Below are 44,167 nucleotides of genomic sequence, written 5' to 3' on the forward strand. Positions count from 1 at the left end.
TACTCATCGGAAATCAACATTTAGGGGCGATAAAAAAATAAGTGTTTCATTTTGCCAAAGGATTAGATGAGTAAACGGTTCATTTCGAGTTTTTTATCTAATCCTTTGGCTACAAGAAAATGAAACACTTATTTTTGCCCCACTTCATAAAAGCGGTTTTGGCTGCAAAAAACACCCTCCTAATATGAAAATCAAAACACTCTGCACCGTTTTTTTCCTGGCCCAAATGCTGTTCAGCCTGGCTGCCCAAAACAATTCCAAGCCCCTTCGGGTGGGTGTGGTTGGGCTTACGCATGCCCATGTACACGGGATTCTGAATCGCCCCAAAGGCAATGATATCGAAATTGTTGGCATCGCCGAACCCAACCGCGATCTGGCTGCACGGTATGCCAAACAGTACAAGTTTGACCTGAGTATGGTATACAACACGATCGAAGAGATGGTGGAAAAAACCAAACCTGAAGCGGTAACCGATTTTAGTTCCATTTTCAATCACCTCAACACCGTGGAATATTGTGCGCCACGTGGCATTCACGTGATGGTGGAAAAACCCTTGGCAGCCAATTGGAAACACGCTCAAAAGATGGTCGCCCTGGCCAAAAAGCACCAGATTCATCTGCTGACCAACTACGAAACCACCTGGTATGGCAGCAATGTCAAAGCCTATGACCTCATTCATACCCAAAATAAAATCGGACAAATCCGCAAAATGGTCTTCCATCACGGGCATCCCGGGCCGATTGAAATTGGCTGCAATCCAGAATTTTTGGCTTTCCTGACCGATCCGGTGCTGGACGGCGGAGGCGCTTTGACCGATTTTGGTTGTTATGGTGCGAACCTGTCCACCTGGTTTTTGAAAGGTGAAACACCTAAAACGGTCTTTTGCAGTGTGCGGCACATCAAACCCAAACTGTACCCCAAAGTAGAGGATGAAGCCACCATTGTGCTGGATTATGCCAATACCCAGGTCATCATTCAAGCTTCCTGGAACTGGCCTTACAGCCGCAAAGACATGGAAGTATATGGCCAAAGTGGGGTATTGGAATGTTTGAATGGAAAAGACATGTTGCTGGGCGCAAAATTGGAAGACAGAGGTACTCCACTGGTAGCCGAAGCACTTCCAGCAGGCAAGAACGACCCTTTTGCCTATTTCGAAGGCGTAGTGCGTGGACGGATTGCTTTACAGCCCTTTGAATTGTCGGCCTTGGACAATAACCGAATCGTGGTACAAATCTTAGAAGCTGCCAAGCATTCGGCGGCAACCGGAACGGTGGTCAATTGGAAGAAATTTTTCAAGGAATAGGACGGGGTTCTATTGCCCTTTCATCAGCAGCACAATCTGCCCGAGGTGGTACACATCGTGGTGGATGATGCCGTGGAGCAACACGTAGAAACTGTAATTGCGGCCTTCTACGGTTTGTTCCAGTAGCGAATCATTGGTTTGCTCCAACTGCTCCAGCAGCATGGTCTGGCTGTCTTCGAATTGCTGCAGCGTAATTGTCCAGCTTTCCTCATTGGGTTCTACCCTGGGATAATTGGCTGCATCATTGACATCATAGGTGGTATTGCCCCGGAGTTTTTCGATGGTAAAACGCCGCCAGGCGGTCATGTGTTCTACGATTTCAATCAGGGAGTGGCTATTGCCGATGCGCTGCCCGAGTTGATCGGAAGACACTTTGCGCAATGTCTCCATGACCGCCGGGCCATGCCAGGCAGCGCCATCAAAGGTACGGCGCAACAATTCAATGATTCCTTGACGATACATAGAGCAGAGATGAATTGAGTTAAAGATACAAAAAGCAATTGGAGAACATGTTCAATTATTAGATATAAATGGTATTTTTATAAAAAAATGAAACGGTTTAATATTTTAACCAGATAGAATATGTAGCTTTGGTTTCCCATCCTTCCGGGAATCTTCAGCCCGTATTTGGTATCATTCGAAACATTAGAACAATTGGCCGCTCAATCAGCTTTGGCGCAAGCCGCAATGGAAATCGTACATTCTGCGGCGGATGCCCTCGAAAATTCAGCTTCTGCCATGGAGCAATACGCCCTCGGATTGGGCTATACTTACAGCGATCCTGCTGGAGCCTGGACTTGGTTTCAACGGGAATTGTCCCGACAAACCCCCCAGGGAAATCTCTCCAATGTTCAAAATCCACTGGCCAACACCCCTCCGTTTCACGCTATTCTGGCCTGGTATTGGTGGAAAAAAGATCCAGAAACGGCACCAATCAATGCCTGTTTTGATGGTTTGGTCAACTTGCATCGGTATTGGTATGAGCAACGCGATCTGGCAGAACTTGGGCTGCCGGCTATTCATTTTGCCGAAGAAAGCCTGATCCCTGAGTTTCTGAAAAATGTATACCATTCGACGACATTTAAGGTGCAAGACCCTGCTTTTTTGGGCTTGTTGTGTCGCGCCAACGAGTGCCTGATCGAATTAGGTGAAGCGCTCGGCAAAGATTTGACGGAGCTGCTCCAATGGCAAGAACTCACCATTTTTGGATTGAATGAAGACCTTTGGGATGCTCAATTGGGTGTTTACCGCATGATGGATCTGGATTCGGGCAAACCCTTGCGTGCGCAATGGCTGTCCAATTACATTCCCCTTTGGGCGGGCGTACCCGATCAGGAGCAGGCAGAGAAAATGTGTCGCAGCCTGGTAAAAGGGTTTTTTAGAGAAAATTACTGGGTCTTGCCCACCCAAATTCCCACCGAAAGTACAAGCGAAACCGAAGCCAACGAAGTGGTTTCTCCGCTACTCAATCGCTTGATTTATGCGGGATTGCTGCGGTACGGTTTCAATGAAAATGCCAATTACCTCAACAAAAAGGCGCTCCAAATGGTAGGCAGTTATGGCTTTTACCCCAATTACAAAGCTTTGATGCATCCGTATGACAACATCGGAATTGGCAAAGGCAATGCAGCCGATACCGCTGCCATTGTACTGGATATGGCCAATGGGGTATTGGAAAAAAAGAGCTTTGAACAAATTTGGTAGACCTACAAATACTGCTGAATGAATGCCGCATACTCCGCAGCGTCGATGAACTTCCATCTTGCAGCCTCGAAAGCATCAAGTTCTGTCTGAACCGGAAAACTGAAGTACGCAGATTCTGCTTCGTTCTGTGCTAAAGTTTCTGGTTTTTCGCCTTTCAAGATGCCCTCTACCACGGCAGCAACCCAGGGCGCACTGGCTGGGTACAAGCTCAGGATGTGCCACAAAAGAGATTTTTGAGGATCAACAGGCAGATTGGAGAATCCAATGATCCCACCAGTATCGATGGTCTTGTCATCGATGTAATGCAATGTTCCATTGATGGTTTGGTCGCCCTCCATCAAAGCCCGGAATACGGCCAATACCCCCCGGTAGTTGGGTAGACGGCCAGAATGAAAATTGACCACCCCCAATCGTGGAATCTGCACAAATTCATTGCCGAAGATCCGGCCATACCGAATCGAAAGCACCAAATCTGGTTGTAAATCCCGAATCTGCTGCAGACTTGCCGCAGACTTGACATCGTTCAGGGGCGTGATGGGAATGCCGTATTTTTGGGACAAACCTTCAAAGGTCAATAGTTGCGCAGTACCGGTTTGTCCTTGGCCATCCAATTGTGGAAACAAAAACTCGTTGGGCAGGATTTGCTCAAAAAACTTGAGGTCTTGCAAGGCCTGTGGCGCATCGGGATTGGCCTTGCCTACTTTTTCAGAAATAAAAATGTGCTGAATGTAGGGCTGTAAAAGTGGCAGCAAATGATTCAACATCAGGTTGCTGGCCAAATCGCGGTTGGTAAAATAGAGTAGGCACATAGGTTGATTTGGATCCAAAGTTAATTTAGAAATCCTAATATGAAACCTTTCATTTAATTCTTATAAAACGGAATCTAGACTTTGCTGCTTACCTTCTATTTATTCAGAACATAAGAATAAGATTGGACTTTCTCTCCTGGTTTAATCGGTTTGGCGTTGAAAAAGCCTTCAATCTTGTTGTTCTCTTTTTGCAAAAAAGTGACCAGGGTGAGTGCGGCCACTTTTTCGCCTTTGAGGTACATGTCGCCTTGTGCAAAGATGACGTTGTCCTGGATGCTTCCAGTAACTTTGGCATATCCGGTAAATCCGCCTACCCATTGTATCTCGAGCGTTGCTGCTCCGTTCTTGGCATCAATTTCGCTAAGGGACACGCTGGTTTCGGCTTGTTTGTTCAAGGTGATGTTTTTGGTAATTCCCTGATAAACGCCTTCGTATGGGCGGTAATTCTTGATCGGGAAATGGGGCATGCTGGCTATTTTAGCCTGGATGTCGATGGGTTTGCTCTGGGCGGTATCTTTTACGCTGGCAATTTTGTCTTCCTTGTTGACCACAGAAGGCGCAGGAAGAATATCACTCAGCACATTTTCCTGGTATTTGAATCCTTTTCTGCGCAGAAGGCCTCTTTCAAAATTGTACAGGTATTGGCCTAGTCCCTTGCCGGGTTTTTCGTTGAGGAGTTTTCCCTCATCGTTGAAGAATTTTTGCGATCCATACCAGTCTTCACCGTTGAAAACGCCTATTTGAGACATCTTTCCATTTTTATTAAACCAGCGGCATTCTCCTTTGAGGTGAACCTTTAGGGCATAAAGATTGACCCCTCTTTCTTCATGCATGCGTGCAATCATCATGTGGCCCTGGAATTCCAGCTCTCCAGTGAGGTAGTGGTCTTCGAAATAATAATAATTGATTTTTTCAACGATCTTATCGAGGGCTACAGTTTGGTTGTTTGAGCCCAATGCATTGGAAGGATTGACCTCTTCGACGCCTACCGAACGATAAATTCTATAAATATTGGCGCCAATCTGGTTCTTGAGGTTCTGGCCACTGATGTCGAAAAAGATTGGCCCTTCAAAGCCATCTGGAACCTTGATTATTTGAGCAAAGGCAGCAGCGCTAATCAGGAATTGGGTGCAAAAGAGCAGTAGGAATTGCTTGAACATTGAGCTTTTTGTTTAGTTGAATTCAATGTAAAAAGATGTCGTTGAACTTTGGCCGGCTGTGCATTGATTTTACCTATATTTAATATTGCATTGACATTGATTAGCAGACTAATGGGCAAATCCCTGCTTATTCTTTGCCCAATTTAAATGAGCAGGACTGTACTTTTTCATTCTGATCAAGCAATTTGATGTTGAAAAAACCTTCCAGTTTGCCCTCTTCTTTTTGCAGAAAAGTGGCCAGGGTAATGGTACCAACTCTTTCTCCGTTGACTTCCCAATCGCCGCGGGCAAAAATGACATTGTCATGGATACTGCCAGTCAGTTTCGTGTGGGCTTCAAAACCTCCAAACCAATACACCTCAAGCACGACCTCTTCTTCTTTTTCAATGAATTCGATGATTTCCAAACTGGTATTGGCGGTTTTTTGAATACTTGCATTGATCGTTTTGCCCTGATACAGCCCTAAATAAGGCCGATAAGTACGAATGGGAAACCGCGGCATGCTCATCAATTTTGCCGCCAAATCGGTTGGTTTGGTATCGATAACTTCCTTGCTTTTGGCTTGGTTGCTTTGCGGGGTCGGGAGAATTTCACTCTTTGCGTTTTCACCATAACTAAAATTTTTGCGTTCCAAAACCGAGTGTTCCAAAACGTAATCGTATTGGATCAGGGGGAGTCCCGGAGTCGATTTGATCAATTTGCCTTCATTGTCGAATTGCTTTTGGTCGCCATAAATACTTTCTCCATCGTATACCCCAACCTGGGACAATTGGCCATTGCGGTGGTACCAACGGCATTCTCCTTTCAAATGCACTTTTAATGAATTATTGAGTCCCAAGCCTTGATCCTGGTGCAATTTGGAGACCCTCAAGTTGCCTTGAAACTGGATTTCCCCTGTGATGAAATAGTCTTCAAAATAGAAATACAGGTTTTCAGTACTGTTTTTAAAAGTCAGTACGCCATTGATGCCAAGGTGCTGTTTGCCCAGCTTTTCATTGGGGTTTGAGGGGCGGTAAATGCGGTATAAATTGGCATCCGTCGGGTTGGTGAGGAGTTGGCCTTTTTTGTCAAAATAGATTGGCCCTAGGAAATTGGGGGGCGTGGAGATGGACTGAGCGTAGAACCAATTGCTGCCAAAAACACTTAAAATTAGGAGGGTAATAATTTTAACATTCATGTCAGAATTGTATTTGTAGTTGAAGCGATCAGAAGGCTAAAAAAATCTATTTGTAAATTTAAAGATTAAAATGGACAGTTGGCTTGGGTAATTATAGCAAATGGTCTCTACACCTCAATCATCGCTTTCACCACCAACTCCTCCTGCTTCAACCAACCTGGGAATTGTTCTGCCGCTTCGGCAAATCCCACCCGATGGGTGATGAATTGCAAGGGGTGAATTTGTTTCGAGCGCATGGCATGCAGCACATTTTCAAAATCTTCCTTGGTAGCATTTCGACTGCTCATCAGGGTACCTTCCCGTTTGTGAAATTCTGGATGCGAAAAGCTGATGTCCCCTTTTTGCAAACCCACCAGAATGTAGCGTGCACCATGCGCCATATAAGCAAAAGCGCCTTGAATGGCAGGTAGACTTCCCGTGGCGTCAAAAACCACCGTTGGCATGTCTCCCTGGGTGAAATCGCGAATTTTTTCCATTAATTCCGGGTCACGCGCATTGAGTACCAGCGCAGCCTGGGTATGTTGACCACAAAAATCCAGGCGGGCAGGGTTGACGTCTAACGCAATCACTTTTGCTCCTGCCAAGTGGGCAAACTCGATGATGCCCAGGCCGATGGGCCCAGCTCCGATCACTAGTGCATATTCGCCTGCTTGTATTTGCGCTCGTCTCACTGCGTGTGCACCAATCGCGAGGGGTTCGACCAGAGCTAGTTCTTCAAAACTTAGTCCATCTCCAGCAATCAAAGACCAGGAAGGTACTGCGATCTGCTCCCGCATACCCCCGTCAATGTGTACCCCAAATACCTGAAGTTGTGCGCAGCAATTGGTGCGGCCACTGCGACAGGCAATGCATTGCCCGCAATGAAAATAAGGGATAAAAGTGACTGCCTGGCCAAGGTTAAAACCAGTTGGAATATCTCCACCAATTAACTCTCCAGCTAGCTCATGCCCCAATATGCGCGGGTATTGGAAGTAAGGTTGGGTGCCTTCGAAGGCATGAAGATCAGTGCCGCAAACCCCAATGCGGCGAATGCGCAGCAAGGATTGCCCAACTGCAACTTGAATGGCTGCGTCTTCGGAGTATTGAAAGTGTCCGGGCTCGGTGCAGGTGAGGGTGTGGTTCATTTTGTTTGTTTATCTTGTCAAATCAAGCGAAATTAGTGTTTTGCAGGAAAAATTCAACCGCAATCCAAAAATTGCTACATTTGATTGCGAACTACTGAATCTGTTCCTAAGCAACACCACCATGCAAAAATTCCTTTTTCTCGCCATTCTGATCTATTCTTTACAATCTTGTCAAGCCCCTTCGACCTCGAAAGAGTCAACCGCGAAAGAAGACACCTTCGCTTACGATTACAACCAACTCAAAGCCCATGTTCCGGTCATTCTGCTCCAGGATGGTGACCGAAAAATCCTCATCGTTGAAGCTTTTCAAGGCCGTGTAATGACCAGTACCGCTACAGGTATGGATGGCAATAGTTATGGTTGGATCAACCACGAATTGATCCAAAAAGGCGAATACCAACCCCACATCAATGCTTATGGTGGGGAAGAACGCTTTTGGCTAGGCCCCGAAGGAGGACAGTATGGGCTGTATTTCAAAAAAGGTGACCCTTTTGATCTTGCGCACTGGCAAACACCTGGCGCGATTGATACCCTGAAGTACCCCATGGTGGGAAAAGGGAACAACTGGGTGCGTTTTGTCAACAGTTTCAGTCTGGAAAATTATTCAGGCACCCGTTTTGACCTGAAAATTGACCGCAGCATTCGTTTGCTGGAAGAAAAAGAAGCGGCACATATGCTCCACGTCTCGCTGGAAAAAGTCAAATGGGTGGCTTACGAAAGCGACAATCAACTCAGTAATGAAGGCAATCGGGATTGGGACAAAAGTACAGGAGCAGTGTCCATCTGGCTGCTGGGTATGCTAAAAGCGACGCCCTCTCAAGTGGTGATTTTACCTTTCAAGAATGGGGGAGGAGACCTGGTCAACGACGCCTATTTTGGTAAAATTGGAGAGGATCGTTTGGTCAAAAAAGACCAGGTCCTTTTTTTTAAAGGCGATTCTAAATCACGCGGCAAACTGGGCATTCCACCCAGCATCGTCAAACCCGTGGCGGGTAGCTACGATGCAGCCAAAGGTACGCTGACCATTTTGCGTTTCAACTACCAGGGAGACACCGCCTATGTCAACTCTATGTGGGAAAACCAACGCTTCCCCTACCGTGGCGATGTTGTCAATGCCTACAACGATGGCCCCAATGATACTGGCGGGCAATTGGGTGCATTTTACGAATTGGAGACGTCTTCTCCAGCGCTGATACTCCCCAAAAGAGCTGCTTATCGACATGTACAGCAAACCTTTCATTTTGAGGGAACTGCGGAGGAGTTGAATGCGATTTGTAAGAAGGTGCTGGGGGTTGAGTTGAATCAGGTGCCGAAACTTTAAAGATGTTGTGGGATTAAACAAAAATCGATAACTTTAGATCAGAATTTCTCAAATGGCGCGTGACATTTTTCATTCAAATGTAAAGGATGCCCTCATTAAAGATGGTTGGCTAATTACTCATGATCCTTATGAATTGGAAATGGGTAGTCCTGATTACGAAATTGACTTGGGTGCTGAAAAAGTTATTGCCGCACAAAAAGGAATAGAACTAATCGCTGTTGAGGTTAAAAGTTTCGTAGGAAAATCAGCTGGCTATGAATTCCACCAAGCAGTTGGTCAATATCGTAATTACAAAAGCGCACTTGATGATATTGAACCTGGAAGGGTTATCTTTTTGGCGATTTCGGAAGATATTTACGAATCCTTCTTCAAACTTCCCTTCCCTCAAAAACGTTTGAATGAGGACAAGATTAACCTTTTGGTATTTTCAATAACAGATAAAATCATTGTGTAATGGATAAGGCAGTATTGAATCGACAAATTCTTCTAGAGGTCCTGCACGAATATCTTGAGCGTCGCAAAAAGAACCCTGATGACGGTGTTCGAATTGTACCTGTTTTTGATGAAGAGCACGATAACTACGAGATTAAGAAAATAGGATGGCGCAACAAACGTCGAATTAGCTTTACTGTTTTTTTCTTTTCTATCGCTGATGATGGAAAAATCTGGGTTCAGGTAAATGCCTCGGACTACGATATTGTTGGTGACTTAGAGGAGAAAGGTGTTACTAAATCAGACATTGTTTTGGCTTTTCATGCCCCACATTTAAGACCTTACACAGGTTATGCTGTGGCCTGATAGCTATTTATACCCTAACTTGTACATCTAAAACCATCGATAAATTGAAAAGCACGCTTGCCTTTTGGAGTTGTATTTTTATATTTTCACAACTCTTGGCTCAAGGAAACGTAAGCATCCAAAACGCCTGGCGCCAAACTTACCTCAATGTAAGTTCTGGGAAGCCCAATCTTGGCGAACAAGGCAGCAAATCCACCTGGATCATCGAAAAAATTGCCAATAGTGCAGAAGTAAGAATAAAGAGCGCAGCTACTGGAGCCTACCTTAACGCTGAGGCCAGTGCCCAATTTCCTGAAATCGGAAAAATAGAACCCGGCTGGTTTAGCGCGATGTGGATCATGGAACCCATCGCTGGTTCAACTGAAGTACGCATCAAAAACAAATGGCGAGAGACCTACCTGCACACTGAAAATGGCGGCGTTGAACTGGGTGAGATCCAACCTGGTTGGGTAAGTGCCCGCTGGAAAATCAAACCGACCACAGGCAACGCCAAACCGTCTACCACTACTTCCAGCAAACAACCTTTCAACACCATTCCCTTGGGCGGCAATACATTCTTCAATAATTTTGGTAGCAGCGGGATCAGCCTTTCAATCCAAGGTATCCAAAACTGGACCGATGCCACGGTAATCCCTACTGTTTACTTTCGTTTATTGGAAAGTGGAACCTACTCGATCAACCTCGTTGCCAAAGCCGCCCAGAAAAGTACGCTCAACGTCGGCATTGGCCGTAGCAATGTGAAAGTAGAAGTAAATGGCACCGAGTGGAAAAAATACCCCCTGGGTTCTTTTAGCCTCGCCGCCGATTACCTGCCCATTGTGCTGAAAGGCATCCTCAAAACCGGAACCAAATTTGCCGACATCCAGGCAATAGAAATCCAGTGTGACCCCGCAAATCTCAAATTTGTAGACGCCAGCTTGACCGTGAAAGCCGACGATAGTTACTATTTTGGTCGTCGCGGTCCTTCGGTACACCTCACTTACACCTTGCCAGCGGGCAAAGACATCGAATGGTTTTACAATGAAGTAACGGTACCTAATAGCAACGATGTCATTGGCTCGTACTTTATGGTCAATGGTTTTGCCGAAGGGTATTGTGGCATCCAGGTGAATAGCCCTAACGAGCGCCGCGTGTTGTTCTCGGTCTGGAGTCCTTTCAGCACCGACGATCCCTCCTCCATCCCTGATGACCAACGAGTGAGATTGTTGGCAAAAGGACCGGGCGTGAATGCCCAGGATTTTGGAGGCGAAGGCTCCGGTGGCCAAAGTTACCTGGTGTACAATTGGAAAGCGGGGCAAACCTATAAATTCCTGACTCGCATTCGCCCCAATGGCGACAATACAACAACCTATACCTCCTACTTTTTTGACCCCAACACCCAGGACTGGCGGCTTATTGCTTCATTCAAGCGGCCAAAAATCTCAACCTGGTACAAATCGCCGCATTCTTTTCTGGAAAATTTTGAACCCGAGCGGGGCGCGATAACCCGCCAAGTGCTTTACAACAACCAGTGGGTTTGTGATGCCCAGGGCAACTGGACAGAAATGACCACGGCCAGGTTTACCAATGACAATACCGGGCGGAAGAAACTTCGTATGGATTTTCAGGGCGGGGTTCTGAATAACCAATTCTTCCTCCGCAATTGTGGTTTTTTCAAGGATTGGGTCGATCCAGATACTCGGTTTAGCAGAAGCCCGGGTGGTAAACAGCCGGTTGTTGACTTTAATCGCTTGCCTAAGTAACTTGAAAAACTGACCTGTAAGTCGTATTTTTGTAAAAACCAACAACCATGACCGCCATTACCAGTCAGTTTGAGGGAATCCTGGCGCTCGCTTTTCCAGATAAAGGGATGAGCGATGAGCAGTTCTTTGCATTTTGCCAACTGAATCGGGATGTCAAAATAGAGCGCAACACACAAGGAGAAATCGTCATCATGTCACCAACCGGATCAGAAACAGGCAATTGGAATTCTTCATTTAATGGAGTATTGTTTGTCTGGAACAACCAAACCAAACTAGGAAAAACCTTCGATTCTTCGGCGGGTTTCAAACTCCCAAACGGCGCTACCTACGGGCCAGATGCCGCCTGGATGCCCTTGGAAAAATGGAACAGCATCAGCGCTGCGGAAAAAAGAAAATTTGCTCCACTGGTTCCAGATTTCATCATGGAATTGCGCTCGCCTAGCGATCGTTTGGAACCTATTCAGGATAAAATTGCCGAATTTATGGAATGCGGTTGTCGACTGGCCTGGTTGATCGACCCTGAGGCACAGCAAACCACCGTATACCGCGCAGATGGCAGCGAAACCAAGGTGGCTTTTGACGAAATGTTGAGCGGCGAGGATGTGCTGCCCGGTTTCAGTGTAAATTTGGCTAACTTGTTTGAGTAGAAAAGTTTGATTGCCTGGTAGCCCAGCACATACTCCTTAAGGAACGGGTACTAAACGGCACACTTTCCAATTTTTTTTCAAAAAACACTTACCTTTAAGTTGATCAATACAATATAAGCTTGAGTTCGATGCGCATTACCGAGTGGCTGACACCTGCAAACCCTTGTCGACAATTTGAAAACAATGAGCAATTGTTTCAAGCCCTGAAAAGTTTGAACAACTCGGCAATACGTTGTGTGCAAAACAAGGCGATGCCATCGGCGAAGAAATTGGTTGAGCAATACAAACTGGCGCCAGAAAGCGTCGATGAATTGCTCAACCAAAGTTCGCTCATTTTTTTGCGAAAAATAGAGGATGGCTCCTACCAGTTTCAAGGTCATGCCCCCTCTAGTTACCTCGTGGAAATCATGAAGCGGGTGGCGCTATCGATGACCAGAAAGCGCCAAACAACTTATGAATCGATCGAAGACCACCACGATCTGCACGATCCCGATATTGAGGCCAGCAACCGGCAACGCGAATCCGCCGAACTGGTGCGGCAATTTTTGGGACAAATGGGCGAACCTTGTGAGTCCGTCATCCGACTGCACCACATCGAGGGTTACCCCGACGACGAAGTGGTGCGACAAGGTTGGACCCGCTACACCACTACCGATTCGCTGAAGATAAAACGCAGCGATTGTATGAAAAAATTGATCCAAATAGCGCGACAATGGAGAAATACGAACAATATCTGAGTGACAACGCTGACGACGACGAACGCCGCGCCGCCGCACAAGTCCTAGAGGGCTTGGCGGGCATAAGGCTGGAAGCGAAGCTGCGCGAAGTAGCGGCAGAACAGGCTGCCCAGCACCGACGAACGCTTTGGAGAAGACTACTTTTCACCTTGGCTGCGCTGGCTTTTTTGGCCGCCGTGGCCTATTGGTTTTTTAACAAAAACGTGAGCACGCCAAGTGTGCCACCAATAGAAAAACAAGCCCCCAGCTCACCGTCGCCGACCAAAAAACAAACACCTGAACAGTATAAATTAGAAAAGCCTCGGGAAAAGCCCCCCATTGCCCAAATCAAACCGCAGGAAGAAGTTCCGGTGCCACCTGATCCTATTCTCCCCACCTTTGCACTACAAGACGAAGTCATTCCTGTGCCACTTCATGCTGCTCCTGACTTGGTTGCTGCACGTGGCCAGGGCGAAGCAAATGCGGCCCTTAAAGCTCTGCTCGATCAGTTGTGGTATGTGGATTATCCGCCATTCGGGTTGAAAATTGACGCCACTTATGACAGTGCCGACAAATTGCTAAAAAAGCGCGATTTTAGTGCGGCCTACCTGGCCTTGGAGCAAATTGAACAGATACAAGCTGACTCATTAAGCCGTAAAATAGCACGCGAGAATCAAAAGCAGCTGGAAAAAGACCCTACCGCAAGCCCGGTGGCAGCTTCGCCCATGGCGAACGACACTCTTTTGTACCTCAAAGCTTATTGCCTACTTGAAATGGGTGAAGGTCAAGAGGCTATATTTTATTTTTCTCGAATGCGTTTTCCTGATCCCGCCTGGATACCTCAGTTGACCTGGTACCGGACCTTGGCTTTGTTGCAGGCCGACAAACGATCGGAAGCACTTGCACTGTTCAATACAATAGCGGCAAACTCGGGACACCCTTACCGCAGGCAAGCTCGAAAAGCGTTGAAGTTGTTGCAATAATTTACCGTTAATCAATTTTGCTATGAGAAACTGCTTATGTATGGCTTTTTGCCTGATCACGGGTTTGCTGAGTGCGCAAACGGTGGATTCGGTGGCGCTGCGACGGGTGGATAGTTTGATCAAAGTCTCCCTTACGCTTACTGCCAAAAGGGACTTTGAACAAGCCCTCGACGTTAATGAAGTAGCAGAAAAAATCGCACTGGACAAGCTGGGGCAGCAGTCAGCAGCCTACGGCAGTTGTTGTTTTAACCACGGTAGAATATTGTATGCCAAAAGAGACTATCCAGGTGCCGAAAAATGGTACCTTGAATCCATAGCCATTCAGGGAAAAGTCCAGGGAGGGGAACATCCCGATTATGCCTTGACCCTGAACAACTTAGCTTTGCTGTACCGGATCATGGGCCAATACGATAAAGCCGAACCGCTTTACTTTGAAGCCATAGCCGTACGTGGAAAAGCTTTAGGAAGGGAACATCCCGATTATGCCCAAAGCCTGAACGGCCTGGCGATTCTGTACCAGGAAATGGCCCAATTGGATAAAGCCGAACCGTTTTACCTTGAATCCAAAGCCATACGTGAAAAAGCTTTGGGAAGGGAACATCCCGATTATGCGTCAAGTCTGAACAACCTGGCTGCACTGTACCGGAGAAAGGGCGAATATGATAAAGCCGAACCACTCTACCTTGAATCCAAAACTATCCGGGAAAAAGTCCTGGGCAAGGAACATTTCGATTATGCCGCAAGCCTGAATAACCTGGCGAATCTATATAGTATGATGGGCCAATACGAGAAAGCCGAACCATACTACCTTGAAACCAAAGCCATACGGGAAAAAGCCCTGGGCAGGGAACACCCCGATTATGCCCAATGTCTGTACAATCTGGCACTTATGTATGAAATGATGGGTCAGTATGAAAAAGCCGAACCGCCTTACCTTGAAGCCAAAAACATCTGGGGAAAAGCCCTAGGAAGGGAACATCCCGATTATGCCGCAAGCCTGAATAACCTAGCGAATCTGTATAGTGTGATGAGCCAATACGAGAAAGCCGAACCATTCTTACTTGAACTGTCCTCGGTTAATAGGCGTATTGTTGAACGAGCCTTACACCACCTTTCCGAAAGTGAATTGAACGATTTCTTAGATAATTTTTCCAACAATTCGCTCAGTCAGAACCAAACCCTTTCATTCACTCAAAAAGCCGCCAGTAAAAAAATGGTTCCTGTCTGCTACGACAACAGCCTCTTCTACAAGGGTTTTCTGCTCCAGTCCGTAGGTCGGATCAAACAATTGGCCCTTTCGGATGAGGGCGCTGCTGAAAAATACATCCTGCTGAAAGGCTACCACCGCCGATTGGCCACTCAGTATGCCCAACCCATTGCCAAACAGGATAGCGCTCTGGTGGCCCAATTAGAAACCAAGGCCAATGACCTTGAAAAAGACCTTGCTCGCACCGTAGCAGGATGGGGCCAAGCCTTGCAGCAGGTTAAATGGCAGGAAGTTCAAACGGCTTTGAAACCCAACGAAGCAGCAATCGAGTTTGTCAGCTACCGTTTTTATCGAAAAAAACAAACCGACAGCATACTTTACGCTGCGCTTGTTCTTTTGCCTGGTACAGACTCGCCAAAATTCATCCACCTCTTCGAAGAAAAACAACTCACCGCCTTCCTCAAAACCGAGGGCAGCCCGCAACCCACTTTTTACAATGATCTCTACTCCGCTGGCAAAAAGGGCGACCAACTCTACGATTTGATCTGGAAACCCATCGCCGCCGCCTTGCCGCAAGGCACGACCGTGTATTGCTCGCCCTCGGGCCTGCTGCACCGCCTCAATCTGGGTGCCATCCCCACACCCGACGGCAAAACATTGGCCGAAAAAAACCGCCTGACCATGCTGGGCAGTACCCGACAGTTGGTTATTCCATTGGTGTCGACCACCCAGCAAAGTGCTACTGCTCAACTGTACGGCGGCATCCAATATGACGCCACACCTAACTTAGCCGCCAATACTCCCGCCAAACCCGAAGACCTGGCTGCCCGGCGTGGCCCCAGTATCGCCCAAAATGACTCCACCCTGCGCGGCGAAAACTGGAACTACCTCCGCTGGACCGAAGTGGAAATCAGTGCTGCTGCCAACGTGATGAAAAGCAAAGGCATCTTGCCTACTTTGAAAAAAGGCGCAGAAGCTACCGAAGAATCTTTCAAAGCCCTGGGTCAAGGCAGCGCCTCACCGCGCATCCTGCACTTAGCTACCCACGGCTTTTTCTTTCCCGACCCCAAAGAAAGCAAGCCGGGAGAGGGGCAGGTCATTGGCGAAAAAACCTTCAAAGTATCCGACAACCCAATGATCCGCTCCGGCTTGGTACTGGCGGGGGGCAACTACGCCTGGAAAACGGGTAAACCCTTGCGCCCCGACCTGGAAGACGGCATCCTCATCGCCTACGAAATCAGCCAGATGAACCTCGCCAATACCGAACTGGTGGTACTCTCCGCCTGCGAAACGGGCCTTGGTGACCTGGTAGGCAATGAAGGGGTGTACGGCTTGCAACGCGCCTTCAAGATTGCAGGCGCGAAGTACCTTATCATGTCGCTGTGGCAAGTGCCCGATTTTCAAACGCAGGTATTTATGACGGCTTTTTACAAACACTGGTTAGAGCGGAGGATGGCGGTGCCGGAAGCCTTTCGGGCTACGCAGGCGGAACTGCGGGGGAAGTATAGTGGCGAGGCGTTTAAGTGGGCGGGCTTTGTGTTGGTGGAGTGAGTTATGTTTAAAATTTTTAGGGGTACTAAACTTTGGTGGTTGAGTACCCCTGAAAATCTCCTTTAAATGCCGAGCTTCTTAAAGCTCAACATTGCTCATTGCTACGATTTTCCAGCCATTCACACGCTCCAAAATGCGCAATTCACGGGTTCTTGAGGCGACTTTGCCGTCAGGGTTATAGGTTTCCTGGGTGTAAGTTACCCATGCGTTGGTACTGCCGACATGCGCTTCATAGTCCAATATTTTATAGGTTTGCCCCGTTGGTTTGTGCACTTTTGCAAAAGCATCGCCGAAGGAGCGCAAGGCATCACCTTTGAAATAGGCCGCGCCCGCAGTGGTTTTTAGAGAGGTTTGTTGACGTTCAACGTAGCTAAGATTGTAAGCCCATTGTTTGTTCAAGGCTGCGACATCACCCGCGTGATAAGCGTTGGTTTCGGCTTCGATGGTTTTGCGTACATTATTTTGCTCGAAATTATTGCCCGAATAATCCCACATTGCCAACAAACCTGCGATTTTCCAGTTACCATTTTGTTTTTCCAATACCCGAATTTCTTTGGAAGGAATGGCAGCATTTTCTTTACCGTACAAATATTGGTCGTAAGTCACAACGCAGGCATCGGCCCCGTAAAACTTGAAGGTGAAGTTTTCGTTGATTGGCTCCATTTTGCGCGGATTGGTGTTAAAAGCCGATTCGTTTTTCTTTTTGATGGCGTCCCAACTCATGTCAACTTCGTAACCTGTACGCGTATTCCAACCGCGAAACAAATGAGGCACTTGGGCAAAATAACTGTTGACATCTTTGGCGGCATAAGCATCAATCGTTTCTTGCCGCAACATTGTTTTAATGGTTTCTTGTTCCGTTACTGGATTGGGCGCTACAGGGGTGTGTTGGGTGGAAAGCAAAACGAGTTTATCACCTCTGATTTCGTAGGTTGAAGTAAACAAATAATCAATAATTTGGTCAGGTGTCCCATTCTCATAGTGCCGAACTGAGTGTTCGTGACCAGTAACGATAGCGGTTTTACCAATTTCTTTGATCCTTTGGTTCGTAAAACTCATATCAACGGTTTTAACGTCCCTGAAAAACAATGCGGTTGTGGCTTTGTCGGCAATCACCCCTGTACCCGAAATCAAAACGAAGTCATCGGCGGCAAGTTCCAGAAAAACTTTGTGTGGATTTTTCTGATAGGCGTCAAGTGTTGGCTTGTAGAGTTTTTCGAAGGGGCTTTGCGCTACGATTGGGGCAATACAAAGGCTGAGACACAGAAGTGTCAACTGGAGTTTTTTCATGATTGGTGATAATTAGGAGTTTTAAAATTAGTTTATACGCAACAAAGGTCAAATGTTCTGAACTGCAAGACAATAGGACTTTTGTTGTATTTTCGCAGAATAGGGTTTCAGCAAAATCGAGGATTCAAGTAGCTAAAACAGATAATCAATGGGTTCACAATATCAAATTTTTGCCCAAACGTCAATCGGTATGATACTGATGATGCTGTTGTATATGTTATTTCGTTCTTTACTTTACAAAGACAAAGCGTATTTTTTTTATGCTATTTACCTTTTTTGTTTTCTTTTATTTTTTGTAATCAGTAAATTGGGGTGGAGCGAAACAGACCTTGCTGGTATGTTAAGAGTAAATTATTTAAGAATTGCATTTCAAATTGGAGCTTATGTTTTTTATTTTTATTTTATCATTCTTTTCTTAAATCTAAAAGAACTTGCCCCAAAGGTTTACCGTGTATTTAAGTTGGCAATTCCTGTGGTGATTCTTTATGTGTCATGGGTTTTAGCCAATTTTTTTATCAAAACGCCATTAAATATTATTTTTACCACCTTTTTAATTATTAGACTTTTTCTTATTGGTGTTTCTGTTTTTGCAATAGTAAAAACCGCCAAATTAAACAATCCATTAGCCAATTTTTTTGTTTATGGAAATTCTGTCTTTCTATTTTTCATGTTGGTAGCATTGTATTTTTCTATTTTTCCAGCCTATTCTTCGAATCTAAGTGTTGATGAGGTTCTCTTTTATTTCGTTCCTTTGACTTATGCTTATATAGCCGTCATACTTGAATCCTTGTTTTTTGCATTGGGGCTTAGTTATAAAGCGCATTCAACTGAAATAGAAAAGAGAAAATTACAAGAAACATTTACCAGTCAATTAGAAAAAGAGGTAAAAGACCGTACCGAAGAAATAATTGAGTTGAAAGAAAAGCAATTTGAATACGAAACGCTCCAAGCCGTTACCATCGAACGCAATCGAATTGCACGAGATATGCACGATGATGTGAGCTCAGGATTGAGTGCGATTAACTTATTGGCCAATTACATTCAAACCGCCCCCCTCAGTAAAAACATTGAAACGGAGGTCAAACACATCGCCCAGTCGAGCAGCGACATCAATCAACGCATTCGGGAAATTATTTGGTCGGTCAACAGTGAATCCGATAACCTACTGGGTTTGGTGAGTTTTATGCGGCGGTATGCGGCGGAATTTGGCGACATTCATCACTTAGATTGCATTGTTCATGCTACACAGCCCTTACCCGATTGGCATTTATCGGGCGATGTTCGACGAAATCTGTTTTTATGCGTCAAAGAATCCTTGAACAATGCTGCTAAATACGCTCAGACGGAAAGAATTGATATATTGGTAGAAACAAATGCCAACGAATTAAAAATTAGAATAAAAGACAATGGCCAAGGCTTTGATTATGAAAAAGCGATTCAAAAAGGAGGAAACGGCTTGAAGAACATTCACAATAGGATGCAGCAATTGGTGGGGACCGCAACGTTTTTTACCGAAGGGCAGGCGGAAGTAGTTTTGGATTTGAAAATAAACCAATAACCTAAATCCTTTTTCCAAAATACTTATTCAACGCCTCTACCCTTGTCCTCACTTGTAGCTTGGTATAAATATTTGAAATATGCGTTTTTACAGTTTTTATACTGATAAACAACTCCGCAGCTACTTCCTTTTCCATACGACCGTCGGCTATTAATTCGATGATTTCTTTCTCCCTTGTAGTCAGAATATTGGCTTCTGGCGTTGGGGATATTTCACCTGTTTTTGCAAAAGATAAGGCCACTTTTCGCGCAATAGACGGACTCATCGGTGCTCCCCCCTCGCTTAAATCCCGAATTGCAGCAATCAGATGCTCGGGTGATGATGATTTTAAGACATAGCCCAAAGCCCCCGCACCCAACGCTTCAAACACCTTTTGGTGATCTTCAAAAATGGTCAAAATCATAAATTGAGTGTTTGGGCAGAGCGTTTGCAAATGCGCCACACATTCGATGCCCGTCATACGCCCTTGGCCCAAGTCTATGTCCATCAAGACAATATCGGGAGGATTTTGTGGTAAATGGACAAGTGCGTCTTCGCCGTTTCCAAAAACTTGGGTGCAAATCAAGTCTTCCGTATTTTGAAGGGTAAGCTGCAAGGCGTGGGCTAAGGTCGCTTCATTTTCAACAATGGCAATAGAAATGGGCATTTTCACTTGTTTTGTGCAAAATTAGTTTTTTATGCGCGCGTTATGCCTCAGACTTTAGTTGTATTTTGCACGGCTTGGCTAGAAGGGAAAATGGCGGTGCCCGAGGCGTTTCGGGCTACCCAGGCGGAACTGCGGAGGAAGTACAGTGGCGAGGCGTTTAAGTGGGCGGGCTTTGTGTTGGTGGAGTGAGTTTTACAAAAACACTTACCTTTAAGTTCATCAATCGGTAATTTACCACAGCCTGTTAATCAATCCAACGATGAGAAACTTCTTATGCCTGGCTTTGTGCCTGATCACCGGTTTGCTGAGTGCACAAACGGTGGATTCGGTGGCGCTGCGGCGGGTGGATAGCCTCATCCAGGTTTCGCGTACACTTAGCAATAAGCGGGAATTTGACAAAGCCCTCGAAGTGAATGCTGCCGCTGAAAAACTGGCCCTCGAAAAACTGGGAAAAGAATCAGCAGCATATGGCAATTGCGCTTTCAATCGGGGCAGGGTGAATGCCCTTAAAAGGGACAACCCAGAGGCCGAAAAGTGGTACCTCGAAGCCATCGCCATTCGGGAAAAAGTATTGGGAAAGCAACACTCCGATTATGCCGGAGCCTTGAATAACCTGGCCATTCTTTATAAATCCATGGGCAAGTATGACCAAGCCGAGCCACTCTACCTTGAGGCAATGGAAACCCGAAAAAAAGCATTGGGTATAGAGCACCCTAATTATGCCGCCAGCCTATACAATCTGGCACTCTTTTTTCAGGATATAGGCAAGTACGAAAAAGCCGAACTGCTGCTACTTGAAGCCAGAGAAATCTTTGGAAAGGTGCGAGGCAAGGAGCATCCCGATTATGCAGCCAGTATGAACGGCCTCGCGCTCATTTACATGGATATGGGCAAGTACGAAAAAGCCGAAATACTTTACCTCGAAGCCAAAACCATCCGGGAGAAGGTACAGGGCAAAGACAATTCCGATTATGCCGAAAGTCTGAACAACCTGGCAAGCCTGTACAGATCCATGGGCAACTATGAAAAAGCCGAACAGCTCCACCTCCAAGCCATAGCGATTAAGGGAAAAATACTGGGGAAAGAGCACCCAAGTTATGCCGTGAGCCTGAACAACCTCGCGATTCTTTATCGGGCCATGCGCAGTTATGAAAAAGCCGAACAGCTCTACCTGGAAGCCACGACAATCAAGGAAAAAACACTCGGAAAGGAGCACCCCGGCTATGCCCTAAGCCTGAATAACCTCGCAATGCTTTACTGGATTATGGGCAACTATGAAAAAGCTGAACCACTCTACCTCCAAGCCATTGCCATCCGGGAAAAAAAACTAGGAAAAGAACATCCTGAATATGCCTCAAGCCTGAACAACTTGGCACTTCTTTATCTTGACATGGGCAGATACGAAATGGTTGAGCCACTTTTCCTTCAAGCAAAAGTTATCCGGGAAAAAGCATTGGGGGCAGCACATCCGGACTATGCCGAAAGCTTGGGCAACCTCGCAATCCTTTACATGGCCACCAACAAGTACGAAAAAGCCGAGTCCTTCTATATCGAATGTTCGCAGGCGAATCAAGCCCTGTTGGAAAAAGCGATACGCCATCTCTCTGAGCGCGAATTGGGCAAGTACCTGAATAAATTTTCCGAAAGCCAAGATCAAGCCCTCTCTTTTGTAAAACTGTCCACCAGTAAAAAAGCAACAGCAGCCTGTTTTGACAATTCTTTGTTTTACAAGGGCTTCCTACTCCAGACCGCGGGACAACTTAGACGTTTATCCCTGTCCAACCCGGCTGCCGCCGAAAATTTCAACCTGCTTAAATCCTACGAACGCCGCCTCGCCGCCCAGTATGCCCAGCCCATCGCCGACCGCAATAATACAGGCATAGCCGATCTGGAAGCCAAAGCCAACGACCTCGAAAAAGACCTTGCCCGAACGGTGGCAGGTTTTGGCCAAGCCTTGCGGCAAGTCAAATGGCAGGAAGTTCAAACAGCATTGAAACCCGGCGAAGCAGCGATCGAGTTTGTCAGCTATCGTTTTTATCACAAAAAACAAACCGACAGTACGCTGTACGCTGCGCTCCTCCTTTTGCCGGGCAAGGATTCCCCAAAATTCATCCCCCTTTTTGAAGAAAAACAACTCGCCGCACTACTGAAAACTGAAGGCAGCCCACAAGCCTCTTTTTACAACGACCTTTATGCCACCGCAAAAAAAGGCGACCAACTCTACGATTTAATCTGGAAGCCCATCGGCGCAGCCTTGCCCCAAGGAACCACCGCCTATTGCTCGCCCTCCGGCTTGTTGCACCGCATCAATTTAGGCGCCATCCCCACGCCCGACGGCAAAACCCTGGCCGAAAAACACCGCCTGAGCACATTGGGTAGTACCCGCCAACTGGTTGTTCCACCCGTGCCCAGCACCCAGCAAAGCGCTACCGCCCAACTCTACGGCGGCATCCAATACGATACTACGCCCATGGTGGTTGTTGATGCGGCCGCAAAATCCGAAGATTTGGCTTCCCGGCGCGGCCCCGATATTAGCCAAAACGACTCCACCCTGCGCGGTGAAAACTGGAACTACCTCCGCTGGACAGAAGTAGAAATCAGCGCCGCCGCCAATGTGATGAAAAGCAAAGGCATTGTGCCCACCCTGAAAAAAGGCACCGAAGCCACCGAAGAATCCTTCAAAGCCCTGGGTCAGGGCAGCCCATCACCGCGCATCCTGCACGTAGCTACCCACGGCTTTTTCTTTCCCGATCCAAAAGAGTTGAAGCCAGTTGGCGAGCAAGACATTGGTGAAAAAACCTTCAAAGTCTCCGACAACCCCATGATCCGTTCCGGCCTGATGCTAGCGGGCAGCAATCACGCCTGGAAAACAGGCACCCCCCTGCGCCCCGGCCTGGAAGACGGCATCCTGACCGCCTACGAAATCAGCCAGATGAACCTCGCCAATACCGAACTCGTGGTGCTTTCCGCCTGCGAAACGGGCCTTGGCGATCTTGTGGGTAACGAAGGGGTGTATGGCTTGCAACGCGCCTTCAAGATTGCAGGCGCGAAGTACCTGATCATGTCGCTGTGGCAAGTGCCCGATTTTCAGACCCAGGTGTTTATGACGGCTTTTTACAAACACTGGTTAGAGCGGAGGATGGCGGTGCCCGCAGCGTTTCGGGCTACGCAGGCGGAACTGCGGGGGAGATATAGTGGCGAGGCGTTTAAGTGGGCGGGCTTCGTGTTGGTGGAGTGATGGATTGTCACATTTCCAGCACCGTGATGTCTTTGCCCTTGTGCGTGACGGCCTCCCACTTGATGCGCTTCTCCCAGGGTATTTCCTCGCTGGTTTTGGTTTCAAAAAGTACCAAATAACCATTTTGTTCGCCGAGGCGATCCATGTAAGCCCAGAGTTGATCGAGGCCCTCTTCTCGGGTGCTGCTGTCGCGCTTGATTTTCATTTCAATGACGAAAACCTGGTCTTTCCAAAAGGCGGCCAGGTCGGTGCGTCCATTACCTGCTGCCATTTCGCGCTCGATTCGACCGCCGCCGTTGACCACGCGCTGCAAAAACGCCATCAGTAGCAACTGGTGACCCGCCTCTTTGTATTGAAAACGGCCAAGCCAGTGTTCGCTGTTTTTTCGGTAAAATCGTTGAAACTCTTTGAATAACTTGTCCATATCCAGCGAACCATCAGGGCGCACGTAAAATGGAGTCTGGTATATCTCCTGCCCGATCATGATGCCCTCAAAAGAACTGTTGAGCACGCGGGTGATGATCTCGCGGTAGATCGGATTGGCGAAAACGACCTCGCCACGGGTATTTTTGATGAGGCCCAGGTCGCGGCAATAACGCAAGCTGTCGTCCCAGTCGTCGTAGAGCGGCGCGTCGCCGCTCACGATGGCCATGACCACCTTGCGTACGCGGTCTTCCTTGAGTTTGTCGGCAAGGCTATCCAAGTGGGTCTGGCGGGCTGCGATGAGGCGTTCTTTGGCAGTTTCCACCATTTCTGGCTGGATGGTTTGTGTAAAATCCTCGCCGAGCATCTTGACGACGATTTCGTTGGCCAGCGCGTTGGTGAGCCAGGGCTGTCCACCCGAAAACTCGAATATTTTATCCATCACCGCCTTCGAAAAATGTTGCCCAGTATCAGCGGTATGCTGTTCAAGCAGGCTTTTTACTTCCTCAAAACTGAACGTGGAAAGAAAGAAGGATTCAGCCTTGACATTGAAGGGCGAACCAGCGCCCAGTGAGGGGTTGTCATTTCTTGCCTTGAGGCGGTATTCGCGGATGTCGCGCAAGCCCACTAATGCGATGGATTGTGGGAAACCCTGCGAACGATTCTGAAAACCGTCGCGCAATTGGCGCAGGAAGGACACCATTACGTCGTCCCAAAGCGAATCCGCTTCGTCAATGAGTAGGACGATGGGTTTGGGTTGGGATTTTGACCAACTGCTCAGGTAATCGTGGTAAGAGATAGGATGAACGGGGGTGGGTGGGCGTTCAGATTCAGACAAAAAGCGGTCCGAAATCGCATACAAAGCATTGACCATGCGAAGATTGGCAATTTCTTCTCCAAAACTCGGCACACCCGCCTGCTCTACCGACATCACGCAAGCGGTGTATTTGCCCTCCCCATTGATCTGGTGCGCCAGCGCGTGCAACAAGGTCGTTTTGCCCGTTTGCCGGGGTGCATGAATCACAAAATATTGCGCTTTTTCGATCAACGCATACAACTCCTTCACAATCCCCCGCAGTGGATCCACCATATAGTGGTATTTAGGGTTGCAAAAACCAGTCGTATTGAAAAATCTTTTCATGGTACAAAGATAGATTTTTTGGGACAGAATACTTCCAAAAGCGGTGAGCAGAATGGCTCATAATTTATTTTCAAAAAAAATCTACCTCTCCCACTTACCTCCCTCGAGCAAGCCGCAATTAAGGATTAAACATTGGTTGATCAGTTAACCTCATTAAAACACCAAGCCATGCTACGTCAAAACTTCATCAAAAACGCTGCTCTTATTGTTTCCTGTACCCTATTGACAGGATTAACTACACTTTCCGCACAAACTATGGCCTCATTCGGCAATGTGCAACAGGCCCAGATGGACCTATCCACTACCGTCCGTTCGCTTGAACAAAACATCCTCCTGGCTTTAACCGCTGGGGTTGCTCTGCTGGCTATCGTACTGGTGTATTACGTATTTAAGGAAAGCGCAAAGTCGAATCGCCCCAAGCAAGCCAATCGCAGCAACTACTTGCTGACGCTCCTCTTTTTGGTAGTGGGCATGGGCATGTTTTGCAGCAGTTGTGGGGTAGCTCAGGAGATGCATGCTGCATCATCAGACCTTACACAAGCGCATATGCAAAGCGGATGCCCACATCACCTGGCCAATCAGGAGCCAGCTGCTTTTGCCTACGTTTATCGAACCACCGGTTATCCAGCACAGCGCACTTCGATATGTAAGTTCTGCGGGCAGCGGATAGTCAACACTCGGGATTGAGCAGATATTTTGAATTCTCGTTCACCTAAAATCAAAAAAACATGTCATCAACAACTCAAACGATGGCCATTGCCGCCCCCGTCGCGGAAAAACAGCGCATCGAAACCATCGACATCCTCCGGGGCTTCGCCCTCTTGGGAATCCTGCTGATGAACATCGCGGGATTCTCAATGCCCGATCACGCTTTTGAAAAGTTCAGCAACGACCCCAGCAGCCTTAATTTCTGGGTCTTTGAATTCATCAGCATCTTCTTTGAAGGCAAGATGCGCGCCATGTTTGGCATGGTCTTCGGTGCTGGGGTGCTTTTGTTCATTGCCAACAAAGGAGAAAAAGGGCTATCCGTACATGCCTTGTATTACCGCCGAATGCTTTGGCTGCTGCTATTCGGGCTGATTCATGCCCACCTCATTTTGTGGATAGGTGAGATTCTTTATCTCTACGCTGTCTGCGGCATGATCCTGTACCTCTTCCGCAACGTAGCGGCCAAATACCTGGTATGGGCCGTGCCGATTGTGGCCATCGTGAGTTTTGTGGCTGGAACCATCCAGTACCAAAACATCCGTACAAAACGCATCGCATATGTAGAAGCAACTACCGCCCAAAGCCAAAACCAAACCCTAACTACAGCCCAAAGCAAGGCATTGAAAGAGTGGCGTGAAGTGGAAAAGACCATGATCCCCAATCGCGAAGACGCCAAAGAAAACACCCGTAAAATGAAGTCGGACTACGCCACCGTAGCGGGTCACTTGCGGCCCCTGGCTTGGGACGGGCAAACCAAGTACCTCCTCTTTGCGGTATGGGATTCTCTGGCCTTAATGCTCCTGGGGCTAGCACTTTTCAAGTGGGGTTTTCTCACGGGTGCTTGGTCGGAAAAGAACTATTGGAAGGTTTTGAAAATTGGTTACGGCTTGGGCTTGCCCCTGGTGCTGTATGCCCAATATTACAACTTTCATCATTTTTCCACACTTGAAGCCAACCTCGCCCGCATGGAGCAAATGTCCATCAATTGGGTCGAACTGATTTATCCATTCCAACGTATTCTGCTGGTTTTGGGGCATGCTTCGGCTTTGATTCTGTTGGCCAAATCGGGCGTAGCCCAGGGCTTGTGCCGTCGTTTGGCCGCAGTGGGGCGTATGGCTTTGAGCAACTACATCTCGCATTCGATTATCTGCACTTTATTCTTCTTTGGCTATGGCTTGAATTATTATGCCGAGCTGGAGTTTTACCAGATCTATTTCGTCGTGCTGGTCATCTGGGCGATACAGTTGATTATCAGCCCGATCTGGTTGAAGTACTTCCTGTTTGGTCCGCTGGAGTGGCTGTGGCGGAGTTTGACCTATTGGAAGTTGCAGCCGATGAAGCGGTAAAGGTGCCCTCCGCATTTTTCTCGTTGCCAATTCAATATCTATAAAAAAACAATTTATGACCGCGCAAGCAATGTTAAAACCCACTGCTGCCACCGAGCGTATTTCCTCGATGGACATTATCAGAGGGGTCTCCCTGTTGGGTATTTTATTGATGAATATTACGGGTATGGGCTTGTTCAAAGCTTATGGCGATCCAACCAATTCTGGAGGAGCAACCGGTTTGAATTTGACGGTTTGGTGGATAACCAACCTATTTTTTGAAGGCACGATGCGTGGCATGTTTTCCATGTTGTTTGGAGCCGGAATTCTACTATTTATTGGTGGCAAGTCTAAATATAGCGAAGGTTCACTGGTGACCGATTTGTACTTCCGCAGATTGCTTTGGATGTTGCTTTTTGGAGTGATTCATTGCTATTTGCTGCTATGGTCAGGTGAAATATTGTACGCTTATTCCATCGTGGGGATGTTTGCTTTTAGTTTTCGACACTTGAATCCTAAACACCTGATTATTGCGGCGACTGTTCTTTTTGTTATTGCTACTGCGTTGAATGTGAAAGATGATTATCAATTGCACAAAACGGCAGCAACGGCGGCGGCAGCAAAAATCAAAAAAAGCAATGGCCAAACATTGACCAAGCTGGAAACAAAAGCCATTGAAAAATGGGATGAAAAAGTAAAAGAAGATAAGCCTTCGCCTCAACGCATCCAAGAAGAAACCAAGGAAAGAACCAAGGGCTATTTTAGTATCGTCATGTACCGTGCGCCCATCAATCAAGTCATTGAATCCTTGTATTTGTACCGTTATGATATTTGGGACATCTTGGCGATGATGCTTTTAGGGATGGCTTTTTTGAAAAATGGCATTTTGAAAGCCGCCAAATCTAATCGCTATTATTTAGTCATGGCTTTGATTGGTTATGCCATCGGAATTACCACCAATTATCTTGAAACCAGCTACATCCAGGCGCATCATTTTGATATTCTCGCCTTTTCTCGTACCTCACTTACGTATGATATAGGCCGAGTTGCCACCACTTGTGGGCATATTGCGCTCATTATGTTATTTGTCAAATCAGGTCGGTTGCTTTTTTTGCAAAAATCGCTCGCCGCAGTGGGGCAAATGGCTTTTACCAATTACATCATGCACACCCTCATCACCGATATCATTTTCTTAGGATTTGGCTTTGCGCTATTCGGCAAATTGCAGCGGTATGAGTTGTATTACATCGTTTTTGCCATTTGGACTTTTCAATTGATTGTCAGTCCAATTTGGTTAAAGTATTTCCGGTTTGGCCCCCTTGAATGGCTGTGGCGGAGTTTGACCTATTGGAAAATGCAGCCGATGAAGCGGTAGTCCTATTTCGCACGGAGATGACCAGGTTATTTTTCAATCAACAAAGGATTAAGATGCAGAGCGTAATCGCACCGATTCAAAACAACGACCGTGAAGTTTTCATGGACATACTCCGAGGTTTTGCCATTTTTGGCATCCTTATCGCCAACCTGACGGCGGGCGGCTTGGGCTGGGGGGCGAATAAAGTTGAAGCCAGCCCGTTTTTGCTCCCTGAACTGGACAAGCAACTCGACTTCTGGTACACCATTTTTATTGAAGGGAAATTCTATTCCATTTTCAGTTTATTGTTTGGTTGGGGCATTGCGCTACAAATAAAAAGAGGAATCAACAAAGGAGGCGATTCGATGCCGATTATCAGACGGCGCTTGCTTTTTATGTTGCTGCTCGGATTTGTGCATATCCTGATCTGGACGGGTGATATTGTCCTGTTTTATGCCCTGCTGGGGTTCTTGTTGCTGCCGTTTAGGCGGTTTTCGGATAAGACGCTCTTGATCACAGGTGCAGTGCTGATCCTCATGCCCATTGTGTTGTACGCTGCCAAATTGCAATGGCCTGTCTTGAATGCGCCTGCCAACATCTTGACCACAATAGGCGGAAGTGTGATCCAAAAAATAACCGGACAAAGCAACACTGCCGATTTTGGGCCTTTGTGGGCATCAACCAACTGGTGGGACATTTTAAAAGCAAATATCGGAGGTATATTTTACCGCTTCTCGTACTTGTTTTTTGTCAGCCGCATCCCGAAAGTATTCGGTATGTTCTTGATTGGCTTTGTATTGGGGCGTTCCAATTTTTACAAAAACATCACTCAAAATAGAAAAGTGGTCTATTGGGTCATTGGTTTGGGGATGCTCATTGGTTTGCCTGCCAACTATTTTTTGGCACATTTTACCCACTATTTTGGAGCTGATTATTATGACTTGAAGCGGAACGGCCTTTATCAAACCATTGCTTATGCGCTGGGCGTTGTGCCTTTGGCCTTGGCGTACGTGGGTGCTTTTATGCTATGCTTTCAAACTGGTTTTGGAAAAAAATGGATGTCCATCACTGCACCAGTTGGAAAAATGGCCTTCAGCAATTACATGACACACTCGCTGGTTTGCCAATTTGTTTTTTTGGCCGCTGGCCTGAATTATGGAGGGCTGGTTGGAACTGCTGGTTTGACCCTTTTTGGCATTGGTCTTTTCTCTTGCCAAATATTGATCAGCACCTTATGGCTTCGCTACTTTAATTATGGCCCTATGGAGTGGCTATGGCGGAGCTTGACCTATTGGAAATTGCAGCCGATGCGCAGAAAAGCTTCAGTTCCTAACATTGTTTCGACCGCGTCCTAAGTTTGCTAAACACCACTTTAAATCTTTCATTTACAACACCAAAATTCTTACCATGCAATTAAATAATTTTTTCTCATTCATGGCAACGTGTATTGCCTTATCCATTTTTACAGTCGCTTGCAATGCACCGGCAAATGATGCCGCTACAAAAGCAGCCGAAACGGTAGTTGCTCAGCCCGACATGGCGAAAATCAAAGCCGAAATAAAAGCCATTGAAGATGCTTGGGCGGCCGCTTCCAATGCAAAAGATGTCGCCACGATTGTGGGCTTTTATGCCGACGATGCGATCAGCATGAACGACGACCTACCGATGCTCGTGGGCAAAGCTGACATCCAAAAAGGCGTGGAAGCGGAGATGGCAAGACGCAAGGAAAACGCCAAGACCGTGTTTGAAACCTTGGACTTGTACGGCGACGAAAGCCGCGTGACGGAAGTCGGAAAAACCACCCAAACTGATAGCACTGGAAAGGTGATTTATACAGGCAAATACATGGCTGTCTGGGAAAAACGCAATGGTAAATGGCTAACCATCCGGGACATTAGCAACGACGATGCGAAGTAGAAACAGGTGTGTTTTACAAAAAACAATAAAATAATCTAGATTTTTTCACTAAACACAACACCACCATGTTTAAAATCAATTTTTTAGCCACATTGAGCATTTATGCCTTTTTGTTTGCCGCCTGCCAGCAAACGCCTGAACCCAAAGCGGCCACCGCAGAAGAATTGTCTCAAATGAACCGAGACTTTGTAAAGGCATTGAATGCAAAAGACGCAGTAGCCGCAGCCAACTGCTACACAGAGGACGCAACCATTCTTCCTCCCAACGAAGCTCCCGTAAAAGGACGAGCCAATATTCAAAAGTATTGGGAAGGCGCCATTGCCGCAGGCGCTTTTGACGCTGAGGTAGCCACCACCGAAACAGGCAGCAACGGCGACCTGGGTTACGAAATCGGGCGTTTGCAAATGAAGATCAAAATGCCCGATGGAACAATCGTAGTAGAAAGAGGCAAATACACCGAATTGCTCAAACGTGGCGCAGACGGCAAGTGGTTATCTACACACGGCATGTGGAATACGGATACGCTGGCATTGAAGTAAGTTTTGAGGGATGAGTTTTGAGTTAGTCACAACTCGAAACTCGTCCCTCAAAACTCAAAGTACCCTCCCCCTATTTTCTCTAATTTTCAACAATAAAAAAAGTTTTCAACATGAAAAAAATAGGCTTATTCCTCACTTTTTGCCTTTTGGCAATGCTTGCTTTTTCTCAAGGGAAAGTAGAAAGAGAAAGCATCGTTATCGGCAAAATAGACAGTGTTCAATCTACTATTTTGGGCGAAAACAGAAAGATTTGGGTGCATGTTCCTGATGGTGGTGCCAACCAAAAATATCCCGTCGTGTATGTATTGGACGGCGACGGACATTTTTCATCTGTTGTCGGTATGATTCAACAATTGAGTACCATCAATGGCAATACGATGTGTCCTAAAATGATCGTAGTGGGCATCCCCAATACCGACCGAACCAGGGATTTGACACCAACTCATATTGATGCCGACCCAGCTATGATGATGGACAGTGCCTTCTCTAAAACATCGGGCGGCGGCGAAAAATTTATTGCTTTTATCGAAAAGGAATTGATGCCGTACATCGAGGCAAAATATCCGACCGCACCTTACAAAATGCTCATTGGGCATTCATTTGGCGGTTTGGCGGTGATGCAAACTTTTACACACCACAATCATTTGTTCAACTCCTACATCTGCATTGACCCAAGTATGTGGTGGGACAAGCAAAAACTCTTGAAACAAACGCAAAAGGCTTTAGCTGAAAAGAAGTTTGAAGGGAAATCCTTGTATCTGGGCATTGCCAATACGATGGAAGATGGCATGGATATAAATAAAGTGCAAAAAGATACGTCGGAAGCAACAAAACATATCCGTTCCATCTTGGCATTGCAAGCCGCTTTTGAAAAAAACAAGCAAAATGGCTTAAAATATCGGGGTAAATACTACGCCGATGATACGCACGGTTCCGCACCACTCATTACCGAATACGATGCTTTGCGCTTCTTCTTCGATAATTTTCCTATGAAATTCGGCATGAAAGATTTTACAGATTCAACAGGTGCTTTGGCGATTAAATTTCAGAACCATTATGCCAACCTATCCAAAAAAATGGGCTTTACCATGAAGCCTGATGAAATGGAAATCAATTACATGGGCTATGATTTTCTGGGTAGAAAGCTCTATAAAACGGCTGGAAGTCTTTTCAAACTCAATGTGGATTATTACCCTGAAAGTTTCAATGTCTATGATTCCTACGCCGATTATTTAATCGCCACAGGCGATAAGGCCAATGCGATTATTCAATTGAAAAAAGCCTTAGCCATCAATGAAAATGAAGGATCGAGGAAAAAATTGACGGATTTGGAAGGGGCGAAAAAACAGGAGTAAATCTCCTTCCTGTGTTCTCAATATTCAAACTCTTTTGGCATTAAAATGCATTGCAACATGAAAAATACCATCATCTTTCTAGGTCTTTTATGGGTAACCCTTCTCCCCAGTGCGCACGCACAATTGCATCCTTTCACCAGCTATGAAATAGACAAACTCCTTTCCAATCAATACAAGGCCGACGGCACGGGCGCAGCGGTTTTGGTGGCCGAAAAAGGCAAGATCATCTATCATAAAGCCTTCGGTATGGCTGATCTGGAGCGCAACGTGCCCATGCAGCCTGATATGGTGTTCCGCGTCGGCTCCATCACCAAACAATTTACCGCCATTGCCATCCTGCAATTGATGGAACAGGGCAAATTGTCGCTGCAAGACAGCATCACGCGGTTTATTCCCGATTACCCCATGCAGGGGCATACCATCACCATCGAGCACCTGCTGACCCACACCTCAGGCATCAAGAGCTATACCGAAATGGAGGATTTTGAAAGCAACATGCGCAAGGACATGAAACCGGAGGAATTGATCGCCGTTTTCAAAAACCAACCCATGGATTTTGCGCCCGGCACCCAATGGAAGTACAACAATTCGGGCTATTTCCTACTGGGTGACATCATCGAAAAAGTGAGCGGCAAAACCTACCCGCAGTACCTCGAAGAGGTCTTTTTTAAGCCGCTCGGTATGACCAACTCCTATTACGGAAACGATACAAAAATCATCAAAAAACTTGCGGCAGCCTACCAAAAAGGTGAAAACGGCGTAGAAAATGCCGATTATATGAGCATGACCCAGCCTTATGCGGCGGGTTCCATCCAATCCACGGTGGAGGATTTGTTTCGCTGGCATCGGGCCGTACACGCCTACAAATTGGTAAAAAAAGAAACCCTCGACCTAGCTTTTACGCCCTACAAACTTAACAACGGCATAACAACGGATTACGGCTACGGCTGGTTTTTGGGCGAGGTGAAAGGCAGCCCAAGCATCGAGCACGGCGGCGGTATCAACGGTTTTTTGACGATAGAAAAATACCTGCCCAAGGAGGATGTGTTCGTGGCCGTTTTTTCCAACTGCACCTGCAACGCTCCCGATGATGCAGCCAGCCGAATAGCAGCCTTGGTGACCGAAAAACACTTCCTCTTCCAACGCCCCTACGAAATAAACCTCAACGGCAGCGGCTACGCCCTCGGCCTGCAACACGGCCATGAATTGAAAATACAGATAGAACAAGTTGTGGCGAAATGGAAAAAAAACGTGGAAAAACAAATGAACAAACCCGCTGATCTGGTGGTGCGGGAATTTTTTGAATACGCCCGCTTCGACGACGCCATCAAAAAATGGACCCCCGAACTCTACGAAGAAGTGCGCGGCATCGCCGATGGCTCCGGGCAGGCTTTCAACGACATCATGGCGCTCAACCTGCTCGACGAATTTTGGGTGTGGCAAGATGCCAAGGAAAAACACCATTGCAGCGGCATCGGTGTGCCTGCCCGCAACGGAAACCCCGCCTACATTGCCCAAAACATGGATTTGGAAGGCTACACCGACGGCTTTCAGGTGCTGCTGCACTTGGCCAAAACCGACAAAAATCCTGAACAACTCATCCTCAGTCATCCGGGCCTCATCGCGCTGAACGGTCTTAACGAAGCGGGCGTCGGAGCCTGTATGAATACCCTCATGCAACTCAAAGGCGCGCCTGTGGGTCTGCCCGTCGCCTTTGTCGTGCGTGGCATCCTCGCCAAAACCGACAAAACCGAGGTCTTGAATTTTATCCAAACTGTGCCGCACGCTTCCGGGCAAAACTACATCATCGGCATCCGCGACGAAGTGTATGATTTTGAAGCCTCGGCCAACAAAGTCGTGCGTTTTGACCCCCAAAACGCCAACGGAACGGTCTATCACACCAATCACCCCATCGCCAACGACGACCTAAAAGATTGGTACAAGGCCTCAGAAAGCGGCAACAGCGTCATCCGGCTGAATTCCGTACAGGGCCGCGTGGCCGCACTTCCCACCATCAAAGACGCCGACCTCAAAGCCGCGCTGCGCGCCAAAGACGACCCGAATAACCCCGTTTGCCGCACCTTCAGCACCTGGGGCGGCACCTTCGCCTCCGTAGTGATGACCCTCACCAGCAACCCCGAACTGCAAATCACCGCCGGCCCGCCCGACGAGTCGGAGTACTGGGAAGTGCGTTTCAGCACGGGAAAAAAGCTGGCGGTTGAGGACGGCTGGCGCATCGTGCGTGGAACCGTGGTAGATGAAGAAGGGCGCACTATGATTTGGGCGAGTGTCAGAGCCAAAGACCCGACCACCGGAACCTACACAGGCGACGTTGTAGGTTTCGATGGCGAATATTCGCTAAAGGTGCCCTTGTCTGCGCAGACATTGGAGATTGACGGCGACGGAGGGTTCGGTACTGAAATTTTTCCCCTGACTGCATCAGACACACTGAACGTCCTGTTTGCGTCTGTCAACACTTTCTACCTGCCCAAAAAGACCTTCCAGCGCACTGCGCCTATCCACGTGAGCGGCAGCATCACAGGTAAAAACATCGCAGGAGATAAATATGCTGTGCGTGTGCATCGCCCCAGTGTGCGCATCGAAGGCACGGAAACCAGGGTCTATGCTGATGCAAACGGGTATTTCGACATCACAGTGCCGCCGGGCAGCGATGTCCTTTCATTTGAAAGCGACAATTACCCTGTCCGAAAAGTGCTGCTGCCCAATTTAGACAAGGTGTATGCAAAAGTTACTTTGTGGGCCAAGCATAAGCAGAAAAAAAGGCATTGATTTCTGGATAGGAACGAGTGAAAGGTCAATTTTTGCATAAAAATATATCTGGCCAAAACTGGTCTTTTTGTACTGGTTTTGGCCAAATATAAAAAAATCTAACCAAAGCATCAAAAAAAACAAGACCATGCAACGCAGAACATTCATCAAAAACACCGCATTATCCGCCATCGCCATCAGCGCCACCGGTTTTGTCCATTTCGATGGCCAACGCTACGTGGGCGACTGCGCCACCACCTCCGATATTCTGGGGCCATTTTACCGCCCCAATAGCCCGGTGCGGAACTTACTCGCCATCAAAGGGGAAAAAGGCGACCCCATCACTTTGTTGGGAAAGGTGCTACACGACGATTGCAGCACGCCCTACAAAAAAGCCAAGATCGAACTCTGGCATTGCGACGGCAACGGGGTATACGACAACGAATCCCAGGATTTTAAATACCGAGGCACTACCTACTCCGATGATAAGGGGAATTATTCCTTCAAAACCATCTTACCCGTGCCTTATGATGCCGGTGGTGGGAATATCCGCCCGGCGCATTTCCACATGATGATTACCGCGGCGGGGTACCAGCCACTGGTGACCCAGCTCTATTTCAGTGGCGACCCCAGGTTGGCAGAAGACGACAGTTCATCTTCCCCTGCTGCAAAAAAGAGAATCTTGGAGGTCCAAAATTTAACGGGTGGCAGCAAAAAAGTGCAGTACAACATCAGCATGGCCAAAAAACTGGCGATTGAGCCAGCTTCCATGGGTCTCTTGGTGGGCAACTACATCGCTGAAAATGACCCCAGCAACAAGATGGAGCTGTTCAGAAAGGACAAACAACTCTGGATAAAAGGGGACAAAACAAATGGGATGCCCTATGGATTGAACTTTGAATTTGTGGGCGATAATACCTTCACATTTCCAGGTACAACGTTGGAGGAATACTCCGCTGTTTTTGAAATAGGTGATTACGGCAAGATCACAATGAGGGAAACCTATGCGAACGACAAAGGGGAAAAGATTGTGGTGGTTTATAAGCGGGTGATGAAATGAAAACACCAATGCGAATAATGGGTTTGGTATCTAAATGCCGAACCATTATTCGCACTAACTTATTTCAAAGCAAGCGCCAGACGGAGTGAATAAAAGCTCAAGTTTAAAAAATTGCCATTCCCACTTACCTCCTTCCTCCAAGTTGCAATTAAAGACTAGAAAATGTTCCGCTTTTAACCAAACACCACCAAGCATCACCTATGCATACCAAGCTTAAAACTTCAAAAAACCATCACCTGATTGTCCTTGTTTTGGCCATTAGTTCCTTATTGGTCGCTTGCGAAAACCAAAAATCGAACCACCAATCCCTATTGGGTTTAGGCCTGGGGATTAGCGATGCTACCGTAGTTGTATCCAACCTGGACAGCGCCAGACAGCATTACGCCGAAGACCTTGGCTTTGAAATCCCCAAGCCTGAAAAATATGAACAGGGAATCTACAAAGGATCAATTGGCTTTTCTGCTTTTTTCCCGGACATGTCGGCGCTGGAATTCATCACCCTCAAAGATTCCACGGCCAAGGCCAAACGCTCCTTCATTGGTTCTTTTTTGAAAAAGCAGGAAGGGGTTCGTTTGTATGCCCTTTCTACCTCCGCGGCAAAAAACACGTTGGATTGGCTCAACACCCGGGGATTTACCATAGATTCGGTTCAGGAAGGTCGGGGCGCAGCAGAATTGCCAAAGGGCTGGGATTGGGATGATGGCGGCCCACAATGGCGTCAGGTGAGTTTGAATCCTAAAAATCCCCCTGCCTATCTTCCTGGATTCATGGAGTACATTGGTTTGCCTTATCAGGAATATCAAAGCGAAAAAGAAGCCATCTACGCCTGGAATCGGGTGTATTCCAATCATCCCAACGGTGTGATAGGCATGGCCGCCTTGTGTATTGTAGTGGACAACCTGAAGGCTGCCTGCAAGGAATTTAAAAAAATGGGATTGACCGAACTGGCAGCACCCAAGTCTCCAGATGTAGTTCGCTTCCAAGTGTCGGCCAATCAGGAATTGCAGCTGCTTGCGCCTCAATCTCCTGGCGATTCACTTTCCAAATTTTTGAAAACCCGCGGCCCCGGCGTTTACTCCATGCGTTTTGAAGTGAAAAAATTGAAAGCCACGCGGGCGTTTTTCAGAAAGAAGCTGCCAGCCAAAGCCTTGCGCATGGGAAAATCACCCGAGCGCTTGATTGTGTTAAAAGAATACGCCCACGGTGTGCAACTCGAATTTATAGAGGAACCCAAAGCGCAGGCGCTCTTAGCCCAGCGGTACGAGATCAAGGAAGGCCAAAAACTGAATAGCGTTGCGAAAAAATACGCCTCGGGCCTGTACCAAAAGTATTGTGCCTTGTGCCATGGGAAAGACCGGGAAGGTTATATCGCCGATAACGCGCCTTCCTTACGCTCTCATTCCTTGATGTCCGTCACCAAAATTCCTGCAGCCAATTACAATTTTCTCAAGTATACCATTGCCTACGGCCGGCAAGGTACCGCCATGGCCGCTTATGCAAAAGACCAGGGCGGCCCATTGGGCGTGTTGGACATAGAACTGTTGATCACTTGGCTGCGCGAAAAAAGTGGTGTAAAAAAACCAGTTGAACTATCAACCGATCCGGTAACCGGAGATGTAGCGCTTGGAAAAAAATTGTACAACAAAACCTGTGCAACTTGCCATGGCGTGAAGGGCGAAGGTGTAAGCGCTCCTGCCTTGGGAAACCCCATGTTTTTGGCCACTGCCAGCGATGCTTTTTTGCGCTATGCCATTGCGGAAGGCCGAGACAGTACTCCCATGCGGGCATTCAAAAACGAACTTAAGAAGGAAGAGATAGATGGCCTCACGGCTTATATCCGCAGTCGCGCTTCGGGCTGGAACGCTCCTTCAGCCGCTGTGATCAAAGAACCATTGCCTAAAGATTACATCTTGAACCCTAAAGACAAGGCTCCAAAATTCACCTTGCGGGAGGGAAAATATGTACCTGCCGAACAAGTGCTCAAAGCATTGCAAGACAAATCTCGCATGGTGATCCTCGATGCACGCTCCAAAGCGGGCTGGCATCAGAGCCATATCCCGGGTGCGGTTCCGGTTCCTTATTATGAGGAGCCCGATTCCTTTATCAAAGACATGCCCAAAGACAAAACCTGGATTGTGGTGTATTGTGCTTGCCCGCACGTGGCCTCCGAGAAAGTGGTGAGTACCTTGCGGCGATTGGGTTATAAAAACACCGCCATCATTGACGAGGGCATTCTTGTTTGGACAAATCGGGGTTATCCGGTGCAGTACGGGCAGGGCGATGTGGCAAAAAAATAATAGACTTCATGGGAAAACAAATTGGTGTTTATACCTACGAAAGATATTAAGGCAGTTTTTCTAAAAAAACAGCTATAAGTCGGGGAATCCATGTGAGTTTGACACATTCCGCGACTTATAACCATTATCAAAAATCAATTTTTACAAATGAAATCAACAACATCCCTCTTAGTCCTCTGCTTTTCCGTGTTCTATTTGACTGCCCAGGATAAAGCCATGCAGGACTCCCTTTTTTTCCTGAAAGCCAAAGCAGAGTTTGTAAAATTCGAACAAGCGCATGGTCATTACATCCAGACCCCGAATGTGAAAATGCATTATCTAACTTGGGGGAAACCTACTGGAATACCCATCGTGTGGGCACATGGAACGGGCAGCAACGCACATGAAATGCTTGGACTTGCCGATTCATTGGTCAAAAAAGGATGCTATGTCATTTCAATAGATTACTACGGGCATGGATTCACGCCGATACCCGACAAGGATGTATCCCTCTATCATGTAGCAGATGACATTAAATTCTTACTCGACAACTTAAACATAAAGAAAACGGTCATTGGCGGGTGGTCACGTGGGGGCTCTGTTGCTACCGCTTTTTACGATGCATACCCAGATCGTGTGCTAGGGCTCATCCTGGAAGACGGTGGTTCAGTGGCCTGGGCAACGAATGACCATAAGGAATCAATGGATTCATTAACCGTGAAAAGAAGCAAAGAATTTGCCGAATATGAGGCATTTTATAGAATGACCTTTGCATCGGAGTTCAAAGCCAGCAAACAATGGGCAGAAGGCGAGGCTTATAACCAAAAACATATTTTTCAAACACTCGCCTCGGTGAAGAAAAATGCAATAGGGAGCTGGAGTATTAATCCTGGACTTGCTGAACTTTGTGGCGAAAATTCTGTGGAAGAATTTTTGACTTTAATGTACCGGCCTTTTGCCTCTACCAGATTGTTTGGTATCTCAACCGTATTGCTGAACCCCAAACTCATTTACAGAAACCTGGATGTCCCGATGCTGATTTTAGACCCAGTATCGGACAATGATCAGTTTGCGTTTGAAAAAGAAAATGCCAAACTTCAACAGGCGCACCCTAAAATGATCACCCACAAGGTTTACAAAGAAACTTCTCATGCTTTAAAGTATGAGCATCCTGATGTTTTTTTGACAGATGTCGCATCGTTGCTTTCGCGAGTAAAGACTTCTAAACATCAATGAAAGGAGGCCCAGGATTTAGCTATTTTCCAATCCAAGCTTTAACAACATGAACAAATCAACTTTTATAGCGATCCTTTTGCTTTCCTACTGCCAATGCTGGGGACAAAACGCCAAGGTAGATTACAAGGGTCAGCTCAAGGTCATTGACTATTGGCTAGACGCTCAAAGGGATTTTGACAGATTGCCAGGCCTGTCGGTTGCCATTGTTCAAGATCAGGAGGTCATTTTTCAAAAGGGCTATGGTTTTGCCAATGTGGCGAAGAAAATACCTATGAAGCCGGAGACCATTTGTTCCATTTGCTCCATCTCCAAGTTGTTTACTTCGGTTGCGGTCATGCAGCTTTGGGAAAAAGGGAAACTGCGGTTGGATGATTCCCTTATCACACTGCTTCCTGAATATAAAATAAACCAACAATACCCTGAATCTGTGCCGATTACTGTTCGTTCCATGTTGACGCACTCATCGGGTCTGACCAGTGACGTAGGGGAGGGGTGGAATGGGCCCAATTACATTTTTATTACAACCGAGGAATTGAAAAAGACTGTTCGGAACCTCAAAACGCTCTATCCCAGCGCTAAGTATTTTCAGTATTCCAACTTCGGCATGTCCTTGCTGGGCGAAATAGTCGCTTCCAAATCGGGTATGGCCTACAAAAACTACATCGAGGAGAATATTTTGAAGCCGCTGCAATTGGGCAATACACATCCTTATTTGCCTGAGAATGCTTGGAAAACAGGAGAAATGGCAACGGGTTATGGCGGCCTCAACCGACAAGGCGGAAGAGAAATGCTGCCTTTTTTCAAAACCAACGCCTATACTCCGGCGGCTGGGTTTTCATCCAATGTACTTGATTTGGCAAAATTTGCCTCCTGGCAATTGAGGTTGTTATCCAGCACAAAAGCAGAAGTATTAAAATCTGCTACGCTGAAAGAAATGCAGCGGATTCAATGGACAAGCTCCGATAAACAACTAACCTGGGGGCTGGGATTTTACATCCAATACCAATCCAGCGGAATTACTACGATAGGACACGATGGCGGCTGCCCCGGTTATGTTAGTTCAGTCATGATTGACCCCAAGAAAAAATTGGGTGTCACCTTGATGATCAATACCCAAAAAATTGACGTGTATAAGTATAGCGACCAAATATTCATCCTATTGAATAAGGAAATCGCTGAAGACACCACCACTAAAAACATTGACCTTTCGATGTATGAGGGAAGGTATGAAGCTTACCGCTGGGGGGAAACCATTCTAGTGCCAATTAAAGGGAAATTAATTGGGTTTGAAGTGCCTTCAAATAATCCGGCAAGCCAATTAACCGAATACAAATACATCAGAAAAGATACCTTCCGCAGGATTCGGGAGGATGATCAGACATTGGGAGAGGAATTGACATTTGAAAGATATGAAAGTGGGGAAATTAAAAACCTACGCTTATTGTATGGAAAGTGGGATAAAGTTAAGTGATCAATTTCATTGGCTACTCGGAGCCCATTTCCTACCATTCGGAAGATCAAACGCCACATTGGGAAAGACTTTTTGAATTCCTGCATCACGATGCTTACATTTAAGGGGTGTAGTAAGGCAAGTTCTATCATCAGCACTTTATCCAATGAAAATCACCATTATGACCAATCAAAAAGCTGAACAACTTGAGGAACAATACAACAACTTTGTTGAACTTATCAAGAACAACTACCCATTGGAAAAAATGTCTTTGGTGATTGTTCCAGATGTAATGGGGTACGGCGCCAACCTGGATGAAAAAATATTCAACCTTGACGAATTGTATGAAGGTTGGAGGATGCAAAAAAAGCAGTCCCTTGGATTAGATATGCAGTTTGAAATTACCCCCGTATCTCGCCGGACTTCACCTGGAGAAAACGTAGCTATTTACGTGGATGAAATAAAATATACGTTGACTGTTGAAGGTGTCAAGCATGAAAATGAGTTGCGATTAAGCACCATCTTTGAGGTTATAGAAGAAAGATGGATGTGCACACATTTCCATACCTCCTATGGGCTTGTTGTTACAAACGACGCATGGGCATTAGATGTAGCGAAAATGAAGAATGAAGAACTGCAAAAACTGGTTGACGAACGAACAATTCAGCTTCAAAATTCAATTCTTGAACTTAAATCCACCCAGGCCCAACTCATTCAATCCGAAAAACTCGCCTCCCTCGGTGAGCTCACCGCAGGCATCGCCCACGAGATTCAAAACCCACTGAATTTTGTCAATAATTTCGCGGAAGTCAGCGCGGAAATGCTAGTCGAAATGGATGCTGAACTCGACAGAGGAGACATAAACGAAGTCAAAGCCATTAGCGCCGATTTGCAACAAAACCTCAGTAAAATCAACCACCACGGCCAACGCGCGTCCGCCATCGTCAAAGGCATGCTGGAGCATTCTCGGACTGGAGACGCAATGAATCGCGTCTCTACCGATCTCAGCGCTCTGGCGGACGAATACCTGCGCCTGGCTTATCATGGCCTGCGCGCCAGGGATAGCAGTTTCAACGCCATGATGGAAACGCATTTTGATCCTGATTTACCCCTGGTTTCGGTCATTCCACAGGACATCGGGCGGGTGCTGCTCAATTTGATCAACAACGCGTTTTATGCCGTCAATGAGAAAGCCAAACTGGGAATTGAAGGATATCAACCTACTGTAACGGTAAGTTCGAGCATCGTAGGGGACAAGGTTACGATTAAGGTCCAAGACAACGGCAATGGCATCCCTCAAGCCATCCAAGACAAAATCTTCCAACCCTTTTTTACCACCAAACCTACCGGGAAAGGAACGGGTTTGGGACTGAGTTTGGCGTATGATATTGTGACGAAAGGGCATGGCGGGACTTTGAAATTAGAAAGTGAAGACGAGATAGGGACGGAGTTCATTATTCATCTCCCTTTCAAAACAAGCTTGGATTCTTGAAAAAAAAACGTAACTTTACTAACAAATACTTTTATGTCACTTACGATTCAATTGCCTTCTTCTCTTGAGCAGCGAATCCGCGACAACGCGGTGCGGCAAGGAATTCCATTGGAAAATCTCGTTGCCCAAATCTTGGCTTCTGGTATCAACAAGCTTGATTTAGACGAGGAAGAAAAAACAAGAGAAGCAGAACTCCTGCAACGAATCCGGCTTACCGTGGTACCTGAGGCAGAATTGGGCGAATACTATCGCCTATCTGTACTTCGCCAGGCAGAACAGTTGCAAGAGCTGGAATATGAGCGACTCATTAGCCTCACCCATCGCGTCGAAGCCATCCACGCAGAACGACTGAAATATGTAGCCGAACTGGCTCAGTTACGCGGTGTTCCGCTGCGACAAACCATGTCTGATCTGGGGCTCATGCACGTTGAGTCATGAAACAAAGCATTCGGGCTTCTGTCCGTACCCGTGCCAATGATTGTTGTGAATACTGCCAGGCGCAGGCCAGTTTTTCACATGACTCCTTTTCTGTAGAGCACATCATCCCTTCAAGTTTGAATGGCACCGATGATTTATCCAATCTAGCTTGGTCATGCCTTTCTTGTAACAACATCAAATATACTTCTACGACGGCCACTGATGCTGAGACGGGACAAGTGGTTCCCTTGTTCCATCCACGCGTGGATTCTTGGGCTGATCATTTCGAGTGGAGTGAAGACTTTACCTTGTTGATAGGAAAAACACCCGTCGGGCGGGCAACTATCTCCCGTTTGCAACTCAATCGTTTTGGTGTGGTCAACTACCGTCGAGTATTGGTATTGGCAGGTGAACATCCTCCTCGCTAGGAAACCCAAACTTACCATTCGGAGCATAATATCCCCCATTCGGAAGATCAAACGCCACATTGGGAAAGCCTTTTTGTATTCCTGCTTCACGATGCTTACATTTATAGGGTAACGCAGCAAGTTCCGTCATCAGCACTTTAAGCAATGAAGAAGAAAAACTTGATCCTTCCATTTTTGCTCACTTTTTCAAGCCTACTTGTGGCATCGGCACAAGAGCTAGTAAACCCGCTACCCGCTAAACTTGATAGCATCCAGGGATTATTGGATGCAGAGTCACGTAAGGATACGGTCAAAGTCAAACGTTTGAATGATTTGGCGCTCCTTTGCTTATTCGATATGCAATTTCAAAGAGGATTGCTTGCTGCCAGACAAGCCCGTCAACTATCCAAAAATCTCAATTACCCCAAAGGGGAAGGGCTTTATTTGAATTTCATGATGTTAATATCAGGTGATAGCTATGTCAATTATTATTACTTTAAAATAATTATTTTCTATGAAGTCACCAAGGAAAAAGCAGAACCCAATAAACTATTTGAACTCTTCCCCCCCCAAATAGACCCCGAAAAAGTAAATGTAAAACTCTTGGAAGCATTAAAGTATTTTGAAAAAGACAATGATAAAGAAATGATGGCACATAGTCTTGTTGCTATCAGTGCTAATTATCAAAGGCTGAACAAAATCAATGAGAGCATTCAATATGCCGACCGAGCCAGAAAGTTATTTAAGGAAATACGACAGCCAGAACTTGCTTTTATGGTATCATACAATAAGCTACTTGCACTACAAGCCAACAAAAAAATAAATGAAGCGAAAGAAGTTGAAAACGAAGTAAAGGTAATTTTGACGAATATTAAAGATGTACGAGTAAAGGCAATGTTTAATTATTTATTGAGCAACTTTTATTTATTTGATTTGAATAAACCAGCTTTGGGCTTTGAATATCTATTAAAAGCCGATTACGAACTTGAAAAAATTGGAGAGAAAGATTTGCGAATTATCATTCTGAATAGGTTGGGTTATAATTTTGACAATGTAGGATTGCATCAAAAAAGTTTGGATTGTTTTAAGAAAGCGGTTGAATTAAAAATTGAATCCAAAAAGACCGACGATATAGCAACTGACTATTTTTTAGTTGTTTTCCAGCTTATCTCCTTGAAAAAATGGGATGAAGCAAAACTGTTTTTGGAGAAAGCTAAGTCGTTTACAGATAAAATCAACAATGAACAAATGCGTGAATTTCCTAATGCACAATATCATGATTCATCAGGTCAATTATTGATGGAGGAAGGAAAATATCAAGAAG

36 protein-coding genes are annotated in these 44,167 nt (G+C 46.5%); 28 read left to right on the top strand and 8 right to left on the bottom strand.

Annotation, left to right across the window (positions count from 1 at the left end):
- Positions 1 to 184 precede the first annotated feature (184 nt).
- On the top strand, positions 185 to 1,303 hold the full coding sequence (locus ABW391_RS15655) for a Gfo/Idh/MocA family protein (RefSeq protein WP_353482831.1): 1,119 nt from the start codon (positions 185 to 187) through the stop codon (positions 1,301 to 1,303).
- Between the two features lie 9 nt (positions 1,304 to 1,312).
- Here ABW391_RS15655 and ABW391_RS15660 read toward each other — a convergent pair whose 3' ends face one another.
- Positions 1,313 to 1,765 carry a DinB family protein gene (locus ABW391_RS15660; protein ID WP_353482832.1) on the bottom strand — a complete coding sequence of 151 codons (453 nt, stop codon included), beginning with the start codon at positions 1,763 to 1,765 and terminating at the stop codon, positions 1,313 to 1,315.
- 192 nt (positions 1,766 to 1,957) lie between these two features.
- Between ABW391_RS15660 and ABW391_RS15665 the strand changes: the two genes are divergently transcribed.
- Positions 1,958 to 3,007 (top strand): MGH1-like glycoside hydrolase domain-containing protein, encoded by a 1,050-nt coding sequence (locus ABW391_RS15665; protein ID WP_353482833.1) that lies wholly within the window; start codon positions 1,958 to 1,960, stop codon positions 3,005 to 3,007.
- Positions 3,008 to 3,009: 2 nt separating this feature from the next.
- Here ABW391_RS15665 and ABW391_RS15670 read toward each other — a convergent pair whose 3' ends face one another.
- The 4 genes from ABW391_RS15670 to ABW391_RS15685 all read right to left on the bottom strand — a co-directional run bounded on the left by ABW391_RS15670 (position 3,010) and on the right by ABW391_RS15685 (position 7,277).
- Complete coding sequence (locus tag ABW391_RS15670; RefSeq protein WP_353482834.1) at positions 3,010 to 3,816, bottom strand: formyltransferase family protein; 807 nt, start codon at positions 3,814 to 3,816, stop codon at positions 3,010 to 3,012.
- 95 nt (positions 3,817 to 3,911) lie between these two features.
- The gene (locus tag ABW391_RS15675; RefSeq protein WP_353482835.1) at positions 3,912 to 4,976 is read right to left on the bottom strand and encodes a hypothetical protein; all 1,065 of its coding nucleotides are present in this window, start codon (positions 4,974 to 4,976) and stop codon (positions 3,912 to 3,914) included.
- A gap of 127 nt (positions 4,977 to 5,103) precedes the next feature.
- Entirely contained in the window at positions 5,104 to 6,153 is a 1,050-nt protein-coding gene (locus tag ABW391_RS15680; protein ID WP_353482836.1) for a hypothetical protein, read from the bottom strand.
- Between the two features lie 107 nt (positions 6,154 to 6,260).
- Positions 6,261 to 7,277 (bottom strand): zinc-binding alcohol dehydrogenase family protein, encoded by a 1,017-nt coding sequence (locus tag ABW391_RS15685; RefSeq protein ID WP_353482837.1) that lies wholly within the window; start codon positions 7,275 to 7,277, stop codon positions 6,261 to 6,263.
- A gap of 121 nt (positions 7,278 to 7,398) precedes the next feature.
- On the opposite strand from ABW391_RS15685, the gene ABW391_RS15690 reads away from it, so the two are divergent.
- The 8 genes from ABW391_RS15690 to ABW391_RS15725 all read left to right on the top strand — a co-directional run bounded on the left by ABW391_RS15690 (position 7,399) and on the right by ABW391_RS15725 (position 16,242).
- Positions 7,399 to 8,598 (top strand): DUF6786 family protein, encoded by a 1,200-nt coding sequence (locus ABW391_RS15690; RefSeq protein ID WP_353482838.1) that lies wholly within the window; start codon positions 7,399 to 7,401, stop codon positions 8,596 to 8,598.
- A gap of 52 nt (positions 8,599 to 8,650) precedes the next feature.
- Positions 8,651 to 9,052, top strand: a complete 402-nt coding sequence (locus tag ABW391_RS15695; protein ID WP_353482839.1) for a XisH family protein — start codon at positions 8,651 to 8,653, stop codon at positions 9,050 to 9,052.
- Positions 9,052 to 9,396, top strand: a complete 345-nt coding sequence (locus ABW391_RS15700; protein ID WP_353482840.1) for a XisI protein — start codon at positions 9,052 to 9,054, stop codon at positions 9,394 to 9,396. Before ABW391_RS15695 ends, ABW391_RS15700 begins: the two co-directional genes overlap by 1 nt.
- Positions 9,397 to 9,440: 44 nt before the next feature.
- The gene (locus tag ABW391_RS15705) at positions 9,441 to 11,138 is read left to right on the top strand and encodes a DUF3472 domain-containing protein (protein ID WP_353482841.1); all 1,698 of its coding nucleotides are present in this window, start codon (positions 9,441 to 9,443) and stop codon (positions 11,136 to 11,138) included.
- A 47-nt stretch (positions 11,139 to 11,185) separates the two neighbouring features.
- A complete protein-coding gene (locus tag ABW391_RS15710) occupies positions 11,186 to 11,785 on the top strand; it encodes a Uma2 family endonuclease (RefSeq protein WP_353482842.1) in 600 nt (199 codons plus the stop codon).
- Between the two features lie 128 nt (positions 11,786 to 11,913).
- Entirely contained in the window at positions 11,914 to 12,522 is a 609-nt protein-coding gene (locus tag ABW391_RS15715) for an RNA polymerase sigma factor (RefSeq protein WP_353482843.1), read from the top strand.
- Positions 12,498 to 13,484, top strand: a complete 987-nt coding sequence (locus tag ABW391_RS15720; protein WP_353482844.1) for a tetratricopeptide repeat protein — start codon at positions 12,498 to 12,500, stop codon at positions 13,482 to 13,484. Before ABW391_RS15715 ends, ABW391_RS15720 begins: the two co-directional genes overlap by 25 nt.
- Positions 13,485 to 13,506: 22 nt before the next feature.
- A complete protein-coding gene (locus ABW391_RS15725; protein WP_353482845.1) occupies positions 13,507 to 16,242 on the top strand; it encodes a CHAT domain-containing protein in 2,736 nt (911 codons plus the stop codon).
- A gap of 78 nt (positions 16,243 to 16,320) precedes the next feature.
- Here ABW391_RS15725 and ABW391_RS15730 read toward each other — a convergent pair whose 3' ends face one another.
- Positions 16,321 to 17,532, bottom strand: coding sequence for a nuclear transport factor 2 family protein (locus ABW391_RS15730; protein WP_353482846.1), 1,212 nt, complete (start codon positions 17,530 to 17,532; stop codon positions 16,321 to 16,323).
- 148 nt (positions 17,533 to 17,680) lie between these two features.
- Here ABW391_RS15730 and ABW391_RS15735 point away from each other — a divergent pair, with 148 nt between their 5' ends.
- The gene (locus ABW391_RS15735; RefSeq protein WP_353482847.1) at positions 17,681 to 19,090 is read left to right on the top strand and encodes a sensor histidine kinase; all 1,410 of its coding nucleotides are present in this window, start codon (positions 17,681 to 17,683) and stop codon (positions 19,088 to 19,090) included.
- Position 19,091: 1 nt separating this feature from the next.
- On the opposite strand, the gene ABW391_RS15740 is transcribed toward ABW391_RS15735, so the two are convergent.
- A complete protein-coding gene (locus ABW391_RS15740) occupies positions 19,092 to 19,736 on the bottom strand; it encodes a response regulator (protein WP_353482848.1) in 645 nt (214 codons plus the stop codon).
- 259 nt (positions 19,737 to 19,995) lie between these two features.
- Between ABW391_RS15740 and ABW391_RS15745 the strand changes: the two genes are divergently transcribed.
- Positions 19,996 to 22,974: a tetratricopeptide repeat protein gene (locus ABW391_RS15745; protein WP_353482849.1), complete on the top strand. Its 2,979-nt coding sequence runs from the start codon at positions 19,996 to 19,998 to the stop codon at positions 22,972 to 22,974.
- Positions 22,975 to 22,981: 7 nt separating this feature from the next.
- Here the strand turns inward: ABW391_RS15745 and ABW391_RS15750 are convergent, their stop codons facing one another.
- Positions 22,982 to 24,538: an AAA-like domain-containing protein gene (locus tag ABW391_RS15750; protein WP_353482850.1), complete on the bottom strand. Its 1,557-nt coding sequence runs from the start codon at positions 24,536 to 24,538 to the stop codon at positions 22,982 to 22,984.
- 168 nt (positions 24,539 to 24,706) lie between these two features.
- Here ABW391_RS15750 and ABW391_RS15755 point away from each other — a divergent pair, with 168 nt between their 5' ends.
- The 16 genes from ABW391_RS15755 to ABW391_RS15830 form a co-directional block, all read left to right on the top strand.
- The gene (locus tag ABW391_RS15755) at positions 24,707 to 25,225 is read left to right on the top strand and encodes a hypothetical protein (RefSeq protein ID WP_353482851.1); all 519 of its coding nucleotides are present in this window, start codon (positions 24,707 to 24,709) and stop codon (positions 25,223 to 25,225) included.
- A 41-nt stretch (positions 25,226 to 25,266) separates the two neighbouring features.
- Positions 25,267 to 26,592, top strand: a complete 1,326-nt coding sequence (locus tag ABW391_RS15760; protein WP_353482852.1) for a DUF418 domain-containing protein — start codon at positions 25,267 to 25,269, stop codon at positions 26,590 to 26,592.
- 55 nt (positions 26,593 to 26,647) lie between these two features.
- Positions 26,648 to 27,946: a DUF418 domain-containing protein gene (locus ABW391_RS15765; RefSeq protein WP_353482853.1), complete on the top strand. Its 1,299-nt coding sequence runs from the start codon at positions 26,648 to 26,650 to the stop codon at positions 27,944 to 27,946.
- Positions 27,947 to 27,999: 53 nt separating this feature from the next.
- A complete protein-coding gene (locus ABW391_RS15770) occupies positions 28,000 to 29,280 on the top strand; it encodes a DUF418 domain-containing protein (RefSeq protein WP_353482854.1) in 1,281 nt (426 codons plus the stop codon).
- Positions 29,281 to 29,332: 52 nt separating this feature from the next.
- Positions 29,333 to 29,842, top strand: a complete 510-nt coding sequence (locus tag ABW391_RS15775) for a YybH family protein (protein ID WP_353482855.1) — start codon at positions 29,333 to 29,335, stop codon at positions 29,840 to 29,842.
- A gap of 65 nt (positions 29,843 to 29,907) precedes the next feature.
- The gene (locus ABW391_RS15780; protein ID WP_353482856.1) at positions 29,908 to 30,381 is read left to right on the top strand and encodes a YybH family protein; all 474 of its coding nucleotides are present in this window, start codon (positions 29,908 to 29,910) and stop codon (positions 30,379 to 30,381) included.
- Between the two features lie 110 nt (positions 30,382 to 30,491).
- Positions 30,492 to 31,736 (top strand): alpha/beta hydrolase-fold protein, encoded by a 1,245-nt coding sequence (locus ABW391_RS15785; protein WP_353482857.1) that lies wholly within the window; start codon positions 30,492 to 30,494, stop codon positions 31,734 to 31,736.
- 57 nt (positions 31,737 to 31,793) lie between these two features.
- The gene (locus ABW391_RS15790) at positions 31,794 to 34,526 is read left to right on the top strand and encodes a C45 family autoproteolytic acyltransferase/hydrolase (protein WP_353482858.1); all 2,733 of its coding nucleotides are present in this window, start codon (positions 31,794 to 31,796) and stop codon (positions 34,524 to 34,526) included.
- Between the two features lie 127 nt (positions 34,527 to 34,653).
- Positions 34,654 to 35,565 carry a dioxygenase family protein gene (locus ABW391_RS15795; RefSeq protein ID WP_353482859.1) on the top strand — a complete coding sequence of 304 codons (912 nt, stop codon included), beginning with the start codon at positions 34,654 to 34,656 and terminating at the stop codon, positions 35,563 to 35,565.
- A 200-nt stretch (positions 35,566 to 35,765) separates the two neighbouring features.
- Positions 35,766 to 37,862 carry a c-type cytochrome gene (locus ABW391_RS15800; protein ID WP_353482860.1) on the top strand — a complete coding sequence of 699 codons (2,097 nt, stop codon included), beginning with the start codon at positions 35,766 to 35,768 and terminating at the stop codon, positions 37,860 to 37,862.
- A 147-nt stretch (positions 37,863 to 38,009) separates the two neighbouring features.
- Complete coding sequence (locus ABW391_RS15805) at positions 38,010 to 39,077, top strand: alpha/beta fold hydrolase (RefSeq protein ID WP_353482861.1); 1,068 nt, start codon at positions 38,010 to 38,012, stop codon at positions 39,075 to 39,077.
- A 46-nt stretch (positions 39,078 to 39,123) separates the two neighbouring features.
- Positions 39,124 to 40,548, top strand: coding sequence for a serine hydrolase domain-containing protein (locus tag ABW391_RS15810; protein WP_353482862.1), 1,425 nt, complete (start codon positions 39,124 to 39,126; stop codon positions 40,546 to 40,548).
- A gap of 145 nt (positions 40,549 to 40,693) precedes the next feature.
- The gene (locus ABW391_RS15815; RefSeq protein ID WP_353482863.1) at positions 40,694 to 42,019 is read left to right on the top strand and encodes an ATP-binding protein; all 1,326 of its coding nucleotides are present in this window, start codon (positions 40,694 to 40,696) and stop codon (positions 42,017 to 42,019) included.
- Positions 42,020 to 42,052: 33 nt separating this feature from the next.
- The gene (locus ABW391_RS15820; protein ID WP_353482864.1) at positions 42,053 to 42,457 is read left to right on the top strand and encodes a hypothetical protein; all 405 of its coding nucleotides are present in this window, start codon (positions 42,053 to 42,055) and stop codon (positions 42,455 to 42,457) included.
- On the top strand, positions 42,454 to 42,864 hold the full coding sequence (locus ABW391_RS15825; protein WP_353482865.1) for an HNH endonuclease: 411 nt from the start codon (positions 42,454 to 42,456) through the stop codon (positions 42,862 to 42,864). The genes ABW391_RS15820 and ABW391_RS15825 overlap by 4 nt, the downstream gene beginning before the upstream one ends.
- A 144-nt stretch (positions 42,865 to 43,008) precedes the next feature.
- Positions 43,009 to 44,167: hypothetical protein (locus tag ABW391_RS15830; protein WP_353482866.1), on the top strand; the 1,159-nt coding region annotated here is incomplete at its 3' end.

Source organism: Haliscomenobacter sp. (assembly GCF_040403615.1).
Classification (GTDB): Bacteria; Bacteroidota; Bacteroidia; order Chitinophagales; family Saprospiraceae; genus Haliscomenobacter.

Coding starts and splice junctions, on each gene's coding strand:
- ABW391_RS15825 (WP_353482865.1), top strand. CDS start 42,454: ATGAAACAAAGCATTCGGGCTTCTGTCCGTACCCGTGCCAATGATTGT.
- ABW391_RS15785 (WP_353482857.1), top strand. CDS start 30,492: ATGAAAAAAATAGGCTTATTCCTCACTTTTTGCCTTTTGGCAATGCTT.
- ABW391_RS15690 (WP_353482838.1), top strand. CDS start 7,399: ATGCAAAAATTCCTTTTTCTCGCCATTCTGATCTATTCTTTACAATCT.
- ABW391_RS15780 (WP_353482856.1), top strand. CDS start 29,908: ATGTTTAAAATCAATTTTTTAGCCACATTGAGCATTTATGCCTTTTTG.
- ABW391_RS15725 (WP_353482845.1), top strand. CDS start 13,507: ATGAGAAACTGCTTATGTATGGCTTTTTGCCTGATCACGGGTTTGCTG.
- ABW391_RS15680 (WP_353482836.1), bottom strand. CDS start 6,153: ATGAATGTTAAAATTATTACCCTCCTAATTTTAAGTGTTTTTGGCAGC.
- ABW391_RS15800 (WP_353482860.1), top strand. CDS start 35,766: ATGCATACCAAGCTTAAAACTTCAAAAAACCATCACCTGATTGTCCTT.
- ABW391_RS15660 (WP_353482832.1), bottom strand. CDS start 1,765: ATGTATCGTCAAGGAATCATTGAATTGTTGCGCCGTACCTTTGATGGC.
- ABW391_RS15820 (WP_353482864.1), top strand. CDS start 42,053: ATGTCACTTACGATTCAATTGCCTTCTTCTCTTGAGCAGCGAATCCGC.
- ABW391_RS15730 (WP_353482846.1), bottom strand. CDS start 17,532: ATGAAAAAACTCCAGTTGACACTTCTGTGTCTCAGCCTTTGTATTGCC.
- ABW391_RS15695 (WP_353482839.1), top strand. CDS start 8,651: ATGGCGCGTGACATTTTTCATTCAAATGTAAAGGATGCCCTCATTAAA.
- ABW391_RS15755 (WP_353482851.1), top strand. CDS start 24,707: ATGCTACGTCAAAACTTCATCAAAAACGCTGCTCTTATTGTTTCCTGT.
- ABW391_RS15810 (WP_353482862.1), top strand. CDS start 39,124: ATGAACAAATCAACTTTTATAGCGATCCTTTTGCTTTCCTACTGCCAA.
- ABW391_RS15670 (WP_353482834.1), bottom strand. CDS start 3,816: ATGTGCCTACTCTATTTTACCAACCGCGATTTGGCCAGCAACCTGATG.
- ABW391_RS15805 (WP_353482861.1), top strand. CDS start 38,010: ATGAAATCAACAACATCCCTCTTAGTCCTCTGCTTTTCCGTGTTCTAT.
- ABW391_RS15655 (WP_353482831.1), top strand. CDS start 185: ATGAAAATCAAAACACTCTGCACCGTTTTTTTCCTGGCCCAAATGCTG.
- ABW391_RS15795 (WP_353482859.1), top strand. CDS start 34,654: ATGCAACGCAGAACATTCATCAAAAACACCGCATTATCCGCCATCGCC.
- ABW391_RS15710 (WP_353482842.1), top strand. CDS start 11,186: ATGACCGCCATTACCAGTCAGTTTGAGGGAATCCTGGCGCTCGCTTTT.
- ABW391_RS15750 (WP_353482850.1), bottom strand. CDS start 24,538: ATGAAAAGATTTTTCAATACGACTGGTTTTTGCAACCCTAAATACCAC.
- ABW391_RS15775 (WP_353482855.1), top strand. CDS start 29,333: ATGCAATTAAATAATTTTTTCTCATTCATGGCAACGTGTATTGCCTTA.
- ABW391_RS15720 (WP_353482844.1), top strand. CDS start 12,498: ATGGAGAAATACGAACAATATCTGAGTGACAACGCTGACGACGACGAA.
- ABW391_RS15815 (WP_353482863.1), top strand. CDS start 40,694: ATGAAAATCACCATTATGACCAATCAAAAAGCTGAACAACTTGAGGAA.
- ABW391_RS15790 (WP_353482858.1), top strand. CDS start 31,794: ATGAAAAATACCATCATCTTTCTAGGTCTTTTATGGGTAACCCTTCTC.
- ABW391_RS15685 (WP_353482837.1), bottom strand. CDS start 7,277: ATGAACCACACCCTCACCTGCACCGAGCCCGGACACTTTCAATACTCC.
- ABW391_RS15735 (WP_353482847.1), top strand. CDS start 17,681: ATGGGTTCACAATATCAAATTTTTGCCCAAACGTCAATCGGTATGATA.
- ABW391_RS15715 (WP_353482843.1), top strand. CDS start 11,914: ATGCGCATTACCGAGTGGCTGACACCTGCAAACCCTTGTCGACAATTT.
- ABW391_RS15675 (WP_353482835.1), bottom strand. CDS start 4,976: ATGTTCAAGCAATTCCTACTGCTCTTTTGCACCCAATTCCTGATTAGC.
- ABW391_RS15700 (WP_353482840.1), top strand. CDS start 9,052: ATGGATAAGGCAGTATTGAATCGACAAATTCTTCTAGAGGTCCTGCAC.
- ABW391_RS15760 (WP_353482852.1), top strand. CDS start 25,267: ATGTCATCAACAACTCAAACGATGGCCATTGCCGCCCCCGTCGCGGAA.
- ABW391_RS15745 (WP_353482849.1), top strand. CDS start 19,996: ATGAGAAACTTCTTATGCCTGGCTTTGTGCCTGATCACCGGTTTGCTG.
- ABW391_RS15740 (WP_353482848.1), bottom strand. CDS start 19,736: ATGCCCATTTCTATTGCCATTGTTGAAAATGAAGCGACCTTAGCCCAC.
- ABW391_RS15765 (WP_353482853.1), top strand. CDS start 26,648: ATGACCGCGCAAGCAATGTTAAAACCCACTGCTGCCACCGAGCGTATT.
- ABW391_RS15770 (WP_353482854.1), top strand. CDS start 28,000: ATGCAGAGCGTAATCGCACCGATTCAAAACAACGACCGTGAAGTTTTC.